This is a genomic window from Hymenobacter segetis (assembly GCF_054776495.1).
Map to the genome: position 1 here is coordinate 115344 of NZ_BAAHBV010000002.1, position 57671 is coordinate 173014.

A 57671-nucleotide genomic window follows, 5' to 3' on the forward strand; every position below is an offset into this window, starting at 1 on the left:
CGTGCTCAATAAAACGGCCAGCGACCTCATCCACGAGCGCATTATCACCGAGGCGCAGCGGCTGCTGAGCCATTCGGCGCTGGGCGTGGCGCAGGTGGCCTATGAGCTGGGGTTTGAGGATGCGTCGTACTTCGTGCGCTACTTCCGCAAGTACACCGGCACCACGCCGGAGGCCTTCCGGCAGCAGCGTTGATTTGTCCTATAAGCCCCCGCAAACGGGCTGCGAAGGCGGGTGAAGTGCCCGGTAATTTTGGAGTATCAAAGCGGCAGGTGCCGCGCCGGCCACTTGCGCATGGGCGCGGGCCGTGTTTCCCCGTATAGCTTCTGCTCCCTCATGCTTCCCTCCCCCGCCCCGGTTATGGCCGAACCTGTTAATACCCCCGAATTCGTTGATTCCACCGCGCTGGCGCTGGCCACGCTGCGCTGCCCGCGCTGCCACCAGGGCAAGCTGTTCACGCACTCCGCGCTCAACATCACCAAATTCGCCCAAATGCCCGAGCAGTGCCCCGTGTGCGGCCAGACGTTCGAGCCCGAGCCGGGTTTCTACTTCGGCTCGATGTACATCACCTTCGGCTTCAACGTGGCCACATTTCTGGTGCTGGGTTTGCTGACTTATTACCTGCTGGGCAACCCCGACACGTGGGTGTACGTGGCCATCATCACCGGGGCTACAGTGCTCCTTACGCCGCTCATTCTGCGCTACTCGCGGGCGCTGATGTTGTATCTGTTTGGTGGCGCGCAGTATAATCCGGATTGGAAACGCCACCGGCGCATCGGTGCTTCGGAAGATTAATAATCGACGATATTGCCCCACAAGAAAGCCCCGACTGCTCAGGAAGCAGCCGGGGCTTTGTGTTTCTTAAGCAATGATGCTCAGCAGAATTATTTCAGCACCTGCGCGCGCCACACGTTGTTGCCGGGGTTGGCATCGGGCAGCAGCTTGGTCGGGTTGAGGCGCACGAGGGTGAGCGGGGTGGTGGAATTGTAGCGGAACGTCCAGGTGCCGCTGCGCTGCCATACTTCCACGGGCAGGCGCACGCGGGTGGTTTTGCCGCTGGTTTCGGTCACGTCGGCGATGACGGGCATGGCGGCCTGGCCTTTGTTTTCCACGGTGATGAGGGCACCCTGGGCGGGGTCCTGGTTCACGTAGGCCACGGTGGTCACGGCCTGGTCGAGGGTCCAGTTGTTATACACCCACTCGCGCCAGAACCAGGTCAAATCCTCGCCGCTGGCCTCGTTCATGGTGCGGAAAAAATCCTTGGGCTGCGGGTGCTTGAATGCCCAGCGCTTGATGTAGGTGCGGAACGCGTAGTCGAACCGCTCCGGTCCCAGAATCTCGGCGCGCAGCAGAAACAGGCCGTAGCCCATCTTGCTGTAAGCGGCGTAGCCGAGGTAGTTGGAGGGCGTCACGTCGGGCACGGTGTAGGGCGGCACGGTGGCCGGGTCCATGATGTAGCGGATGTTGCCGGCCACCAACCGGGCGGTGTCGCTCAGCTGCTTAGCGTATTCGCCTTTGTTGAAATCAGCACTCGACAGCATGTTGATGAAGGTGTTAAAGCCCTCGTCCATCCACGGGTATTTGCGCTCGTTCGAGCCCACAATCATCGGAAACCAGTTGTGACCGAACTCGTGGTCCGTCACGCTGTACAGGCTGGCTTTGCGGGCCTTCACGCCGCAGAACACGATGCCCGGATACTCCATGCCGCCCACCACGCCGGCCACGTTCGTCGCCACCGGGTAAGTGAATTCGTACCACTGCTTCGAGTTGAATTCGATGCTCTTTTTCACGTACTCTGTCGAGCGGTTCCAGGCCGTATCCTGGGCCGCCTCCACCGGGTACAGCGACTGCGCCAGCGACTTACGCCCGCTGGGCAGGTTCATCTTGGCCGCATCCCACACAAAGGCTGACGACGCGGCCCAGGCCACATCCCGCGCCCGCTGGCACTTGAAGTGCCAGGTCAGACGGCCATTTTTGCCGCCGGGCCGCGAGCCCGCTTGGGTCACCTCATCCGCCGAGCGCACCATCACGGTCTGGTCCGAGCCGGCGGCTTTGGCCAGGCGGCTTTGCTGGGCGCTGGTCAGCACTTCGGCGGGATTCACCAGTTCGCCCGAGCCGCCCACGAGGTAGTTGGCGGGCACGTTCACAGTGTAGTCGAAGTTGCCGTATTCGAGGTAAAACTCGGCCGTGAGGTAGGGCAGCGTGTTCCAGCCCTCCACGTCGTCGTACACGGCCATGCGCGGGTACCACTGCGCCACTTCGAAGATTTCGCCGTTCTTGGTTTTGAGGCGGCCGAGGCGGTCAGAACCGTATTCGGGAATGCTGAATCCGTAGCCGATGTGGATGACGAGCTTGTCGCCGTTGGGCTTCAGGGCTTCGGGCAAGATGATTTGCATGCGCGTATCGGTCACGCGGTAGTCGGCCTTCAGCTTCTTGCCGTGCAGCTCAATGGTCACGGTTTGCAGCGAGTCGCCGCCCCGGAAGCCACGCGAGTTGTTGCCGAAGCGCCCGCCGCCGATGGGCGTGATGGCCGCTCCGCGCGAGTCTTCGCGGTACAGGTTCTGGTCGACCTGCAGCCACACGAAGGGCAGGCGGTCGGGCGAGTTGTTGGTGTAGGTGATGTCGACGGTGGCGCTCACGCGGGCCGCTTTCTCGTCGAGGCGGGCATCGATGTGATAGTCGGCCGCGTTCTGCCAGTACTGCGCGCCGGGCTGGCCGCCGGCCGTGCGCGTGGGCGTGCTCAGCTGCTCAATAAACGAGGGGTTGAACAGCGTGCGCGAGTCGTAAGCCGGGCCGGTATTGGGAGCCTGGGCCAGGGCCGGACCGGCCGTGAGCAGGGCCGCGCCCAGCAGCGCGCCGGGCAGGAAAGGGAGTTTCATGCGAATGATGAAGGAAGTAAAGCGAGGAGAAATCAGGAAATCAAGAACACAAAAGAACGTCATGCTGAGCTTGTCGAAGCATCTCTACCGCAATACTGTCCCTGTCGATTGGGATTAGTTGCGCGGTAGAGGTGCTTCGACAAGCTCAGCATGACGTTCTTATGGATTACAGCCCCTTCCAGCTGCCCCTACAGCCGCTGCCGCACCAGTTGCATCAGCCCGTTCAAATCGGCCGCGTCCATCTCCGGCGCTTCGATGAAGGGCATGAGCCCACCATCCGCGCCCACGCCGAAAGCGGCCGGCAGCGGGTGCCGCGCCCACTGCGGATAGTCCCGGATAAACTCATCACGGTGCAGAAATTCCACCGGCACGGGCAGCGTCTTGATAAACCCGCGCCACTCCGGCTGCATCGAAGTGGCCCCGTACGTGACCGCGCACAGCGAGCACGGGTAGGTGCCGGGCGAGAGAATTTTGTGGAACATATCCTTGAGCCCGGCCAGGCGGCCACCGTCGGCATTGTACACGAATAGCAGGCGTTGGGGCATAATGAATGAGCTACCGAATTGTCAGCTTGGCGTAGGTGAAGATGGTGCCGGGGTTTTTGCCGGTCCACATTTTCTTTTTCAGCAGCAGGGTTGAGTTGGAAAGCCAGTGGATTTCGTCCGGCTCCCAGGTTGCCGGGTCAACTGATGGCTCTATTTTCCACACCTCGCGCCAATGGTGGCTTTCAAAGCGAAAAAGCTGAATGGAATTGGGATACATCGCACTCTCAACGCCCCCTGATATGGCCACAAAACTCCTGAGGTCGGGCGAATAGACCACCATTCCGGAAATTTCTGTCTTCCTCCCACTTTTATCAACTAAGATATACTGGGACCATTCGTAATGATTATGCAAAATCAAGTGGCATTCGAACTTCGGTAAATATCCTTGATAAGTAAATTTTTCCCAATCAGGATTCTCCTCGTCAGCATCGTTATCCTTAAAAACCGTTGGCCCTTTGGCCGTTGGAATTACGATGCGGCCCCGCGTTTTCTTCACGGGGAAAGCAACTACCGGCTTGGTCACAATAGCCCCTTTCGCCGCCGCCAGATACGCCACCTTCGTCAACGGGCTGAACGCGACGCGCACCGCCGGCGGCCCGGTGGCAGGCAGTTTCAGGAGCAGCGAGAGCAGCAGGAGTAGCAGCGGCTTCATAAAATACTTGGGAAAGGAATGCCGCGCCAAGGTACTGCCGGGCGCATCTTTGCGCTCATGCCCAACGCCACCGCGCCCCTGCCCTACCTCGTGTTCGATTTCGATAGCACCTTCACCCAAGTTGAAGGGCTGGATGAGCTAGCCGATATTGCCCTACAAGGCCACCCCGACCAAGCCAACGTAGTGGCCCAAATCCGGGCCCTCACCGACCAAGGCATGGCCGGCGAAATCGGCTTCCAGGAGTCGCTGGCCCGGCGGCTGGCGCTGTTGGGGGCCAATGAGCGCCACCTCGCGCCCCTCATTGCCCGCCTCAAAACCAAGGTGAGCGAGAGCATCCGGCGCAATGGGGCTTTCTTCCACCAGTTCGCCGACCGCATTTACGTGGTGAGCAGCGGCTTCCGCGAGTTCATCGAGCCGGTGGTAGCCGAGTTCGGCATTCCGGCCAGCCACGTGCTGGCTAATACTTTCACGTTTGATGAAGCCGGCAACATCACCGGCTGCGACCCCGGTAACGTGCTGAGCCGCGACGGCGGCAAAATCCGCCAGCTCGTGCTGCTCGATTTGGACGGGCCGGTGTATGTACTCGGCGATGGGTATACCGACTATCAAATCCGCGAGGCCGGGCTGGCCCACCGCTTCTACGCTTACACCGAGAACGTTAGCCGCCCTACCGTGGTGGCCCACGCCGACGAAGTGCTGCCCACCTTCGACGAGTTTTTGTACCAACTAAGACTTCCCATGACTTTATCATACCCCAAAAACCGCATCAAGGTCCTCCTGCTGGAGAATCCGGATGCCCGCGCCGCTGAGCTTTTCCGTCAGGAAGGCTATCAGGTAGAAGAAGTTAAGGGCGGCCTCGACGAGGATGAGCTCATTGCCCGCATCGAGGGCGTGAGCCTGCTCGGCATCCGCTCCAAAACGCAGGTGACCCAGCGTGTGCTGGAGGCGGCCAACCGCCTCATCGGCATCGGCGCGTTCTGCATCGGCACCAACCAGATTGACCTCACGGCGGCCATGAAAAAGGGCGTGGCCGTGTTCAACGCCCCGTTCAGTAACACCCGTTCGGTGGTGGAATTGGCGCTGGGCGAAATCATCGTGCTGGCCCGCCGCATTCCCGAGAAGAACCCCAAAATGCACCGGGGCGAGTGGGATAAGTCGGCCAACGGCTCGTTCGAGATTCGCGGCAAAACCCTCGGCATCGTGGGCTACGGCAATATTGGCTCGCAATTATCGGTAGTAGCCGAGGCAGTGGGCATGAAAGTGGTGTACTTCGACGTGGCCGAAAAGCTGCAACTCGGCAACGCCGTGAAGTGCCGCACGCTGGAAGAACTATTGGCCCAATCCGATGTGGTGACGCTGCACATCGACGGCCGCGTGGAAAACACCAACTACATCGGCGAGAAGGAATTTGCCCTGATGAGAAAAGGCGCGCTGTTCCTCAACAACGCCCGCGGCCACGTCGTGGACGTGCCGGCCCTGGCAGCAGCCCTGCGCAGCGGCCACCTCGGCGGCGCGGCCGTGGATGTATTCCCCTACGAGCCCAAAACCAACCACGAGAGCTTCGAAAGCGAGCTGCGCGGCCTGACCAACGTGCTGCTCACGCCGCACATCGGCGGCAGCACGGCCGAGGCCCAGCGCAACATTGCCGAGTTTGTGCCGGAGCGCATCATGCAGTACATCAACACCGGCAACACCCAGCAGTCGGTCAATTTCCCCAACATTCAGCTGCCCACGCAGCAGGCCCACCGCCTCATCCACATCCACGCCAACGTGCCCGGCGTGCTGGCCAAAATCAACAACGTGCTGGCCGAGCACCACGTCAACATCCTGGGCCAGTACCTGAAAACCAACGAGCACATCGGCTACGTGATTACGGACATCAACCGCGAGTACGACCACGACGTGATTCAGGCGCTGCGCGAGGTGGAGCACACCATCAAGTTCCGGGTGCTGTACTAAAATGTCATTCCGACGCAGGAGGAATCTGAGACAAACCATTTGAACAGTTTTCCCCAGATTCCTCCTGCGTCGGAATGACAGCTTGAAACGAAGACGGCCCCGGCTCTCCTTGCGGAGGCCGGGGCCGTCTTCGTTTCAGCTAAGGCCGAGGCTTATTGGCGGGTCACCTTGCGGGTGATGCTGCCGCCGGCCGTGGTGAGGCGCAGGACGTAGACACCGGCGGGCAGTTCGGGCAGACCGGCCAGGGCCTGGGGGGCGGCGCTCAGGGCCAGCTTGGCAGCGAACACCGGGCGGCCTGCCAGCGAGAGCAGCGTCACGGTTGTGGCCTGGGGCTCGATGGTGCCGGGCAGGGCTACCGACAGTTGGTTGGTGAAAGGATTGGGGTAGGCATCGGCGGTGGCGGGGGCAGTAGCAGCGGCAGCAGCAGTGCGGCTCAGGGCTACTACCGGCGAGTAGTTGGTGGTGCCGTCCAGGTCCACCTGGCGCAAGCGGTAGTAGCGGCGGCTGGCAGCCTGGGCAGCGGCCGAAGCATCGAGGTACTCGTAATTATGGGCTATGGTGCTGTTGCCGGCGGCGGCCAGCTCAGCTACAGCAGTGAAGGCGGTGCCATCGGCCGAGGCTTCAACCACGAAGCTGGCGCTGTTCAATTCCTGGGCGGTGGTCCAGCTCAGGCGGTTGCCGGCGCTGGTGGCCTGGCCGCCGAAGGCGCTGAGCACTACCGGCAGCGGAGCCGTGATGGAAGGCGCAGTGGCCGAAGTATTTTGCTCGTAGCGGTACACGGTGCCGTTGCCGTTGCCCACGAAGAGGTCGAGCAGGCCGTCGCCGTCGTAGTCGGTCACGGCCGGGGCCGCGTAGCCGCCGCTATTGCTGGGGTTAGTGCCCGAGTTACCCATATTGATAACCGTGGCGGCGGTACCAGCCGTGCTCAGGTTCTGCACGAAGCTAAAGGTAAGGGCGTTAACCGAAGTCTGGGTATAGAGCTGCACGTTGCCAACTATGTTGCCCACCAGCATATCGAGCTTGCCGTCGCCGTCGTAGTCGGTGATGAGGGGCTTGCTCACGTCGCCGGCATCGAGGATGGTCACGCCATCGGCCAGCTTGATGGTGGTGGCAGCGCTGAAGCCAGCCGTCGTGTTGTTGGTGCGGGCAAGCTGCTCGTAGCGGTTCAGGTAGCCGTTGTTGCTGCCCACGATGATATCAATCAGGCCGTCGTTGTCGATGTCGCCCACCGAAGGACGGGCGTAGGAGCCCTGGTTGGGGGTGCCTGAGGCGGTAACACCGTAGGGGTTGGCGAACAAGGTGGTGCCGGCACCCATTTTAAAAGCGTTGGTGCCCGTGCTGGCATTCTGCTCATAAATCATCACTTTGCCGGTTTCTTCGCCCACAATGATTTCCTGCAGGCCGTCGCCGTCGAGGTCGCTCACCGTCGGCTTGGCGTAGAGGCCCACATCGATGGTAGCACCGTTCGAGAACAAGGTAATAACCGTGCCCGTGGTGCTGAAAGCGCTGTTGGTGGCCGTCTGCTCGTAGTCAATCATGGTGCCGTCGCCCTGGCCCACCAGCAGTTCCAGCAGGCCATCCTTGTCTAGGTCGGCGGCTACGGGAGTCGAGAAGTTGCCGGCAGCGGTGGCGCTGGTAGCGTTGGTGTTCAGCTGGCCGTAGTTGCTGTTGGAGGAAACCCGGGTCACGCCCAAACGGGCCGCGCTTACTGCGGTGCCGGCGGCCGTGGTCAGCCGCACCCGGCCCGTGCCCGCAGCGGCCGGCACAATGAAGGTAGCCGTGGTAGCGGGCAAAGCACCGGCGGTAGCGCGAACGGCCTGACCGTTCAGCAGCACCGAAGTGAAGCCCGTGAGGTTAGTACCAGTGATGGTGACCGTAGCGCCGGGAGCCGCCGTGGTCGGCGTCATGCTGCTGATGGTGGGAGCCTGCGCCATGGCGGCGGCGGGCAGCAACAGGCCCAGCGTGGCCAGGCAAAACAGACGAGCGGCGGGAGTAGCAAGCGTAAACATAATGCTGATGATGAAGCGGAGTGTCTTGGGGAAGGGCCAGCTTATTTGTGGCCGTTTTGATGATACAAAGTTGGCCAAGGGCATCAGGCGGTATTTTTTCCTTCGTCTAAACCCGGCCGTTCCTCGGTGAATGGGGTGGTAATTCCCCGTGAGTGAAAACCGGACCCTTGGCCGACCAAAAAGCCGCTAATTATTACTTTGAGCGGGTTTTTACCGAGCTAATTCAGTTTTACCGGGCACTATCGACAAGTCATCGAGTGAAAGCGGCAGTTGGTCGGCATGCATACCTTAATTGCGGAACTGCCAACGTGGGAAAACCTGTGCCCCGGCTTACCTTCCGGCCGCTTTGCGGCAGCGCGGCGTGAAGCGCGTTTTTTCACGCTTTCACTTTTTAACCCCTCCCCTATGCCCTATCGCTACTTTCTGGCCTTCCTGCTGCTGATTCCCACCCTGAGCCGCGCCCAGGTCACCCCCATCGTGAGTAGCTGGCTGGTGAACACCACCGGGGCCACCGGCTACAACAACATCCCGAGCAACGTGCAGCGCGTGCAGTACTCGGCCGCCAACGTGTACATCACCTGCACGGGCATCCCGAGCTACGCCATCGGCGGCTGGGGCAACAATCCCAACGTGCCCACCAACCAGAACTTCGTGTTCAAAATAACCCGCACGCCCGCGCCCAACACCGGCACACCCACGGCCACGCCCCTAGGCCACACCGGCATCTGGAGCAACGGCGTGAGCCTCTTCAACGCCAAGGATGCCATGAGCTACAACGGCGCGGGCGTGTGGAACCAGAACGCCATCGTAGTAGAAGGCCCGGGCTTCGACTCCTGCCTGGGCCACCCCGCCCCCAACGGCGAGTATCACCACCACCTCAACCCGCGCTGCCTCTACAACGACCACGACAGCACCCGCCACGCCCCGCTCATCGGCTTCGCCCTCGATGGCTACCCCATCTACGGAGCCTACGGCTACGCCAATGCCAACGGCACCGGCCCCATCAAAAGCATGAAGACTTCGTACCGCGCCCGCAACATTACGGCCCGCACCACGCTGCCCGACGGCACCACGGCCCCCTCGGCCGGCCCCGCCATCAATGCGGCCAAGCCGCTGGGCTACTATGTAGAGGACTTTGAATACGTGGCCGGCCGCGGCGACCTGGACAGCCACAACGGCCGCTTCTGCGTGACGCCGGAGTACCCGGCCGGCACCTACGCCTACTTCGTCACCATCAACAGCCGGTACGAAGGCGCGTATCCTTACACGCCCGGCCCTACCTATTATGGGGTGATTCCGGCCGGGGCCATCGGCCCGCAATCGGGCCACGCCGTGGTGAATGAGCCGGTGACGACTTATGTGGTCACGGCTACTTTCCTGGCCGCCGGCCTGCAAGTGAGCGCCTACCCCAACCCGGCCAGCAGCACGCTGACGATAGCGCCCGAGGGTGGCGTTGCGAATGACTTGCGCGCCACGCTTTTCAACACGCTGGGCCAACCCGTTACGGCTGCGGTAGTCCTGCATCCGTCGGTGCCGGCGGAGCTCGATTTAACTGGGGTGGCGGCCGGCGTTTACTACCTTAAAGTGCAGGGCGCGGACGTTGGCGGCACCCAAAAAATTGTGGTGACACATTGATGCTGTTTAGCCTCACGCCGGGTTTTTCCGGATGATGTAGAAGCTCATTTCCTTGCGGGCCACAAATCCCAGGTGCTCATAGAGGCTGATTGCCCGCGTATTAGTGGATTTGACGTGCAGGAACGGGATGCCCGCTGCCGCAATAATGCGCCGGGCCTGGCGCTGAATGAGCTGGCCAGCGTAGCCCCGGCCCAAGTGGTCGGGGTGCGTACACACGGCGCTGATTTCGGCGTAGGGCGTCGGATTCATGCGCTGCCCGGCCATGGCCACGAGCTCATTGCCTTCAAAAATGCCTTCGTAATGCCCAAACGCAATGGTGTTGGGGAAAAACGGACCAGGGTTGGTTTGCCGGGTGAGGGCCAGCATGGCGGGCACGTGCGCCGGCCCCAACGGAATAGCGGGCGGGCCTTCCAATGCGCCGACGGCCGGCGGCCGTTCCTGCACCATTTGCAATACGGCCATGTGCTGCACCACTTCCCAACGGGCCGGAATGGCCAGCGCCACCGGGCTCACCACGCCCAGCAGGCGCTCGGCGGGCACGCGGGCGTGCAGCAGGTCAAAGGCTTGTGGCGTAAAAGTCTCGAACCCAGCAAAGGGCGACACGTCGTCGGCAAAGTATTTCACCTGCGCCGAGCCGGCATCCAGGGGCTTATTGCCCGAAATCAACGCGTTCCAGACGGGGTTATCGAGTAGGTGGGGCATGGCGGTTCGGCGTTTTAGCGCGGGCCCGAAAGTACGCTTTTCGCCCTTGGCGCGGTCCTAAAAGCCGGGGTATTCGAAGTCCAGCGCCACGCCGTAGGCGGTTGTTCGGCCGTACAGGGCTGAAATTCCGGCCAGTGCCTGGTCCAGCATCTGCGCCGATGGCTCGGGGCCTAAAGCCGGCAGCATCCGGCTCAGCGCCTTCGAGTCGCTCAGCAGCCGGTCGGGCACCAGCCGCAGGCCGTGCCGCGTGGGCAGCGGCGCACTGGTTGCGGCCAGGGCATAGGCCCGGCTGCGCCCGGTACGCGAATAGGCATCCATGGCCAGCGCCAGGGCTATTTCGTCGACGCCGGGTGCCACCGGCACGCCGATGGTTTGCCGGGCGTGGAACCAGCCATTGGTAAAATTCACCGCGACCAACGCCCGAAGATTAACGCCAAAATGCGGGTGAAACACCTCGCTGTTGTGGCGCGGGCTCCAGTCGGCCAGGCCCAAACGCCGGGCCAGGGCGGCGGCCTGCTCGGTACCAGCAATGGCTTCCACCAGCGCCAGCGAAACGGGCATGGCGGCGCTGATGCCGGCGCTGGAAATGAATTTGCCATCGGCCACGTAGCGAGTGTTGGGCAGCCAGGTGGTGGCCGGGTATTTCTCTTTGCGCAGGCTTTCGGTGGCCCAATGGCCGGTGGCGCGGTGGCCGGTTAGCAGGCCGGTATTGGCCACCACCAGCACCCCATCGCAGATGCTGACAATGGTGCTGCCCTTGCCGGCCTGCGCCGTAATCCAGGCCAGTAGCGTGGGGTCGGCACTTTTCACCACGGCGGGCACCACTACATAATCTGCGCCATCAGGAAAGAACGTATCAAACTGCTGGATAGTGGCTTCCGGCTGCAGCTTCAGGGCCGGGCGCATGGTGAGCAGGCCGGGCTGGGTGGCCACGGCCACCATTTCGACGGCCCCGGACTGAGCCAGCACACCGTAGGGAATCACGAAATCGGTCAGCTCAGTACCACTGTTCTCGCCAACTACGGCCACCACCGGCCGGAGTCGGCCGAAACGGGCGTGATAGGGCGCAATTTGCTCGGTTTGCGGTGCCGTAGCTGGCCCGGTGGGCGGCGTGTTCAGGGTACTGAATAGAGCCGTTGCGGCAACGGTGCCGGCCAGCAGGAGACGAAAAAGCATGGGCATGGGAATGGCCGTGGCAGCTAAGCCCAGGCAGTTTATTAGTCAGAAATCGAGTTGAAATCAGCCCGTCACGGGCTTGGGCAGAATGCGCTGGAGCTGCCGCACGTTGCGGAAGCCGCATTGGGCCGCGATGGCTTCGCGGGTCAGGGCCGGGTTGCGGTGCAGGGTGCGGGCCAGCTCCTGGCGCAGGGCAGTGGTGTATTCGTTGAGCGTGAGCCCGGTGGCCTGCCGGAAGGTGCGGGTAAGCGTGCGCGGGCTCATATGCACCAGTTCGGCCAGGGTGTCGAGGGTGGCCCCGGCGGCCAGGTTATCGGTAAGCCAGTCCTGGACGTGGTGCACGGCCGAATTGAGGTGGCTGCGGTAGTCGAGGTAGATGCTCTGCTGGCTGTGGCCGGCCCCGCGCCGGGCGTACACCACCAACTCGCGGGCTATTTTGGTGGCGAATAATGGCCCGTGGGCTTCTTCCAACAGGTACAGGGCCAGGTCGATACCGGCCGTGATTCCCGCGCTGGTGTACAGGTTTGCGGCCTGCACAAATAGCTGGTCGGCCTGGGCCAGCACCAGCGGGTAGCGCGCCTGCAATTCTGCCAGGCGCTTCCAGTGCGTGGTGCATTTGCGGCCGTCCAGCAGCCCGGCCTCGGCCAGGATAAACGCGCCGGTGCACACCGAGCAAATGCGGATGCCCCGCGCGTACTGCTCGCGCAGCCAGGCAAAAAAGCCGCTTCCCTCCTGCCTGAACGCGGCGGAGCGCAGGTATTCCATGTCCACCCCGGGCACGAAAATGAAATCGCCGGCTTCAACCTGAACATCCTCAACAGGCACCAGCGGCCCCAGGCCCAAACCGGCCGAGCTGGTGCTCACAGCACCGGCATAGGAACAATACGTAAGCTGATACGGCCGGCCATATTCGGCCGCTTCGTAGAAAACCTGCACCGGTCCCGTTAAATCGAGCAGGTGCACGCCCGGCGGCACTACAAACACAACGTGGGGCAAGATTTTCATTTATATGGTTGAATTTCTGAGTCAAAAGTACTGGCTCAGAAATTCAACCATCCGCCATTCACCGGACATATCCAGACAACGTTTTTACAGCCGCTCGCGCACCTGGCGCAGCACCCGCTCCACTTCGTTGCGCATGTCGCCGCTGTCCACCACGTGGTTGTTGTTCATGAAGGTGAAGGCCACCAGCCGGCCGCTTTTGGTGCGTAGGTAGCCGCACACGTTGAGGTTGTTGCTGAGGGTGCCGGTTTTGCCCCACACCCAGGGGCCGGTGGCATCGTGGTAGCGCTTGCGCAGGGTGCCCTGGCCGCCGCCGGCCGCCAGCAGACTCAGCAGGCGGCGCTCGGGTACTTCCTGGTGCAGCTTGAGCAGCAGCGCGGTGAGGGTGCGCGGCGTGATGAGGTTGAGGCGCGAGAGGCCGGAGCCATCGACCCAGAAAACCGGGTCGGGCAGGCCGGTGAGCAGGTTTTTGCGGGCGTAGCGAATCACGCGGCCAGTGCTGAGCGAGTCGTGCTTCCCGATTTTGGTGCTGCACATCAGCAGCAGCTGCTCGGCCAGGAAGTTGTCGCTCACGCGCAGCATGCGGCGGTAGAGGGAGTCGACGCGCAGCCCGTTGAGTGTCCGGATAGAGTCCAGCCCCGGCCGGGGCCGCCAGATGGCCCCGGTGGTGGCACGGCGCAGGGTGTCGCCCAGCAGCCGCAGCATCAGCCCGCTGCTGGTCACGAAGGGGGTTTCATCGACCCACTTTTTGGTGGTAGGCAGCACGTAGAAGCGGTTTTCGTGCAAAGCCCGGATGACGTGCGTGTCCTTATCTAGTCCCGGCGTAAGCAAATCTGGGCCGGCCGGCCCCACCAGCGGCGCGAAAAAGCGCGGCAGCACCCGCACCCGCGACTGCGCCGCCAGTCCCGGGCGCACGGCCGCCACGCCCCCAGCGCGGGCCGGCGGGGGCGGCGTGGCGTAAAAGCGCACGGTGTTGCCGTAAATTGGGAAGGCATCGCGCTCAGGCTGGAAATAGTAGCCGTAGTCGTCCCAGGTCCAGCTGGGGCCGAAGGGGGCCACGCAGGCTATGGCGCAATAGGCCAGGCTTTTTTCGGGCCGGTGCAGCAGGAAATTGAAGGCGCGGCGGCTGGGCACGTCGCCGTGCAGCAGGGTGGGGTCGCCGGTGCCCTGGAAAAACAGGGTGTCGTTGCGGCTGAAATAGCGCAGGCTGGGCAGCGAGTCGCCGAGCAGGTGCAGGCCGGTGTAGAAGCTGAACAGCTTCATGTTGCTGGCCGGCGTGAAATACTTGGTTTCCTGAAAGCCGTAGAATGGCCGGGTGCTGTCGGCGTAGGCCAGGCTCATGCCCACCTGGTGCTGGGCTAGCACCGGCGAGGCCGCCAGCAGCGAATCGAGCCAGGGCAGGCGCGGGCCGGGCAGCGGCGCGGCGGCCACCGGTGGCTTCTCGGGAGCCTGGGCGCAGGCCGATAATTGGGTGGTACCAATAGTAAGTAGCAGCAGGAAATAGAGCGGACGTAGCATGGGCCGCAACTTACGCAGCAAACGGGGCTGGGGTGGCTTTTTGGGGGAGAATTTGCGCGTTTAAAATGATAAACAGGCCGTCATGCTGAGCGCAGTCGAAGCATCTCTACCGCGCAACGAATCAGATTTAGTATTGCGGTAGAGATGCTTCGACTGCGCTCAGCATGACGGCCTGCGTGAGGTTATATAAATCAAAATCCCTCCCACTCGGTTGTTGTCAACTTTTCCATCATACGCAGAAAGCAACCGCATATTATGTCCACTAACGCCCTCTTCGCGCCCTTCGCGCTGAAATCCCTCCAACTCAAAAACCGCATTGTGATGGCCCCCATGACCCGCTCCTTCTCGCCCAACGGCGTGCCGGGCGCGGACGTGGCCGCCTACTACCGCCGCCGCGCCGAGGGCCAGGTCGGCCTCATCCTTTCCGAAGGCACGGTGGTCGAGCGCCCGGCCTCGTCCAACGACCCCAACATCCCGCATTTCTACGGCGAAGCCGCGCTGGCCGGCTGGCAGCACGTCATCGACGAAGTGCACGCCGCCGGGGGCAAAATGGGCCCGCAGCTCTGGCACATGGGCGTGATGGCCGAGCACCGCTCGGGCTGGAAGCCGTCGGAAAACTTCGAAGGGCCCTCTGGCCTCATCAAGCCTGGCCAAGCCACCGGCAAGGCCATGACCGAAAACGATATCACTGACACCATCGCCGCCTTTGCCCGTGCCGCCGCCGATACCAAGCGCCTGGGCTTCGACTGCCTGGAGCTGCACGGGGCGCACGGCTACCTCATCGACCAGTTTTTCTGGGCCGGCCTGAACGAGCGCACCGATGCCTACGGTGGCGACAACCTCACCCAGCGCAGCCGCCTCGCCGTGGAATTAGTGAAGGAGGTACGCCGGGCGGTAGGCGAGGATTTCGTCATCAGCCTGCGCCTCTCGCAGTGGAAGCAGCAGGACTACACCGCCAAACTGGCCCACACACCCCAGGAAATGGAAGCCTGGCTCCAGCCCCTGGCTGAGGCCGGCGTGGACATTTTCCACTGCTCGCAGCGCCGCTTCTGGGAGCCCGAGTTCGAAAGCGAAGGCTCCGATTTGAACTTCGCCGGTTGGGTGAAAAAGCTCACCGGCAAAACCACCATCACCGTGGGCTCGGTGGGCCTCTCGGGCGAATTCCTGGCCGGCTTCGCGGGCGAAGCGTCCGAGCCGCAGGGCATTGAGGAGCTGCTGCGCCGGCTCGACCGCAACGAATTCGACCTCGTGGCCGTGGGCCGCCAGCTGATTGTGGACCCGAACTGGGTGGAGAAAATCGAGCAGGGCCGCGCCGACGAGATGGTAGGCTTCAGCCGCGAGGCGCTGCGCACATTGGTGTAATATTCCGGCAGGTGAGCGGGCCGCTTTTCGGGGCTTGAAAAACGTAGAATCCCAGTCGCCCGGCAACGCGGTGGCTGGGATTTTTTGCTATAGAGCGATTCGCAGGAGAGTGTACGATGTAGGGGCGGGGCCTGCCCCCGCCCCTACACCGGCCTGAGCAGCCCATGATGGCCCTGAAACATATTCGCATTTTTTTACAGATATGTTTCAAACCTTGAAACATATTCCTTATTTTTAGTCGAATAAGTTTCAAGCCACTCCCGCTTCATGGCCCGCCCTTCCAATTTCCCCGATTCCCGGCTGGCCGTTATGCGGCAGTACCTGGGCCTGCCGCAGCAGGAACTGGCCGACTTTCTGGGCATCAGCCGTAGCCTGCTGGCCAACCTCGAAGCCAACCGGCGCGCCATGAGTCGGGCGGTGCACGAGCGCGCCGCGCCCCTGCTGGCTCTGGTACCCGATGGCGCGCTGCACTTGGTGCTGGGCATCCCGGAGCCGCCCCCCGCCCTGCCCACCGCGCCGGCCCCCGGCCCCCTCGAAGCCCGCCGCGCCTACTGCGTGTGGCGGGCGGCCAACCTGCGTTACGAGCTACGCTCCCTGCACCAGCGGGCCGCCGTGGGCCTGCGCTGGCAAGCTGCCCTGCCCGCACTGCTGGCTGCCCTGCCCCCGGCCGCGCCCGACCCTGCTCCGCCCGGCGACTGGTCGCGCTTCACCTACCCGCGCGAGCTCGCGCAACTCTGGGCCACCGCCTTCACGCCCGACGATGCGGCCCGTTTTCACCTGCTCCGGTTGCAGGCCGAAGCGCTGGAGACGGAAGCGGCGGCACTGGCCGCGCTCCTCGCGGAGTAGCAACTCCACAACGTACTGAAACCCGAAAGCAGGCGGCGCGGCAGCAGCTGTTTCTGGCGGGGAACGGGCTACTTCAGCACTGCGGCCTCGGGCTGCCCGGCCGATGCGGCGGCCACCGGGGCGGTCCCGAACCGGGCCTTCAGCTCGTCGTAGGCGGCGGGCGAAATGGCCAGGTGCTGCACCACGGTGGCCGTCGATTCGGAGGCTTTGCCTTTGTCGTCGACTTTGGGGGTCACGTTTTCCAGCGTCAGGTACTGGCAGCCGGGGTCGTTGGCCACGCGGTGCAGCTTGAGGCGGGCAAAGGGGGCTACTGCGGACTGCGCTACGTGGGGCAGCAGGGTCCGGAACTGGCCGGTTTCGAGAGAGGCCCGGGTTTGGGCCGCATCGTGGGCGTAGGCAATTGGATGGGCCAGGGCTTCTTCATCGGCCCACTCGTTGGTGAGCTCCGAGAAAGGCTCATCGGCCTGCGAGCTGGCCATCAGGTAAGCCCCGCCGAGTATGATGACCAGCTCAACCACCCACACAAACCACAGAAACGCGCCCGAGGGCGTAGCTCCTTTTAAAGACCAAGTACCCGTTGCGTTGATTTTGTCAATGGCGGCCCACATCGCGGCCGGATGGGTGAGCACATCCCCAAACAGGGCCGCGCTGAACGAGGTGCTGGTATCGGCATCGCGGCCGGTGCCGGTGGTTTCGGTATTGAAGAGCAGCGTGAGGTACACGCTCCACTCCAGGTAGATAGCGGCCAGGCCCACCAACACGGCCAGCACGGCCACACCTTTGGGGCTACGCAGCTTGCCGGCGCGCGCCAGCAGCAGCAAAATCCCGCCCAATACCAACCCAAAACCCAGGCAGATAAAGAAGTTGATGTAGACAAACGGAATGTACCAGACGGCATATATGTAGACGAATGCCAGCACGGCCGCCGCCAGCACACCACCCAGCAAAAACAGTAGCACGCCCCCAAGGGGCATTTTATTGGAAGGCTGGTAATAAAGACTCATGCGAAAGGGAAGAGGTGAAAGGAAACCGGCCGCAATAAACGAATAACGCCGGGCCGCCACAGCGGCTCGTGCCCTTCAGTGCAACAGCGCTACCGGGGCTGGCCCCGCCCCTACCGTTCGATGTGCTTCACCTTGGCCTCGTCCAAATCGAGCTGGGCTTCCTGCTGGCGCAATACTTCCTCATCGAACGAGTCGTGGTGGCGCAGGTGCTCCAGCGCCTCGCGCTCCACTTGCAGCACGTCGAGCAGTACCATGTGGTACTGGCGCAGGGCATCGCGGCCCGACTCATCTACTTCCAGCGAATTGAGGGTGCGGGTGGTGAGGCTAACCTCGGTTTCCATGCGCTGCTGGAGGCGGGCCACCAGCTCATTGGCGGCCAACTCGGCGGGGTACTGACGCTTCAGGTGTTTCACGGCGGCGGTGCGCAGGTGCAGGCGCACACCGGCCTCCTGCTCTTCAAGGGGCGTACTATCGTCGCGCTCGGCTATTCTGGTGAAGCGGATGATGGCCGGCAGCGAAAGGCCCTGGAGCACCAGCGTGACCAGAATGACCACGAAGGTGATGAACAGAATCAGGTTGCGCTGCGGAAACGCCTGCCCATCGGCCGCCAGCAGCGGCACCGACAGCGCCGAGGCCAGCGACACCACCCCGCGCATGCCCGCCCAGCCCAGCACCAGCGTGCCCTGCCAGCCCGGACTGGGCTCGCTGTTGCGGATGCTCCGGCTCAAAAAACGCGGAATAAAAGCCGCCGGATACATCCACAGCAGCCGAATCACAATCACCAGCCCGCTCATCAGCAAGCCGTAGGTAATGGCCTGTTGCAAGGAATAATTGCCCAACCCTTCCACCGCAATGGGCAGCTGCAAGCCGATGAGGATAAACACCAGCCCATTGAGCACGAAGCTCACGCTGGCCCATACGCTGTTGGCCTGCAGGCGCGTATTGGCATCGAACACCCGGTGCGATAAATGCGAAAGCAACAGCCCGCCGCTCACCACCGCCAGCACGCCCGAAAAGTGAAATTCCTCGGCCAGCAGGTACATCACGTAGGGCGCCATGAAGGTGAGTACCGTGTTGATGCTGGGCGTGGTGGGCAGGTATTTATGGATGAGGAAAAAGCCATACGCCACGCCCAGCCCCACCACCAGCCCCATGCCGCTGGTCAGCAAAAAGCTGGTGGCTGCCTTCTGCCATACAAACGCCCCCGAAAGCACCGCCAGCAGCGCAAACCGGAACACAATCAAGCTGCTGGCGTCATTAATCAAGCTCTCCCCTTCGAGAATGGCCGTCACCCGCCGGGGCACCTTGATGCCGCGCAGCACCGACGTGGCCGCCACGGCATCGGGCGGCGAAATAATGCCGCCCAGCAAAAACCCCAGCCCCAGTGTGAACCCTGGAATGACGGCCCGCGCCACATACGCCACGATGAGCGAGGTGAACGCCACCAGCCCGAACGCGAGCAGCCCAATGGCTCGCCGCCAGCGCCAGAAGTCTTTCCAGGAAGTATTCCAGGCCGCTTCGTAGAGCAGCGGCGGCAGGAAAATCAGGAAAATCAAATCCGGCGCGATGGCCACGCGCGGCAGGCCGGGCACAAAACTCAGCCCCAGTCCGCCCAGCACCAGGAAAATGGGGTAGGAAATGCCCAGCTTCTGCCCCAGCATCACCAGAAGAAACACGGCGAACAGCAGGCCGAGAATGAGGAGTAAGCTTTCGTGCAGCATAGGGCCGGGACTGGGTTCAACAACCCAAAGAAACGCTAGGCGAAGCAAGTGCGTTGGATAGCTATAGAACGTCATGCAGAGCGCAGCGAAGCATCTTTACCGCAGTAGTAAATCAAATTACTATTGCGGTAGAGATGCTTCGCTGCGCTCTGCATGACGGGCTTATTGTATCAGCCGATGCCCACACCCGGCTCCGTTCACCTGAAATTTCTCTTAGAAATGCCACAGCTTCCGCCCCACCGTCGGGCGCCTGGGCCTATCGAAAAGCACCACGTAGAGCACCCCCAGCAAGGGCGTGAGCAATAGAGCCGTTAGCAGGCGCAGGTGCCAGTAATGCACCGGGGCCAGGCCCCAGGATTGGACGAGGTGATTGATGAAATTTGCCATTAATAAATGTACGCATTTCCCCAATCGTTTGCAATACCAGATGCGGGATGGCGCGTGAGTTGTTGCGGCAACTGCCGTTTGCCACTGGTTTTGGGGTGAGGCACGGACCGAAATAATTCACATTCAGCTTTTCAGGCCGGTGCGGCTGGGCCGCGTGGGTCGTTACTTTGCCCAAAAGTCCTTGTTGCGGATGGCCCAATTCTGCGGCTCCTAACTTTTTATTTCTCTTCCAGTCTTTTACTATGCCTCACTTCTCCCCATTTATTGTTGCACGCCCGGCCCGCCCTCTGGCGACTCTGGGACTGCTGCTGGCCACGGCCGGCGCGGCCCACGCGCAGATGCCGGCACCGGCTAGCTTCGCCATGCCTAGTGTTTATTCAACTGGTGCCTATAGCAGTCCCAGTGATGTTGCTGTGGCCGACTTAAACAACGATGGCCAGCCGGACATCGTGACAGCCAACGGGGGTACCAACGCCGTGGGGGTACTGCTGGGGCAAGCCGGCGGGGGCTTTGCCGCCGTCACCTCTTACTCAGCCGGCACCAACAGCCAGCCCGCGAGTGTGGCGGTGTCCGACGTGAACGGCGACGGCCGCCCCGACATCGTGACGGCCAACCTCATTGGCAGCTCAGCCGGGGTGCTGCTGGGACAAGTCGGCGGGGGATTTGCCGCCGTCAGCACCTACCCTACCGGAGCCAACAGCAACCCACGTAGCGTGGTTGTGGCTGACATAAACCAGGATGGGCGAGTTGACCTCGTAACAGCAAACTACTACAGCAACTCAGCCGGGGTGCTGCTGGGACAGGCCGGTGGGGGATTTGCCGCCGTTAGCACCTATTCGACGGGCATTGGTCCCGCTGGTGTGGCTGTGGCTGATGTTAACAGCGACGGACGGCTGGATATTGTGACATCTAACTACAACAACGGAACCGGCGCCGTGGGGGTGCTGCTGGGGCTGGCCAGTGGGGGATTTGCCGCCGTCAACTCTTACTCGGCTGGCGGTAACTTTCCCAATGATGTGGCCGTGGCCGACGTGAACGGCGATAGCCGATTAGACATCGTGACGGCCAACAACGGAACCGGCACCGTGGGGGTGCTGCTGGGGCAGGTCAGTGGGGGATTTGCTACTGTCAGCACTTATCCCAGCGGCTCTGACCTCCGCAGCGTGGCCGTGGCCGACATGAATGGCGATGGCCGACGGGATATCGTGACGACCAATTCCAGTGCCGGCACCGTGGGGGTGCTGCTGGGGTTGGCCAGTGGGGGATTTGCCGCCGTCAGCAACTACTTAACCGCCACTATTCGTGATTATCCCATTGGCATAGCCGTAGCAGATGTGAATGGTGATGGCCGACTTGATATCGTGGCCGCCAACTCTGGTAATGGCACGGCCGGGGTATTACTCAACACTGGCACTTTTACGCCCCTGGCCGCCGCGCCCGGTGCCGAAGTAGCCGAGGCATCCCTGTTTCCCAACCCGGCGCACGGCGGCTTCAAGGTGCAGCTGCCCGCCGCCCGGGGTGCCGCTTCTGCGCGAGCTGAATTGCTGAATGCGCTAGGCCAGGTAGTGTGTCAGCAAGACGCCGGGCTACTTGCCGACGAAACATTTTCCTTTGCCACCACCGGCCTGGCCCCGGGCTTGTACACCCTGCGGGTGCAGGCCGGCAGCCACACGCTAACCAAGCGCGTGGTGCTCGAATAACTTGCCAACAGCCGATACTCTTACTCTTACTGATAGAAAGCCCCGTTGCCGCTCGGCAGCTGGGGCTTTTTTGGCGATGATGGAGAGCAACCAGAGCCGTAGCGACTCAGGCCATTGCGTATCATAGTGGCTGGCCGGCGCGCAATGGCCGGCGCTTTTCCCCGGCTTCCCAACTTCCGCTGCCGTACTTTTGACTCCCGTCATGCCCGAACGCTCCAACCCCTCCCCCTCCGCGTCGGCAGCGAAATACATTTTCGTTACCGGCGGCGTCACTTCTTCACTCGGCAAAGGAATTATTTCCGCCTCGCTGGCCAAGCTTTTGCAGGCCCGCGGGTTCCGAGTCACCATCCAGAAGTTCGACCCCTACATCAACATCGACCCCGGTACGCTCAACCCGTACGAGCACGGCGAGTGCTACGTGACCGACGACGGGGCCGAAACCGACCTCGACCTCGGCCACTACGAGCGGTTCCTGAACACGCCCACCTCGCAGGCCAACAACGTCACCACCGGCCGCATCTACGACCACGTCATCCGCCGCGAGCGCGAAGGCGCGTTCCTCGGTAAAACCGTGCAGGTAGTGCCCCACATCACCGACGAAATCAAGCGGCGCATGCTATTGCTGGGCCAGAACGGCCAGTTCGACGTGGTCATCACCGAAATCGGCGGCTGCATCGGCGACATCGAGAGCCTGCCCTTCGTGGAGGCCGTGCGCCAGCTCCGCTGGGAGCTGCCCGATGCCGACTCGCTGGTTATCCATCTCACGCTGGTGCCGTATCTGAAAGCCGCTGGGGAGCTCAAAACCAAGCCCACGCAGCACTCGGTGCGCGATTTGCGCGAGGCCGGCCTCCAGCCCGACATCCTCGTCTGCCGCACCGAGCACCCCATGCCGCCCGAGATGCGCCGCAAAATCGCGCTGTTCTGCAACGTCAAAATCAACTCGGTTATCGAAAGCCTCGATGCCGACAGCATTTATTCGGTACCCTTGCTGATGCGCAAAGAGGGCCTCGATGAGCGGGTTATCAAGCGCCTGAAGCTGACCGGCGGCACCTTGCAGCCCGATTTGGAAGCTTGGAAAGACTTCCTCGGCAAGCTGAAAAACCCCACCGAGGAAGTGACCATTGCCCTCGTGGGCAAGTACGTGGAGCTGCCCGATGCCTACAAATCCATCAACGAAGCCTTCGTGCACGCCGGCGCCCAGAACGAGTGCAAGGTGACGGTACGCAGCATTCAATCGGATAACATCACGCCCGAAAACATCGCCGGCCTGCTCCACGGCTGCGACGGCGTGCTGGTAGCCCCCGGCTTCGGCGAGCGGGGTTTTGAAGGCAAAATCGTGGCCGTGCGCTACGTGCGGGAGCACAACATTCCGTTCTTCGGCATCTGCCTGGGCATGCAGGTGGCCGTGGTGGAGTACGCCCGCAACGTCCTCGGAATGCTCGATGCCAACTCGACCGAGATGGACGCCCTCACGCCCAACCCCGTGGTGGCCATGATGGAAGAGCAGAAAAACGTGACCCTGAAAGGTGGCACCATGCGCCTCGGCGCTTACGCCTGCGACCTGCGCCGCGGCTCGAAAGTCGCCAAAGCCTACGCCAAAAACCACATCAGCGAGCGCCACCGCCACCGCTACGAGTTCAATAACCAGTACCTGAAGCAGTTCGAGGACTCCGGCCTGCAAGCCACCGGCACCAACCCAGAAACCGGCTTGGTGGAGGTAATTGAGCTGCCCACGCACCCCTGGTTCGTGGCCGGCCAGTTCCACCCCGAGCTGAAAAGCACCGTGGAGCAGCCGCACCCGCTGTTCGTACGGTTTGTGCGGGCAGCCATCCAACATAGGAAGGGTTAAGTCGTCTGCATCGTCGCGAGTCGCCTGTCATCCTGAGCAGAGCGAAGGACCTTATCACCGCTGAACGGGTTTGCTGTAATGGCAGACAATGAAACGCGATAAGGTCCTTCGCAAGCTCAGGATGACAGGCGACTTCATTCTTCATTCCTAATTCCTCATTCTTCCTTGAGCGCAGCGTTACCTTTGCCCCTTCGCAACCTTTTTTACTAATGGATAGAAATTCAGCAACCGGCCTGTTCCTTATCTCGGCCTTGCTCCTCGTGTACCTGTTCTTCTTCAGCCCGAAGAAAACGGATGAAAAAGCCGCCGGCAAAACCCCGGCTGCTACCACCGCCGCCGCTCAGGCCGGAGCCACCCCCGCCGCCCCCACGGCCCTGGCCCCGGAAGCCGCCCTCGATACCACGTCCGGCGCGGCCAAGGACGTGACCCTTGCCAACGAGAACCTGACCATCACCTTCTCGACCCGTGGTGGCCGCGTGACGGCCGTGCGGATGAATAAGTACAAGACGTTCTTCGGCCAACCGCTCGATTTGTTCGATGCAAAGAGCGCCCGCATGGACACCAAATTCCGCACCGTAGATGGCAAAACCATCAAGTTTTCGGATTTGAATTTCCAGGCCGTGCCTTCGCAGGCGGCCGCTGGTTCGGTGCTCACGTTCTCGGCCCCGGTGGCCGGTGGCAGCATCGTGCAGACGTACTCGCTGCCCGCCAACAGCTTCGAGCTGAAGTACGACCTGCGCCTGCTGGGCCTGGAGCGCACCGTGGCCCAGGAGCCGCTCACCTTCACCTTCGTGGACCAGGTGCGCCAGACTGAGCAGGACCTCAAGCAGAACCGCAACCACACCACCATCAACCACTACCTGGCCGCCGGCGACCAGGGCGCGCTGGCCGAAGCCAGCGAGAAGCCCGAGGAATACAAGGCTGCCGGCCCCGTGAAATGGGCTGCCCACAAACACGATTTCTTCGTGGCCGGCCTCATCGCCGACCAGCAGCCCTTCGCGGGCGGCGCGTTCAACGCCGACGTGGACTTGGCCGATTCTCTGACCATCAAAACGCTGAGCTCGACGCTGACCATTCCGGTGGCGGAGGTGGAGCAGGGCCGCGGCCAGTACCGCTTCTTCTTCGGCCCGAACTCGTTCAACCTGCTGAAGGCCGTGACACCGGAATTCGACCGCAACGTGTACCTCGGCTGGGGCCTGTTCCGCTGGGTGAACCGCTTCGTGGTGCTGCCGGTGTTCCACTTCCTGGAACAGTTCATCTCGTCCTACGGCGTGATTATCGCGCTATTGGTACTGCTAATCAAGCTGGTAACCTGGCCCCTCACCTACAAAACCTACGAGAGTCAGGCCCGCATGAAAGTGCTGAAGCCCGAGATTGACGAGCTGAAAGCCAAGCACGGCGACGACGCTACCAAGGTGCAGCAGGAAACCATGAAGCTGTACCAGGAATTCGGCGTGAGCCCCCTGAGCGGCTGCGTGCCCACCTTGCTCACGCTGCCGATTCTGTTCGCCATGTTCCAGTTCTTCCCGAACGCCATTGAGCTGCGCCAGCAGAGCTTCCTCTGGGCCAAGGACTTGAGCAGCTACGACGTATTCATCAAGCTGCCTTTCTACGTGAAATGGTACGGCGACCACGTTTCCATGTTCACGCTGATGATGACGGCCTCGACCCTGCTCATGACCTGGCAGAGCAACCAGACCAACACGGCCATGCAGGGACCGATGAAGACCTACAGCTACCTGATGCCCATCATCTTCCTGTTCGTACTGAACAGCTTCGCGGCGGGCCTCACCTGGTACTACTTCGTGTCGAACGTCATCACCTTCGCCCAGCAGGCTATCACGAAAACCTTCGTGGACGACACGAAAATCCGCGCCCAGCTCGACGCCAACAAAATCAAGAACAAGGACAAGAAGCCCGGCGGCATCCAGGGCCGCATTGCCGAAGCCATGAAAGCCGCGCAGGAACGCGAGGCCCAGGCCCGCAAGAAGTCGTAATCAGAACGATTGAATAGTTAGAACGTCATGCTGAGCGAAGTCGAAGCATCTCTACCGCAGCAGTAAATAATTACTTTGGCGGTAGAGATGCTTCGACTTCGCTCAGCATGACGTTCTACTGTTTACCCCCAAAACGGTCATTCGAAACGCCAGGCATGGTTTTCGTATGACCGTTTTTTGTTCGCCTAATTTTACGCCTACAATCCCTCACCCCAACCGCCATGCGCCTCCTCTCGCTCCTGCTGTTACTTGGTTTCTTTGGTTTCAGCCTCGTGCTCCCGGCTAATGCTCAGCACACAACCACCAAAAAAGTGAAGGTCAAAAAAGCGGCTAAAAAGACCGTAACCACTACCAAAGTCGTCACACCAACTGCTGCCGGCCCGGTTCTAACCTTCGAGCGCACGCCCTGCTACGGGCGCTGCCCGGCCTACATTATGCAGGTATATGCCGATGGCCGCGTGGCCTACGAAGGCCGCCACTCCGTGCCAATGATGGGCAAGAAAGACCTCAAGCTGCCCGCCAGCGCCGTGGCCGATATGCTGCGCCAAGCCAAAGAGGCACACTTTGAAACCTTCGAGAAAGAATACCGGAGCGGCGCAACCGACCTGCCAAGCACCATCGTCACCATCCGCCAGCCCGACGGCACGCTGAAAAAAGTGACGGCCGAAAACAACGCCCCCGAGAACGTGAAAAACTATTTCACCTACCTCACCACGCAGTTCGACCAGTTGGCCCAATTGAATGGGCTGGAGAAATAGTATAGCCGTAGCGCGAACTACAAAGTCCACGCTACCGGATGCCTTTACCGTGCTGCTTTGGCTTGCGGCTTGAACACCACCCGAAACGCCCGCAGTGCCGCCGGATGATAGATAGTGGCGTGCGTTTCTTCCGGCATCGGCGCGTAGTACCAGTTGCCCAGGCGCGCCGCCTGGGGCCGGACCAGCGCCATTAGGCGGCGCGTGGCGGCCGTGTCACCGTGGATGCTGGTGGCTAGGTACACGGTTGCCATCGGACGGCTTTTTTGCAATAGCGTACCAGCCTGCGCGGCCAGTTGGCCGTTGTTCCACCACAGGCTGGGGTCGAAGGCGAGGTAAGTATTGAACAATTTGGGCTCTAGCAGCAGGGTTTCGACCACGAACAGGCCAGCCAGCGACTCGCCCACGATGGCCGTTTCGGCCGTGGTGCGGTAGCGTTGCTTCACCTGCGGCATCAGTTCCTCGCGGATAAACTGGCGGTAGGCCACCGAGCCGCCCACTTTAGGTGCGATTTTCTTATCCTCAGCATTAGTGGTGGGGCCGGTGAGGTCGCGCCGCCGCTGGGTATTTTCGATGCCGACCAGAATGAACGGCCGCATGGTGCCATTGCCCGTGAGCACCTGCACGAGGCCCGCGACGTGCAGAAAATCCTCCCCTATCCCACCATCAGGCATATACAGCACCGGCAGCCGCACCGTGGCCGAGTCGGTGTAGGCGGGCGGCAAGTACACGTTGATGCGCCGCGTTTCGCCCAGCGCTTTGGATTCGATGGTAAAGGTTTGGCCGATGTTCAGCGGGGTAGCCGCCACGCTTAGAGCCGCCGTTTGCGCTTGGCCCATTCCTGTTGCAGCAGTTGCTATTGCTGCCGTCGCTACTATCATTCGCAGATACCGCATCGTTTGTTCCGTTTTGGTGAAAAGCTATTCCTTGCGCACCCGCTCCAACAGCAGCTGGTTCATCGGGTTCGGGGTGAGGCCGCGCACGTTATTCTGCGTTAGGCGTACTACCTCATCGTAATATAGGCTGATAACGGGCGACTCTTCTACCACAATTCGGTCCATGGCCTGGTACAGTTTGGTACGTTTGGCTACTTCCTGGGTGCGGCGGGCTTCGTCGTAGAGCTTATCGTAGGCCGCGTTTTTGAAGTGCGTTTTATCCGGGCCGGCGGGGCTGAAATTGGGGCTGTAGAACAGCGCCAGATAGTTTTCCGCATCGGGATAGTCGCCCAGCCAGCTTTTGGCGAAGAAGGCCACACGGCCATTGTCCACCAAATCCTGTTGCGCGGCCGATTGGTTGATATCAATCTGGACCTGCACGCCCACGTCAGCCCATTGCTTCTGCAAATACTCGCCTATCTCCTTGCGTTCCAGCACGGTGCTCAGGCGCAGCTTCAACGGCCGTTGCGGGCCGTAGCCGGCGGCGCGTAGTAGCTGGCGGGACTTCTGCGGCTGGTAGGTGTAGCCGGGCACTTCTTTTTCGGAGAACGAAGGCAGCGCCGTGGGCACGAAGCCCGAGGTGCCCGCATGACCTACCCGATTCAGCAGGTAGGCCAGCATTTCGGGCTTATTGAGGGCGTAGTTCAGGGCCTGGCGCACCCGCTTATCGCGCAAGGCCCGGCCCTGAATGGCCTGCTCCCCAATCAAATTGGCCGAATCGAGCTGAATGCCCAGGTACTCGGTATTCAGGTACGGCGCTTTCTGCACTGTGAACTTACCCTTGAAATCCTCCCGAATGGTGCCATCGGGGTGCATAATCAGGTCACGCGAGCCGGCCCGGATACCGGACAGGAAATCCAGCTTGCCTTGCATAAAGGTCAGAAACTCGGTTTTGCGGTCGGGCAGGAAACTCACGGCTACCGCATCCAGATAAGGCAGCTTGCGCCCCTGTCGGTCGCTTCTCCAATAGTCGGGATTACGCTCGTAGAGCAGCACGTTGCCCTCATCCCAGAGCTTGAACCGGAACGGCCCCGTACCCACCGGATGCTCGCGGAAATCCTTGCCGTATTTCTCTACGGCCTCATGCGGCACCACATAGGTATACGGCATGGTGAGAATGCCCAGAAACGGAATGAAAGGCTCCTTTAAATGAATGCGCAGCGTGGAGTCATTCGCCGCCACGAAAGCCGTGTCGCTGATGCTGCCATCAGGCTTCTCCAGCACCTTACCCCGGAAAATCCAGCCGCCCGAGCTGGCCGTGGCTGCATCCAGAATGCGCTTGAAGGAATAGACAAAATCTTGGGCCTTCACTTCCCGGCCCTTGCCACCGGCAAAAACGTCGCTATCGTGAAACCGCACGCCCTTCCGTAGCACAAACGTGTACTGCCGCCCATCGGGCGAAATCGAGTAGCGCCGGGCCAGTGCGGGCACTGGCAGCAAGGTCGAATCCAGTTCCATCAACCCATTGAACAGCTGCGAAACGGCCCAGGAATTGGCCTGGTTGCGGGCAAAAGCGGGGTCGAGCGAGGACAAGGCCTCGGGCTGGTTGTAGCGGAATACGCGGCGCTCGTCGGCAGCCGGACGGGCCGCGTCGTGGCAGCCGACCAGCGCCAGCGCACCCAGCCAGAATCCAAAAGGTTTAGCCGATAAGCTAGCCCAACGAGCCAAAAAAGGGGCCATGCGAACAGGGAAAGAATGTATCTTTGTGCAATGCTACGGCAAAAGTTATTAGTTTTTAGTCGGCCGTTGTTTGTTGTCAGGTAGTAGTTGAAAGGCCGTAAAAAGCCCACTACCTGATGATGAAGCACTGAACGACTAACAACTGACAACGAACAACTGACAACTAGAGAGACTCATGGGAAAAATCATCGCGGTAGCCAATCAGAAAGGCGGTGTGGGCAAAACCACTACCTCCATTAACCTCGCGGCATCCCTGGCCGCCCTGGACTACCGGACCCTGCTCGTCGACGCCGACCCCCAGGCCAACGCCACCTCGGGCGTGGGCTACGACCCCAAGGACATCCAGAACAGCATCTACGAGTGCATGGTGGACGGCATTAATGCCCGCGACATCATCGTGCCCACCAACATTCTGCCCCACCTCGACCTCATGCCCTCCCACATCGACCTGGTGGGCGCCGAGGTGGAGATGATAAACCTGCCCAACCGCGAGGAAAAAATGAAGGAGGCCCTGCGCCCCCTCGCCGCCGAGTACGACTTCATCATCATCGACTGCTCGCCCTCGCTCGGCCTCATCACGGTCAACGCCCTCACGGCCGCGCATTCGGTTATCATCCCGGTGCAGTGCGAGTATTTCGCCCTCGAAGGCTTGGGTAAGCTCCTGAATACCATCAAAATCATTCAGAGCCGCCTCAATACCGAGCTCGAAATCGAAGGCATCCTGCTTACGATGTACGACGTGCGCCTGCGCCTCTCCAACCAAGTGGTGGAAGAAGTGCGGATGCACTTCCAGCAGCTGGCCTTCGACACCATCATCCCCCGCAACGTGAAGCTGAGCGAGTCGCCCAGCTTCGGCATCCCCGTCATCCTGCACGACGCCGAGAGCAAAGGCTCCATCAGCTACCTCAACCTGGCCCGCGAGATTGTGGAGAAAAACAGCGTGGAGGCCACGGAGGAAACGGCGGAGGACGAGCGGATTTAAGTTTGTTCGCCCCTAAAAGCCATTCTGAAGCCCCAGTGGGGCGACATATCGGTAGCAACTCCGGATTCTTAAGATTCTAGAAGCCCCGTGGGGGCGGCCTTCGTTGAACGAGTGCCGCCCCCACGGGGCTTTTCCGTTCTCAACACCTCTATTTTCTACCGATGTATCGCCCCGCTGGGCCTTTTCATCGGCCTGATTTTAACCGCAACCGCCCGCGTCAAACTTATCGGCTTGCCCTTCGCCCAACAATCCGTAATTTTGACATCCGTTGCCGCAAGCCTTTTATGGGCGCGGCCGATGAACTATGCCGCTAGAGAAGAACGAAGAGAAATTGCAAGCTGCCCTGGCCGCCGCCGCCGCAGTGAAACGCAAAGGTGGGCTGGGCCGGGGCCTCAACGCCCTGATTGAAGGCAGCTACGACAAAAAAGGCGACCGGCCCGGCTCCAGCGACCGCCTGGTGTCGCACCCCGTCAACTCGGTGGGCTTCATCGCCGTCGAGCACATCGAGGCCAACCCCTACCAACCGCGCACCCACTTCGACAAAGAAGCGTTGCAGGAACTGGCCGATAGCATTAAAATTCAGGGCATTATCCAGCCCGTGACCCTGCGCCAGCTCGGCACCAACTCCTACCAGCTGATTTCGGGCGAACGCCGTTTGCAGGCCTCCAAGCTGGCGGGTTTGGAGACGATTCCGGCCTACATCCGCAAGGCCGACGACCAGCAAATGCTGGAAATGGCTCTGATTGAGAACATTCAGCGCGAAAACCTGAATGCCATCGAAATTGCCCTCAGCTACCAGCGCCTGCTGAGCGAGTGCAACCTACGCCAGGAAGAGCTGGGCGACCGTGTGGGCAAGAACCGCACGACCGTGACCAACTACCTGCGCTTGCTTAAGCTGCCGCCAGACGTGCAGATTGGCCTGCGCGACGCCGAAATCAGCATGGGCCACGCCCGCGCCCTCATCGGCCTCGACGACCCCAAGCTGCAAGTTGAGCTGTTCCGCAAAACCGTGGCCGAGGAGCTTTCCGTGCGCCGCGTGGAGGAACTGGTGCGCAACGGCTACGGCCGTGGTGCCGAGGCCAAGCCCAAAGCCGAGGGCGATACCACCCCTGCCCCGTCGACGGTGCCGGTGGCCGAAATCCGCCGCGCCGAGCGCCACCTCACCGACCGGTTTGGCTCGCGCGTGCAGGTGCGGCCCACGCCTAAGGGCAACGGCGAAATCAAAATCGCCTTCGATTCGGTGGAGGACATGCAGCGCATTCTACACATTCTGCAGCCGTCGTAAGCCCGTTGCCCCGCCGGCTGCGCAGCCTGGGTCGATGGATTGCGGCAGCTGTTTTTCGCTCTTCGTGGACCCATGCGCTAAACGCCGGCGTTTCTCGTTAACAGGCTTGCCATGAAAAATCTATATTCCTACCTCGCGGGTTTTGCCCTGCTGGCTGGCAGTTTACTGAGCAACTACCGTGTTCAGGCGCAGGTATTTACTTCGCCCGGCACTACCGCCACGCCCACTACCATCGTACCCGATACCACCGAGCGCCGGGAAGTGGTGGTGACGCCCGCCGCCAAAAAGCAAAAAGCCGCCGCCGACTCGGCCAAGCGCACCGAGCATATGTTCCGGGCCTTCGGCTTCAAGGGCATTCGCCTCACGCGGCCCGGCAAGGCAGCGATGTTGGCCTTGGTGCTGCCCGGCGCGGGCCAGATTTACAACCACCGCTACTGGAAGCTGCCGCTGGTGTACGGGGCGCTGGGTGGCGTGATTTACGGCGAATGGTACTACCAGAAGCATTACAGCGATTTTGCCTATGCCTACAATCAGGTGACGGACGGCAAAAAGAAAGTCCTCGACCCTGACTTCAAGAGCGGGGCTGAGAAAGTAAAAAGCGTGGATGCCCTCAACAGCGGCGTAATATTCTATCGGGGCTACCGCGACATTTTCTACCTCTACATCGGCCTGGCCTACGGCCTGCAAATCGTAGATGCGCTGGTTGACGCTCACCTCCAGGATTTTGACGTGAGCGACGACCTGAGCCTGCACTGGGAACCCAAAATGATGGCCGTGCCCGGCCAAACGAGCTTCCTGCCCACGGCTCCCGGCGTCATGTTTGCGCTGCGGGTGAAATAAACCTGTTTCAGCAGCTTTGTCCTTTCTACCTGCTACTTACTGCATTCCGACTACCTGAACAAATGAAAATTCTCCTCATCGGCTACGGCAAAATGGGACAGACCATTGGCGCGCTGGCCGCCCAGCGCGGGCACGAAATCGCGGGCATCGTGGACCTGCACGCCAGCCAGTCCATCATTACCGATTTCACCCCGGAAACCGTCGATGTCGCCATCGAATTCACCCACCCCGATTCGGCTTTTGCCAATGTGATGACCTGCCTCGGGCAGGGCATTCCCGTGGTGTGCGGCTCCACGGGCTGGCTGCATCATTTTGAGGAAGCCCGGGCGCTGACCACCGAGTTGGGCGGCAGCTTGTTCTACGCCTCCAACTACAGCGTGGGCGTGAACCTGTTCTTCCATTTCAACGAGTACATCGCGGCCAAGATGGCCCAGTTTGGCGGCTATGACGTGGCGATGCGCGAAATCCACCACACCCAGAAAATCGACCAGCCCAGCGGCACCGCCCTCACGGCCGCCGAAGGCATCCTGCGCCACTTCCCCGCCAAAACCACCTGGCGCAACGCCCCCGCCGAAGCGCCCGCCGAGCTGGCCATCATCAGCGAGCGCACCGGCGATGCGGTGGGCACGCACATCGTCACTTACACCTCCGACGTGGACACGCTAGAGCTGAAGCACGAGGCCCACAGCCGCGAAGGTTTCGCCCTCGGGGCGCTGCTGGCGGCCGAGTGGCTACCCGGCCGCCCGGGCGTTTTCGGAATGAAAGAGCTGCTGGATTTGTAGTCCTTCCGGTTTCTGGGGCTGGCGTTAGCGGCCCTCGCATTCTGCTGCGTTTCTTTGCCTGATTTTCATTGCCAAGCCTAAGCTTGCTCCCCCATGTCCTTGCTCAAAACCGACCCCACTGCCCCGCCCCAGCCGCCCAAAACGAAAACCCGCGAATGGGCCGATTCGCTGATTTTTGCCATCGTGGCCGCCACGCTCATCCGCTGGGCCACGTTTGAGGCGTACACCATTCCCTCACCCAGCATGGAGTCGTCGCTACTGGTGGGCGACTACCTGTTTGTGAGCAAGTTGCACTATGGCCCCATCACACCCCAAACGCCCTTGCAGGTGCCCCTCACGCACCAAACCCTTTGGGGTACGGGCCTGAAAAGCTACTCCGACCTCATCCAGCTGCCCACCTACCGGCTCCCGGGCTTCTCCGAAATCAAGCGCAATGACGTGGTGGTTTTCCACGTGCCCCACGAAACGCAATACCCCGCCGACCTGCGCACCAACTACATCAAGCGCTGCGTGGCCGTGGCCGGCGATACCCTCGAAATCAAAGAAGGCCAGGTGTTCCTCAACGGGAAGCCCGGCGTGACGCCTCCCGGCCTGCAAACCACTTATTTCATGCAGGTTGATAACCCGAATGATGAGGTACTGGCCGCTCTGCGCAGCCAGGGTGTAGTTGATTACGAAGCCCCCGGCGGCCTGCCGCAGGCCGTGCCCGGTCCCACGCAGGGCACTTACGGCTACACCATCAGCTGCACCCAGGCGGCGGCCGATTACTTCAAAAAGCAGCCTTACGTGAAGGCCATGACGGTGCTCCAGCCGCAGGTGCAGTTGTTCCCCGACGTGGCCGATTTCCACGGTTCGACGGTCATGAGCGCCACCCCGCGCAACTGGAACCTCGACAACTACGGCCCGCTGCCCATCCCCAAAAAAGGCCAGACCATTGCCCTTTCCCCCGCCAACGCCGCCATCTATTACAAAATCGTGGCCCGTTACGAGCACAACGAAGGCGTAACCTGGCAGGACGGCATGATTTACCAGAACGGCAAGATGCTGACCAGCTACACCGTGAAGCAGAACTACTACATGATGATGGGCGACAACCGCCACAACTCGGAGGATTCGCGCTTCTGGGGCTTCGTGCCCGAAGACCACGTCGTCGGCAAAGCCGTCCTCATCTGGCTCTCCACCGACCCCAACGCCGACTTCTGGCACAAAATCCGCTGGAGCCGCTTGTTTAATATCATCCATTAAGCTTGCTTGTCATTGCGAGTGGAACGCAGCGGAACGCGGCAATCCTTCCTCTCAAAACCAGACACGCTCTTTTATCAGAAAGCCCCGGCACTTTGCAGTACCGGGGCTTTCTGGTTTTTAAAAAGACCTTGTCACATCTTAAGGCTGGTCACTGAGAGAGGACGGATTGCCGCGTTCCGCTGCGCTCCACTCGCAATGACCGGCGGGACAGTTTACCACTTCACCGGCGTCATCCCATGTTCCACTAGCCAGACGTTGGCTTTGCTGAAAGGCTTGCTACCGAAGAAGCCCTTATCCGCCGCGTATGGCGATGGATGCACCGATTTTATAATCAGGTGCTTACGCTCATCAATCAGCTCTGATTTCTTGCCCGCGTAAGCGCCCCAGAGGATGAATACGACGTGCTTTTTCTCATTGGAAACCTTGCGGATAACCTCATCGGTAAATTCCTCCCAGCCTTTTTTCTGATGGGAGGCGGGCTCGGTGGCGCGCACCGTGAGGGTGGCGTTCAGGAGTAGTACGCCCTGCTCGGCCCAGCGGTCGAGGTTGCCGTTGGTGGGGGGAGGCGTGCCGGGAATATCGGCTTGCAATTCCTTGAAAATATTGACGAGTGAGGGCGGCGTGCGCTGCCCGTCCTGCACCGAAAACGACAGGCCGTGCGCCTGATTTTTCCCGTGGTACGGGTCCTGGCCCAAAATCACGACCTTGACCTTATCAAACGGCGTGGCCTCGAAGGCGTGGAAAATCTGGGAGCCCGCCGGATATACTGTGGCGGTGGCGTATTCGCCTTTCACAAATGCGATGAGGCGTTGGAAATAAGGTTTTTCGAACTCGTCGGCCAACACGGGCCGCCAGCTTTCGGCTATCTTTACCATTGAAGTTTTTGAGAAAATAAACGGGATTTGTGCAGCGTTCTGGAGCCAAATTTGCGTAAAACCAATTATGGCGGGCGGCTGTTACGCCCGCAGCTACCTCTTAGCTCCGCCGACTATGCCCACCACCACTACGCAAGGCGTCACCGTTTCGGTTACGACCAATTACTTGCCCGACTACTCCAGCCCTGGCCAGGAGCATTTCGTATTCGCCTATAAAATCGACATTCGCAACAACAGCGAGTTCACCGTGAAGCTATTGCGCCGTCACTGGCACATTCACGACGCCAACGGCGTGGTGCGCGAAGTAGAGGGCGAAGGCGTGGTAGGCCGCCAGCCCGTGCTGGAGCCCGGTGAGGCCCACCAGTACGTCAGCGGCTGCAACCTGAAATCCGGAGTGGGCAAAATGTGCGGCACATATCTCATGGAGCGCTTGGCCAACGGCCAGGAATTCACGGTAGAAATCCCCGAGTTCACGCTCATGGTGCCGTATCGGTTGAATTAACGAGCTTTCTCCCATTCTTAAAAAGCGGACGGCAGTGCGACCTTTGCGGTTCGCATTGTCCGTCCGCTTCTTGTTTCAACTCCTCGCTTACCTCCGCTTCTGGCTTCGTTCGGGCAATGCCCACGGGCTGCACTCGCCGTTCGTGTTCGGCCTCTATACTTCGGCTGTCCGGCACACGGGCCGCTATGGGGCCTACGCGGCCGTTGAAGCGCGGCGGCAGCAGCTGCTCAGCAGCCCGGCCAGCATCAGCGTTACTGATTTGGGGGCCGGTTCGCACACCGGCGCGGGCCAGCAGCGCCGCGTGGCCGATATTGCCCGCACGGCCGCCAAGCCGCCGCATCTGGCGCAACTGCTGTTTCGACTGGTCAATTATTTCCGGCCGGCCACTATTCTGGAGCTGGGTACTTCCCTGGGACTCACCACGGCCTATCTGGCCGCGGCCGACTCGCGCCACCAAGTCACTACCTTCGAGGGTTGCCCGAACGTGGCCAGCGTGGCCCGTGAAACTTTTGCTGCGCTAAAACTCGGCAATGTGAACATCGTGGAGGGCAATATTGACGATACGCTCGCTCCTGCCCTGGCGGCCCTGCCTGCCCCAGTCGACTTTGCTTTTTTCGATGGCAACCACCGCTACGAGCCGACGCTGCGCTACTTCGAGCTGTGCTTAGCCCACCGCACCGACGAATCAGTGTTTGTTTTTGACGACATCCACTGGTCGGAAGAAATGGAACGAGCCTGGGAGGCCATCAAAATCCATCCCGATGTGACGGTGACGGTCGACCTTTTTTATATCGGGCTGGTTTTCTTTCGGAAGAATCAACCCAAGCAGTATTTCTCGTTACGGGTGTGATTGTAACACCTGCTTTAGCTTGTGCCGGGACCGCCCGACGGTGCACAAGCTAAAGCAGGTGCTACAGGCTACGGCAGTTGGTTCAGTTCCACTTCGCCGCGGTCCTGAATAGCTTGGCGCACGCGCGTCAGCTTTATCAGTAAGGCTTCGAGCTGGTCGAGCGGCAGCATGTTGGCCCCGTCGGATAGTGCCGTGGCGGGCGTGGGATGGGTTTCGATGAACAAGCCATCGGCACCCACGGCAATAGCAGCTTTGGCAATGGTTTCGATGAGGGCGGGCTGGCCGCCGGTCACGCCGCTGGCCTGGTTGGGCTGTTGCAGCGAGTGCGTCACGTCCATCACCACGGGCACTTCGAAGTGGCGCATGGTGGGCAGGTTGCGAAAGTCGACCACCAGCTCGGAGTAGCCGAAGGAGTTGCCGCGCTCGGTGAGAATGACGTTGGGGTTGCCGGCCTGGCGCACCTTGTCCACGGCCCATTTCATGGCCTCCCCGCTTAGGAACTGGCCTTTTTTGATGTTGACGACCTTACCGGTCTGGGCGGCGGCCACCAGCAAATCGGTCTGTCGGCACAGGAAGGCCGGGATTTGCAGCACGTCGACGTACTCGGCGGCCAGCGCGGCTTCGGTCGATTCGTGGATGTCCGTCACCGTGGGCACTCCGATTTCGCGCCCCACTTTTTGCAGAATGCGCAACGCCGTTTCGTCGCCGATGCCGGTGAAGGAGTCCAGCCGCGAGCGGTTGGCCTTGCGGTACGAGCCCTTGAAGATGAAGGGAATCTGCAGCTTATCCGTCATGTGCTTGATGCGCTCGGCGATGCGCAGGGCCATGTCCTCACCTTCGATGACGCAGGGGCCGGCCATGAGGAAAAACTGGCCAGAATTGGTGTGGCGGAAGTGCGGGAGGGTGTTGGCGAGGGCTTGGAGCATGGGATATTATTTCTTTTTCAAACAAATAAACAGCTCCCGCCCCTGCCGGGGCTTGAGCGAATTGGTAGCGGTTTCGAAATGCCGAAACTCAAAATACGGGGCGAAATAGGCGCGGTATTCCTCCCGGCTGCCGCCAAATGGCGGCTCCTGCACCGGGCCGAAATCAGTATCAAACAGGAGGCCCATGAGCGTGCCGCCGGGGCGCAGCAGGTTGGCGCACTGCCGGGCATACGCCGGGCGCAGCGCTGGGTTCAGTGCACAGAAAAACGTCTGCTCCACAATTAAATCGTAGGCGGGGTCGTTGGGCAGGGCAAAGAAGTCGGCCAGCAGCAGGTGTTCCCGGGGGAAATCGGGTACGCGGGTGGCCAGCGCGGCGAGGGCTTCCGGGGCGATATCGGCCACGAACACCTGCCGGAAACCCAGCTGGTGCAGGTACTCGGCTTCGTAGGCGCGGCCGGCCCCGGGGATGAGGATGCGCGGCTGCGCGGCCACATCGAGCTGGTCGAAATAGGCGCGCAACGGCGGGGTGATGGTGTGGGCATCCCACCCATCGCGGCCGGTGGCGTAACGTGCTTGCCAGTAGGCCGCATCGAAGTTCGCAGAAACCGTTTCCATAGGGCCGAAGTATAGAATAAACTTGCCAGGGCAATAAAGTCCCCTATTTTTACGCCAAAGGTACGCGGCGCACAGCGGCACGAACCTTGATTTTTTTCCCGCTTCTCTCGCTTAACTATTCCCGCATGGACCCGAACGAAACCCCCGAACCCCGCTCCAATAACAGCCGCGTCCTCCTCTGGGTAGCCCTCGTGCTGGTACTCCTGGGTATCAACGGCGTTCTGTTTTACCTCAACCAGCAGAAAGGCCAGCAGAACGAAGTGCTGACCACCGAAGTGAAGGCAAAGGACAGCAAGCTCCAGGAGCAAATCAAGCAGTACGAAGCCCTAAAGGCTGATTTTGAGCGCCAAAGCCAGGAGCTGCAAGCCCTGGGCCTGAGCAACGATTCGCTCGAAGCTAAAATCGCCGGCGTGAATGCTGACCTGCTGAAACTGCGCTCCTTCAAGGCCGGCAGCTTCTCCATCGCCCAGCAAAACCTGTTCAAGCAGCGCGCCCAGAACCTGGAAGGCCAGCTCCGCAAGAAGGATGACGACATTGCCCAGCTAAAAAAGGACAACGAGTCGCTTTACACCGAAACCACCACGCTGAAAGAGAAGCAGAACAAGCTGTCTGATACCATCAGCACGGTGGTGCGCAGCAACAAAGAGCTGTCGGAGAAAGTATCGGTAGCCTCGCGCCTGCAGGCCGATAACATCCATGTCGCCATCATCACCTCCAAAAACAAGGAGAAGGACGACGACAAGGAAGAATTCAAAGCCAAGCGCGTGGAGAAAATCAAAATCACCGCCAACCTGGCCCGCAACGACGTGTCGCCGAAGGAAACCAAAGCCATTTACCTGCGCATCCTGGAGCCCGATGGTGCGGCCCTCTACAACCTGAGCACCGGCGGCGGCACCTTCACCGTGGATGGCCAGGAGGCGTTCTACACCCAGAAGCAGGATGTGGTGTACGACAACACCAAGCAGAAACTGGAATTCGTGTACGCCAAAGGTGCCGAATACAAGAAGGGCCTGCACACGGTGGAGCTCTACGAAAGCGGCCAGCTGATGGGCAAAACGACCTTCACGCTGAAATAGCCTGAACGTTTAGTTCGCATTACATAAAAAAAGCCGCTCTTGGGAGCGGCTTTTTTTATGTAGATAATACTCCCCTATTCTACCGCCAAGCGCTGGACCGGGCCGGCACCACGCAGCAGGTAGAGGCCGGCGGGCAGCCCTTGCAGGTCGAGGGCGGCCTCGGGGCCGTCCGGGGCGGGGTAGCGGCGCACGGCCCGGCCCAGCGCGTCGGTGAGGGTGAGGGGCGCGGGCGCGGTGCCGGCGGGCAGGCGCAGGGTGGCCGTGCCGTGGGCGGGGTTGGGGAAGAGCTGCTCGGGGGTTAGGGTGCGGGCGGCGGCGGTGGCCGTGAGGGTGGGGTCGGTGAGGGTGGCCAAGAAGCCGAGGGCATTGTTGGAGCTCGGTTTGGGAAGGGTGATGGAGCCGAAGCTCGCTGTGAGACTCTGGACAAAACCCGCCACATACACGCTGGTGCCACTCACAGCCAAGGCATTGGCTTCGTCATAGTCCGCACCGCCGGCCCGCTGTGCCCACACGAAGTTGCCTGCATTACCTACGTCAGTGAGCTTGGATACGAACACGTCGGAAGAGACCGTATTGGTATTGGTCAGCATGGTGGGGCCAAAGTCTGCCGTGGGGCTTCTGAAATAGCCCACCATGTACACGCTGCTGCCGTTCACGGCCAGTGCTTTGGCAAATTCGTAGCCTGTGCCGCCGGCCCGCTGCGCCCAGTTGAAGCTGCCCATACTACCCGTATCGGTGAGCCGGGCCACGTATGCATCATAGGCCCCTGTATTGGTCAGGGCAGTGGTGCCAAAGCTCGCAATGGGGCTCCGAAAACCACCGGCTACGTACACGCTGGTACCGCTCACGGCCAGCGCGCCGACGCCGTCATAGTCTGTGCCGCCGGCCCGTTGCGCCCACGCGAAGCTGCCCGTGCTGCCCGCATCGGTCAGCTTGGCCACGAATATGTCAGAATTGCCCACAGTAGTGCCCACATTGGCCAGAGTGGTTGCACCAAAGCCTGCCGTAGCGCTGCCAAACTCACCGGCCACGTACACGCTGGTGCCACTCACGGCCAGCGCGCTGGCACCGTCATAGTCCGTGCCGCCGGCCCGTTGCGCCCACACGAAGCTGCCCGTGCTGCCCGCATCGGTCAGCTTGGCCACGAACACATCATAAGCGCCTGAAGTACCACCTATATTGGTTAAGGTGGTGGGGCCAAAGCCCAACGTGGAGCTACCAAAAGCTCCGGCCACGTACACACTGGTACCGCTCACGGCCAGCGCGTTGGCATCATCGTTGCTCGGACCGCCTGCCCGCTGCGCCCAGACAAAGCTGCCTGTGCTGCCCCCATCCGTGAGCTTGGCTACGAATACGTCATCAAAGCCCGCATTGGTCAGGGTGGTGAGTCCAAAGCCCGCCGTGGAGCTACCGAAATACCCCGCCACGTACACACTGCTGCCATCCACAGCCAGGGCGGTAGCATATTCGTAGCTTGTGCCGCCGGCCCGTTGCGCCCACACGAACTGGTTGCTGACCGGGTTAAACTTGGCTACGAACACGTCATAGCTTCCGAGGCTCGTGAGCGTGGTGCCGCCCAGCACCACCGTATTACTAAAAATTCCGGTCAGGTACACGTTGCCCGCCGCATCAACGGCCGTGGCCCTCACTTCCGAGTAGTTATTGGCTGCTGCCGCTGTGGCCGCTGCGACGGCCCGTGCCGATTGCCAAGCAGGGACCTGGGCCGCCGCCGGCATGTGCAAGGCGAGGAGGAGCAGGACCAGCAGGCCCACGAAAAAAAAAGAGGAAAAAAAATTCATCAGGAAAGGAAAAGGGGGTTAGCAAAAACAAGGACCTACTCCACCGCCAGGCGCTGGGCGGGGCCAGCACCGCGCAGCAGGTAGAGGCCGGCGGGCAGGCCTTGCAGGTCGAGGGCGGCCTCGGGGCCGGCCGGGACGGGGTAGCGGCGCACGGCCCGGCCCAAGGCATCTGTGAGGGTGAGGGGCGCGGGAGCGGTGCCAGCGGGCAGGCGCAGGCTGGCCGTGTGGTGGGCGGGGTTGGGGAAGAGCTGCGCCGGGGCCAGGGCGCGGCTGGCGGCCGTGGCCGTAATGGTGGGGTCGGTGAGGGTGGCCAGGAAGCCGAGAGGGGTGTTGGTGTTCGGGTTGGTCAGGGTGATAGTGCTAAAGTCAGCTGTGAGGCTCTGAAAGTACCCAGCTATATACACGCTGGTGCCGCTCACGACCAGTGTTTGGGCTCTATCGTAGCCCGTGCCGCCGGCCCGCTGCGCCCAGGCGAAGCTGCCCGTGAGGCCTGCGTCGGTGAGCTTGGCCACGAACACGTCAGAAAGCCCCATATTGGTCACGGTAGCGGGGCCGAAGCCCGCCGTGGAACTCAGAAAATCCCCCGCCACGTACACGCTAGTGCCGCTCACGGCCAACGTGCGGGCTGTTTCGGTGCCTGTGCCGCCGGCCTGCTGTGCCCAGATGAAGCTGCCCGTGCTGCCCGCGTCGGTAAGCTTGGCCACGTACACGTCCGAAGCGCCCGTATTAGCGCCCGTATTGGTCAGGGTGGCGGGGCCAAAGCCCGCCGTGGGGCTGGAAAAACTGCCGGCCACGTACACACTGGTGCCGCTTACGGCAAGTGCATTGGCATAGTCGCCCCCCGTGCCGCCGGCCCGCTGCGCCCAGGCGAAGCTGCTCGTTGGGCCCGCATCCATGAGCTTGGCCACGAACACATCTCGACCACCCGCAGTGGTCAGGGTGGTGGAACCAAAGCTCACCGTGGGGCTCATGAAAGACCCAGTCACGTACACACTAGTGCCGCTCACGGCCAGCGCGGTGGCTTCGTCGTAGTCCGTGCCGCCGGCCTGCTGCACCCAGGCGAAGCTGCCCGTGGGGCCCGCGTCGCTGAGCTTGGCCACGAACACGTCGGAAGAGCCATTAGGGCCCGCATTGGTCAGGGTGATGGCACCAAAGCCCGCCGTGGGGCTGATGAAAAATCCCGCCACGTACACGCTGGTGTCGCTCACGGCCAGTGCATAGGCTGAAGCAGTGCCCGTACCTCCAGCCCGTTGCGCCCAGACAAAGCTGCCCGTGCTGCCCGCGTCGGTGAGCTTGGCTACGAACACGTTGGCAGCGACCACAGTGGTCAGGGTGGTGGTACCAAAGCCCGCTGTGGGGCTACGAAAAGACCCGGCTATATACACGCTGGCACCACTCAAGGCCAGGGTGTTGGCTCCGTCGTCATCCGTGCCGCCGGCCCGTTGTGCCCACACGAACTGGTTAGTGGCCGGGTTGAACTTGGCCACGAACACGTCAGAGCCTCCGAGGCTAGTCAGCGTGGTGCCACCCAGCACCACCGTGCTGAAGAAAGTCCCGGTCAGGAATACGTTGCCCGCCGCATCAACCGCCGTTGCCGTAACCTGCGAGCCATTACCGGTGGCCACCGTTGTGGCCGCAGCTACGGCCTGCGCCGACTGCCAGGCCGGGGCCTGAGCCGCCGCCGGGAGGCGCAAGGCGAGCAGGAAAATGGCCAGCAGGGTGCGAACCAATGCGGCAGGAAATGGGGAAGAGGAAATGTTTAGCATAGAGGAAAGGAAGTAGCGCAACGCGCTGGTTATGGGATGATACAAAAATAGGGTGCGGGAATAAGTCCCCGCACCCTACTTTTCAATGGGTAATAGCCTCGCTCCTACCCCACCGTGCTCGTCTTCTCGAACTCGTCCAGCTTGGCGATGGTGGCCGCGATGTTCTCCGCGAACATGGTGATAACCGCGCCTTGCGGGGCCGTTTTCAGAACGTGGTCGATGGCGTCGGGCTCCTTTTCGATGTAGGTGATTTTCAGGTCGGGCTTGTCGAGGCGCAGGCCGCGCTCCATGATTTCCTTGAGGAACTCCTTCGACTTGCCGCGCAGGTCGCGGTCCTGGCGCAGGATGACTTCATCGAAGATGCGGCCGGCGATGCGGGCGAAGCCCAGCGTGTCTTCGTCGCGGCGGTCGCCCAGGCCCGATACGATGCCGATTTTGCGGGTGGCCGGCGTGGCCTCCATGAACTCCGCAAATTTGGTGATGCCCGCCGTGTTGTGGGCGTAGTCTACCACCACGTCGAACTTGGGGAATTTGTAGACGTTCATGCGGCCCGGCGTTTTCGTGGCCGAGGGCACGAAGGTGCGCAGCGCGGTTTTGATGTCGTCGCTCTCAAAGCCCGCCAGGTAGCCGGCCAGCGCCGCCGCCAGGCAGTTTTCAATGTTGAAGCCCGCCCGCCCCTCAAACGTCACCGGAAACTCGGCGGCCCGGTCGATACGCAGCTTGTAGCTATTGCGGTAAATCGTGACATAGCCTTCCTCGTACACGGCCGCCACGCCGCCGGCCTCCACGTGCTCCAGAATGCGCGGGTTCTTTTCATCCATGCTGAACAGGGCCACGCGGCAATCCACGGTGCGGGCCATGGCATACACCAGGTCGTCGTCGGCATTGAGGACGGCCCAGCCGTTTTTGCGCACCGTGCGGGGCAGCACGCCCTTCACAGCCGCCATTTCCTCCACCGTGTAGATGTCACGCATGCCGAGGTGGTCGGCCGCTACGTTGGTTACCACCGCGATATCGCAGTTATGAAAGCCTAGGCCCGAGCGCAGCATGCCGCCGCGGGCCGTTTCGAGCACGGCGTAGTTCACCGTCGGGTCTTTCAGCACGAACTCGGCGCTTTGGCCGCCGGTGCAGTCGCCCTTTTGCAGCTGCACACCCTGGATGTAGATGCCGTCGGTAGTGGTGAAGCCCACTTTGTAGCCCTTGCTGGCCACCAGATGCGCGATGAGGCGCGTGGTGGTGGTTTTGCCGTTGGTGCCGGTCACGGCGATAATCGGAATGCGGGCCGTGCTGCCACGCGGAAACAACATGTCCACCACCGGGGCGGCCACGTTGCGCGGCAGGCCCTCAGCGGGCGAAATGTGCATCCGGAAGCCCGGCGCGGCATTCACCTCAATCACGGCACCCCGGCTTTCATTCAGCGGCACGGCGATATCCGTGGCCATCAAGTCAATTCCGCAGATGTCCAGACCCACGATGCCGGCCACGCGCTCAGCCAGCAGCACATTATAAGGGTGCATCTGGTCGGTCACGTCGGTGGCGGTGCCGCCGGTGCTGATGTTGGCCGTGCTTTTCAGGTATATTTCCTCGCCGGCCGGCAGTACTGACTTCAGACTCAGCTTGCGGGCCTTGAGGATATCCAGCGTGTGCTTGTCGGCCTTGATGCTGGTGAGCACCTTTTCGTGGCCAATCCCCCGGCGCGGGTCCTTGTTCACCTCATCAATGAGCTGCTGAATGGTGCTTTTACCGTTGCCCGTCACGGCGGCCGGCGTGCGCTTGGCAGCGGCAATGAGCTTGCCGTTCACCACCAACAGGCGGAAATCGAAGCCTTCGATGAACTGCTCCACAATAACCGCCCGCGAGTACACTTGCGCGGCTTTCAGGCCTTCGGCGGCATCCTTCCAGTTCATGATGCGGATGGTGGCGCCCTTGCCGTGGTTGCCGTCCAGCGGCTTGGTCACGATGGGGAAGCCCAGTTCATCAATGGCATCGCGCAGACCAGCCTCGGAGTACACCGTGGTACCGCGCGGCACGGGCACGCCCGCATCGTTGAGCATGGCCTTGGTGCGGTTCTTATTGCCAGCCACTTCCACGCCCGCATGCGAAGTCAGGCTGGTCGTAGTGGCCCAAATGCGTTTCTGATTTACCCCATAGCCCAACTGGATAATACTGGAATTCTTGAGTTGGATGTAAGGAATGTTGCGCGAAGCCGCCTCAGCCACGATGCTGTAGGTACTTGGCCCAAAAAATTCATCCTCCCGAATTTCGTGCAGCTCGGTGATAATGGGTTTCAAATCCACCTTTTCCTTCTTGCACACGGCTTCCACGATTTCCACGGCGGCCTCAGCGGCGCGGCGGCCAGCGCGCTCCTCCTGGTAGGCAAACACCACGTACTCCACCCCTTCCTCGTGCGCCGGGTAGCTCTTGCCCCAATACACGGGCATGGCGGCCTGCCGCTGCAGTTCCAGCGCCACGTGCTGGATGACGTAGCCCAGCGGCTCACCGTCATTCAGGGCCTCCAGGGTCAGGGGCTGGTGCTTGGCGGCCTGCTTGCCGCTCATGCCGCCCGGCTGCACGGTCCCGATATTCGGAAACAGCTTCATCAACCGCCCGGCAAAGCCCGGCACGGCATTCGACCACTGGCCGGCAAACTCCTGCAAATCAACTTTGGCAACAATGAGTTTGTGATGTTTAACAGACCAATAGCTCGGCCCGCGCATGGTGCGGAGGTCAACAATCTTCATAAGGGGATGGGGTGGTAAGAGACGGGGTTCAGGCGCAAGTACGGCCAATGGCCCAGCTTGGCTACGAAATGTAGGCATAATGTGCCCAAAACCCGCCGCGCGCCGCGCCGGGCACGAAAAAAGCCCCATCGGCCGGGTGGCAAATGGGGCTTTTTCGCAACAATAATCAGAGGTGACGGGCGGATTCGAACCGCCGTAGGAGGTTTTGCAGACCTCTACCTAGCCACTCGGTCACGTCACCAGTAGTGGTCTTTTGGGAGCGCAAAGGTAGGCAGCCAGTTTGGGCTGAGCAAGGTTTCGGCACAAAAAAAGCCCCGGCACGAATGCCGGGGCTCCTTTCTGCAACTAAGCTAGGCGGTTAGGCTTTGGCTTCGTCGTCTTTTTTGTCGGCAGCGTCGTCACCGGCAACCAGGCCTTTGGCCTTGTCCACCAGGTCACCGGCTACTTCCGAAGCTTTGTGGAAAGCCTCCGAGTGCGTCACGGCATCAACAGCGTCGGAAGCAGCGTGCTTCACGGTGTCGATAGCAGCAGCAGCAGCACCGCTGATGCTGGCCAGCAGACCACCTTCTTCAGCCGCGGGAGCAGCTTCGGCGGCGGGAGCTTCGGCTTTCTCAGCTTTCGGAGCGGCTTCGGCCTTAGGAGCCTTGGCAGCGGCGGCGAGCTTCTGCTCACCAGCCTTGCGCTCGTTGCCCATCATCTGGTCGCGCAGGGCGCTCAGAGCGTCGAGGTCGCCGAGGGTCGACTTCTCTTCCGTCTTCTTCAAGTCGCTGATTTTGCCTTCGCCCTGGGGTTCGCCAGCTTTCGCGTTGGTTTTCTTCTTGAACTTGTTGTTGCGGCTGTCGTCTTCAGCGGCGGCTTCCTTGTTGAATACAGCCGTGTGCGAGAGCACGATGCGGCGGTCATCCTTCGAGAACTCCGTTACGCGGAAGTCGAGCGACTCACCGTTTTCAGCGTTCGAGCCATCTTCCTTCACCAGCGATTTGGGGTAAGCGAAGCCCTCGATGCCGTAAGGCAATTCGAGTACCGCGCCACGCTCCGACTTCTCGGTGATGGTAGCCTTGTGAACCGAGCCGGGGGTGAACACCGTCTGGAAGGTATCCCAGGGGTTTTCTTCCAGCTGCTTGTGGCCCAAGGCCAGGCGGCGAGCGCCGAGGTCCAGCTCCAACACAACAACGTCCAGCTTGTCGCCCACCTTCACCATTTCCGATGGGTGCTTGATTTTCTTGGTCCAGCTCAGGTCCGATACGTGCACGAGGCCGTCTACACCCTCTTCCAGCTCAACGAACAGGCCGAAGTTGGTCAGGTTGCGCACGAGGCCGCTGTGCTTGGTGCCCACGGCGTACTTGTCGGCGAAATCGCCACGAGTCCACGGGTCTTCGGTCAGTTGCTTGATGCCAAGGCTCATCTTGCGGTCTTCGCGGTCGAGCGTCAGAATCTGCGCTTCTACCGTGTCGCCCTGCTTGATGAAGTCCTGCGGGTTGCGCAGGTGCTGGCTCCAGCTCATTTCCGAAACGTGGATGAGGCCTTCCACACCGGGTACCACTTCCATGAAAGCGCCGTAGTCGGCCACGTTCACGATGCGACCCGATACTTTCGAACCCGGCTGCAGGTCGGCCGGCAGCGAATCCCACGGGTGGGGCGTCAGCTGCTTCAGACCGAGGCTGATACGCTTCTTGGCTTCGTCGAAGTCCAGAACCACGATGTTCAGTTTCTGGTCCAGGGTCAGCACTTCGCTCGGGTGAGCGATGCGGCCCCACGAGATGTCCGTGATGTGCAGCAGACCGTCGACACCGCCGAGGTCGATGAACACGCCGAAATTGGTCATGTTCTTGATGTTGCCTTCCAGAATCTGACCTTTCTCAAGGTTGTTCAGGATAGCCTCACGCTGCTTCTCGAGGTCTTTCTCGATGAGTACTTTGTGCGAAACCACCACGTTGTCGAAAGCGGAGTTGATTTTCACAACTTTCACTTCCATACGACGGCCAACATAAATGTCGAAGTCGCGGATGGGCTTCACGTCGATTTGCGAGCCGGGCAGGAAGGCTTCCACGCCGTCGAGCTCCATGATGAGGCCGCCTTTGGTACGACGCTTCACTACACCTTCGAGGATGGTATCCAGCTCGAGGGCATCGTAAATGGCCTTCCAGGCCTGCTTGATTTTAGCTTTCTTACGGCTCAGGATGAGCTGGCCGTTGATGTCTTCCTGGTCTTCGATGAACACCTCAACCTCGTCACCGATTTTCAGGTCGGGCAGGTCGCGGAATTCGGTGATGGACACAAGGCCATCGGATTTGAAGCCGATGTTCAGGATTACGTCGCGGTCGGTGATGCCAACTACGGTACCCTTCACTACTTCTTCCTCCTGTACGGTCGTCAGCGTGTCGCCGTACATTTTCTCCATCTCAGCACGCTGGTCCGAAGAATAGTTACCGCCGAAGCCAGTGGCTCCAACGTTGTCCCAATCAAAATCATCAATCAATTCTGCCATAATAGCTTTTGGGTACCTCTTAGATAAACGAGAAGGCCGGTACCCGGGCCAATTCGCGGTTCTTATTGAACACCTTGCCGTTGTGCAGCAAGGCCCGCCACCCTGGCGGGGCCGCAAAGGTACGGGTTTTCAGGTGGTTTTCCGAATGCTAAAGGCAGGTTCTTTACTTGCCAATCTCCTCATTCAGAAAGGCTGACTTGATTTGGATGCTATTGCGCACAGCAGCTACCGTTTCTCTGAATTCCCGGCTGTCTTTGCCTTTAAAGAAAACCCGCACTTTACGGTTAGGCCCGAAATAGCTGATTGATTTACAATAGTACACAGGGCCTTTTTCATCCGTCTTCCCTTTGTAGCTGATTTCTATTGTTTTGTTTTCCAGTGAGACAACTATTTCCTCATCTGTAGCAGAAGGGTTTTTCTGTTTTAAGACCTGAGATTCTGCCTTCACATCTGGCTTAAAGGCAATGGAACGATTGAAGCTCCCTGGTTGGATTTCTGAGCCAACGATACAAAAGTTTCTCTCGGGAGGAGTTATATGTATTTGCACCAAAGAATCTTCTCCAAAATAGTCACTTGCTTCGCTATAGGAGCATCCGCTGCAATCAGAAGTCCATCCGTGAATTATCTGGTGATTTGCCCATTCAGATGGAATTGAGAAGCTCACATTTCCTCCCAATGCTATAGCATGCTTAAGCACTGGAGAAGGCTGGGCACATCCTGTGACCATCAAGCAAAAGCAGCAAGTTTTGAATATTATCCCTTTCATATCAGATTTTTTGTATGACGGAACAGGTATGGTAAAGTCGTTGTGACCTGCACAGTTTATTGCAATAACCCACAATCTTAGCACAAGGCCGCAAAACCTCTCACTGTGCCCCGCCCGTAAGGAGGATGTATCAATTCATCTAAAACTCCTTTCACAAATGGCTCATATCAAAGCAGGCAACGACGCAGCCGGGCATCCGGTCCAGATTTTTTACGAAGACTGGGGCCAGGGCGCGCCGGTAGTGCTCATCCACGGATGGCCGCTCGACCATACCATGTGGGAGCATCAGGCGGTGGCGCTGGCCAAGGCCGGCAAGCGTGTGATTGCCTACGACCGGCGCGGTTTCGGCCGCTCGTCGCGTCCTTGGGGCGGCTATGACTACGACACGCTGGCCTCGGACCTGAACGCGCTGCTGACCGAACTCGACCTGACCGGCGTGACGCTGGTGGGCTTCTCGATGGGTGGCGGCGAAATTGCCCGCTACATCGGCAACTACGGACAGGCGCGGGTGGCTAAGGCGGTATTTGTGAGCGCCGTGACGCCCTACATGCTGCAAACCGGTGACAACCCCGACGGCGTACCGCAGAAAGTATTCGACGGTATGCACGAGGGCATTGCCAAAGACCGGTTTGCCTTCTTGGAAGGCTTTGCCAAGGACTTCTACGGCCAGAGCCTCATCAGTCACCCCGTGAGCCAGGCGGTGCTGAACTGGAACCAGACAGTGACCACACTAGCCGCACCTAACGCCACGGACGACTGCGTGACCTCGTTCTCAGGCACGGACTTCCGCGATGATTTGAAAAAGATAACCGTGCCTACGCTCGTGATTCACGGTGATAAGGACCAGACGGTGCCGTTCCCGGTAAGCGGCGAACGCACCGCCAAAATGGTAGCTGGCGCTGAGCTGAAGGTGTACGAAGGCGCGCCGCATGGCTTGTTCTTCACCGAGAAGGATAAGCTGACTGCTGACTTGCTGGCATTTATTGGCAAGTAAACGGCTTTCAGAAGCATGAAAAAGGCCCCGATGCAATTGCGTCGGGGCCTTTTTCATACTTCTGTTATCGTTCAACGACGAGACGCTAATATGCGTCTCTACGCGGCGCGGCCCATCTGGCGGAGGAAGCCGACGTGCGAGGCAATGGCGGTGCGGGTACGGGCGTAGTTGTTGTACGTCACATCGAACTCGATGCATACCTGTTGCACGATTTTGCTGATGGCGGGGTAGTGTACGTGCGAGATTTTCGGGAACAGATGGTGCTCTATCTGGAAGTTGAGGCCGCCTACCAACCAGCTAACCAATTTGTTATCGGTAGCGAAGTTCGCCGTGGTGCGTACTTGGTGGATGGCCCACTCGTCTTCGAGCTTGTGGGTAGTGGGGCACGGCACTGGAAAGGCGGCATCTTCCACGGTGTGGGCCAACTGGAACACCATGCTCAGGACGAGGCCGGCTACGGCGGTGCTCAGCATGAAGCCGGCGAACCACGGCAGGAAGCCAACCATGTAGATGGGCAGGGCCACGTAGAGCAAGAGGTTCAGCACTTTAAAGCCCCAGAAACTGACGTGCTCGCCGGTGTTCATGGGCTTGAGGCCGATGGCGCCGATTTGGCGGGAGAAATACTTCTGGTAGTCCATGGCGAAAATCCAGGACGTGTAGAGCATGCAGTAGAGCGCCCAGAAGTAGAAGTGCTGGTACTTGTGCAGCGGGTGCTTGGGCTGGTCGGGCGTCATGCGCATCCAGGGCTGGATGTTGATGTCGTCGTCGTGTCCCTCGATGTTGGTGTAGGTGTGGTGGATGAGGTTGTGCTTGGAGTTCCACATGTAGGGGCTGCCACCGAGCACGCCGAGCGTGTAAGCGGCCAGCTTGTTCATCCACGGGAAGCGTGAGAAGCTGCCGTGGGCACCGTCGTGCATTACATTGAAGCCGATGGCGGCGATGACGCAGCCAAGCAGGGCGCATTCTAGCAGAGCCCAGCCGGTGGCGGGCGTGAAGAATACGAGGTGGACGTAGAGTGCCACCATCAGGCCAACCAGAAATATTGCTTTGAACAAGAGACTGGCATTACCCGTCATTGGCCGGCCGGATTCTTCAAAGTATTGATTTATCCGGGTTTTCAACTCGGTGTGAAATGAACGAGTTGCGGCGAATTTGGGTAAGGCCATGGGCACGAATTGGGGAAGATGAAGTACAAATGTACTTCGCTCCAACGCGGCACGGCCGAACTTAGTTTAGATACGCGTGCCAGTTCTGGTCGATGGTGCCCGCCGAGAGGCGCAGGAAACCCGCCAGGGTCGGCTTTTTGGGCTGCTGCCGGATGATTAAACCCGCTTCATTGGGTGTGTGGTGGCCTTTGGCGTGGTTGCAGCGGGCGCAGGCCGTGAGCAGGTTGGTCCACGAAGATTCTCCGCCCCGGGAGCGGGGCACGACGTGGTCGAGCGTGAGATTTTTAGTCGAGCCGCAGTATTGGCACTCGAAATGGTCGCGCTTGAAGATGTTGTGGCGGCTCAGGGCAATGCCTTTGTAGGGCACGCGCACGTAGCGCTGCAAGCGGATGATGCTTGGCTTGGGGTAGGCCTGCGAAATCGTTCGAAGGGTGCCGTCGGACTTGGCTACCATCTCGGCTTTGTCGAGAAACAGGAGCACAAACGCCTTTTGCACGCTGCACAGGGTGATGGCGGTATAGTCGCCATTCAGCACTAACACTTTTTGGTCCATACACGCGTTGGGTTTCGGATAACCCGCCGAAAGCTAGCGGTTTCCGACCAGATAAACAAGCGTGTTGGGGTTAAGTTCAGCGGGGAATCAGGGACGAAGCAAGAACGTCATGCAGAGCGCAGCGAAGCATCTTGTCTGCCACTAGTAATCCAATCGAAGGTTTACTGGTGGCGGGCAAGATGCTTCGCTGCGCTCTGCATGACGTTCTTCTTACTCTTAATTTCCTCCCTCCTACTCCGGTAGCAGGCGCTTTATCAAGCGCAGTTTGTGCGAATACTTTTGCCGGTCGCGGTTGTAGATGCCGTTGTGGTCGAGCGGGTCGAGGCGGACTTCGCCGTGGGCGTGCAGAATCTGGCCTTCGTCCATCACCATGCCGACGTGCACGATGCGGCCTTCGGCGTTGTCAAAGAAGGCGAGGTCGCCGAATTTGGCCTGGGCTACGAAGTGCACGGGGCGGCCGTGGTCGATTTGTTGGCGGGCATCGCGCGGGAGCTGGATGCCGACTAGGCCGTAGAGCTGCTGGCAGAGGCCAGAGCAGTCGAGGCCGAAGATGCTTTTGCCGCCCCACACGTAGGGCGCTTTCAGGTGGAGCAGGCCCACTTTGCGCAGCAGCAGGGCCTGGCGGGCGGCATCGGGGGCGGCGGTGGGGTTGGTGGCGGTGCCGTTGTAGAAGTAGTTGCGCTCGCCGATGCGCACGTTCATGCCATCGAAAAATGGCAGCCGGCAGCCCAGCGTGAGCGGGATTTTGGTGGTGGCGTCGCTCACGGCCTGCACCACGTCGAGGGCACGAGGGTGGTCCTGGGCACGCCAGGCGGCGTAGTACTCGGGCGAAACGGGCGTGTGCTGCTTGAAATCAATCCAGCCCACGTAGTCGTCGGCCGCGAGCTGGACTTGCAGCCAGCTTTCCTGCTTCACCAGAATGTGGTAGCACTCGCCGAAAAGCAGCTGGGTGACGAGCTCGGCCCGGTCGTTGGGCTCGGCGCGGACGGGGACGGCGCTAAGCGCGCAGATGCCGGGATTCAAAGGAGTGACGGGGTGAGGGAGTGACTGAGTAATGAGCGACTGAGTGCCAGAGCAACTGAGTGATTTGATGCAAAGAAAGGCAGGACATTATACATACGCCCTCTTTTCACTCAGTCACTCTGCCGCTCAGTCACTCGCTTAAAAGCGTTCCATGTCGCGCTTCTGGGCTTTTTCCTTCAGGTCGTTGCGCTTGTCGTAGAGCTTTTTGCCTTGGGCAAGGGCGATTTCGATTTTGGCGAAGCCGCGGTCCGTCACGAACAGGCGCAGGGGGATGATGGTGAGGCCCTGGTCGACGCTCTTGCCAGCCAGCTGCTTCAGCTCGCGCTTGTTGAGCAGGAGCTTGCGGGCGCGCATGGCGTCGTGGTTGTTGTAAGTACCTAAGGAATAAGGCGCGATGCGGATGCTGTGAATCCAGAGGTCGCCTTTGTGGTCGAAGGTGCAGTAGCCATCGGTAAGGTTTACGTTGCCTTCGCGGATGCTTTTTATTTCGGTGCCTTGCAACATCACGCCCGCGTCATACTTGGCCAGAAAGGTGTATTCGTGGCTGGCGCGGCGGTTTTTGATGTTGATGATGACAGGTTTATCGTCTTTGGCCATGATGGTAATGGGTTGTAGCACCTGCTTTAGCCGGTGCTTTGCTCTGGCGGGCACAAGCTGAAGCCAGTGCTACATCGCCGCGAACGGGGCGCGAAGCTACGCCTACGTGAGCTTCAGGCGCGGGTTGGGGCTGCTGAGCTGGGTGGCAAAATCACCGGCTTCGAACTGGAAATGCGCGGTCATGGCCACCATAGCGGCGTTATCGGTGCAAAAGGCGAAGTCCGGGATGAACACCTGCCAGCCTTGCGCCACCGCTTCGGCCTCCAGGGCGGTGCGCAGGCCGGAGTTGGCGGCCACGCCGCCGGCCAGGGCCACCTGGGTCAGGCCAGTATCGGCGGCGGCGCGGCGGAGCTGGCGCAGCAGCGTGGCCACAATGGTGTGCTGAATGCTGGCGCAGAGGTCGGGGAGGTTTTCGGCCACGAAATCGGGGTTGGCCGCCACTTCCTTTTTCAGGAAATACATCACCGAGGTTTTCAGGCCGCTGAAGGAGAAATCGTAGCCGGGCATGGCCCCTACCGGGAAGGCGAAACGCAGCGGGTTGCCCTGGCGGGCCAGCTTATCGAGGTGCGGGCCGCCGGGGTACGGCAGGCCGAGCAGCTTGGCGGTTTTATCAAAAGCTTCGCCCGCAGCGTCGTCGATGGTTTGGCCAATGACGTCCATTTCCAGGGCCGAGGTCACCACCACCAACTGCGTGTGACCGCCGCTCACGGTGAGGCAGAGGAAGGGAAATTCGGGCTTGGGGTCACGCAGGAAATGGGCCAGGATATGGGCGCGCATGTGGTTCACGGCCAGCAGCGGCTTGTCCAACGCCAGCGCCAGGGTCTTGGCAAACATGCCGCCTACTAATAAGGAGCCGAGCAGGCCGGGCCCCTGGGTGACTGCCACGGCGTCGAGGTCGGCTTTGGTGATGCCGGCTTCACGGAGGGCGGCCGTGACGACGGGCAGCAGATGCTGCTGGTGGGCGCGCGAGGCCAGCTCGGGCACCACGCCGCCGTACTGCTCGTGGACTTTCTGGGTGGCCACGACGTTACTCAGCAGCTGGCCGCCGGCCAGGACGGCCGCGCCGGTGTCGTCGCATGACGACTCGATGGCGAGGATGATGGGATGAGCGAGCATGGATTAAATTCGGAGTAGCTAATGGCGAAAACGAGCACGGCGCGGCAAAAAACCAACCGCTTCGGAGAGCCGGCTTGGGGTATTGCGCCGGCAAAGTTCGGCCGAAGGAGTTGAACCCCGACCCGGCATTGGCCGTTCCCTTGGCGTGATAGTTGTGTTTTCGCCGACGTTCGGTTGGCTGCAACGACTAAAAAGCCGCAACTTTGCGGATTAACCCGCGATTCTCGCATTCACATCTCTCTGGTCCGGTGCGTCGTTTCTTCGCCATTCTGCTAAAAATACTGCTGGGCCTCGTGCTGCTGGTGGTATTGGCTGTAGTGGGGGCCTTGGTGGCGTTGCGGATTCCGAGCGTGCAAACGCGGCTGGCCCACGAGGCGGCCGACATGCTGACGAAGAAGTTAGGGCAGCAGGTTACCATCGGCTCGGTCGATATTCGGCCGTTTTCGCGGGTGCTGCTCGATGCGGTGAGCGTGAAGGACCGGCGCGGCGGCGAGCTGTTCAGCATTGGGCGGGCGGATGCGGATATTTCGCTGTTTTCGGTGTTCGACCCGCGCCATTTGCACATCGCCAAACTCACGCTCAATGAACCGCGCTTTGAGCTAAAAAACCTGCCCGGCCAGCCTGACTCCACCACTTTCAGTCAGTTTATGACGGCGGTAAAGCGGTTGATTGGCCCTTCGAAGGATACGGCTAAGTCGGCTCCATTCGATTTTCAGATTGCCGCCGTGGCGCTGCGCAATGGGCATTTCGCCATCGAGAAAAGCGACATGCCCCACGCCAAAACCTACGGCCAGAGCATTGACTACGACCACCTTTTAGTCGATAGCATCTACGCCGACATCTCCAAAATCCGGCTCGAAGACACGTTGCGGATGCGCATCAGCCAGCTGCACGCCGTGGAAACGCCCTCCCGGACGCCGCTCCGCGAAATCACGGCGGACATGACGTATGGGCCGCATTTCTGGGAGTTTAAGGATTTGAGCCTGCGCGTGGGCCGCAGCCAGATTAAGGATTATGTGCGGTTTGAGTTTCGGGTTTTCGGCAACTTCACCGATTACAATGACTCGATGAAGACCATTGCGCACCTGCGCAATTCGAAGGTTTACTCGGATGACATTGCCAAGTTTGCGCCGCAGCTGAGCGAAATGCACGAGTCGGTGGCCATTTCGGGCGATGCTACGGGCTACGTGCGCGATTTCAAGGTGAATAACCTGGACGTGCGCTATGGTACCGGCACCCACATTGTGGCCAAGCGCGCCCACGCCGACGGGCTGCCTAACTATAAGGAGAGCTTTATTGACCTGCGCCTGCTGCCTTCGGTGGTGGTGGCTAATGATTTGAAGAAGTGGCTGCCAGCGGCGGCCAATAAGATTGTGCAGCGCCTGGGCACGGTGAAATTGCAGGGCCAGGTACTAGGTTTTTATAACGACTTCGTGGCCAATGCGTCGTTCGACACGGCACTAGGCTTTGTGGCAACGGACGTAAACCTCAAGACCAAAACCGACCTCACACACGCCACTTATGAGGGCACGGTGCGGTCTAATGCTTTTCAACTGGGCAAGTTTCTGGGCGATGAGAGCATTATTCGGGATGTGACGCTGAACGGGAAGGTATCGGGAGTAGGCTTTTTGCCGCCCTTTGCGCGGGGGCAGGCCGCGCTCACGGTGCCGGCCATCTGGCTGAACGGCTACCGTTACCACAACATCACGCTCAGCGGCGATTTCCACCAGCAGGCTTTCAATGGCCATATTACGGTGATGGACCCGGCTGTGACCCTCGTGGCCGACGGCCATGTGGACCTCGACCGCGAGCATCAGGATGTGGACATCAAAACCAAAATCGACCACGCCAACCTGCGCACGCTGGGCCTGATGAGCCAGCCGCTGACCGTGGCCACCACCGCCGACGTGAAATTTAAGGGCGTGCAGCTCGACTCGCTCATCGGCCACGCCTACCTGCGCCACTCGCGCTTTGCGCTGGAAGGCCGCAAGCTCAACCTCGACACGCTGGACGTGGTGAGCACCCGCAACCGCCTGAATCAGCGCCGGGTAACGCTGCGCTCCGAAGCGCTGAATGCCAGCCTGGCCGGCACCTTCAACACCTCCGATGTGGTGCGCGACGTGCAGACGCTCATCGCCGAATACCGGCTCAATTTTGAGAGTAATGCGGCGGCCACAGCCGACTACTACCGCCGCAAACGCCAGCGCACTTTGCCGGTGTATCAGGTTGATTTGCTCCTGAATCTAAAAAAGGCTAATCCGGTACTGACGCTGTTTGTGCCCGATTTGCGGGTGGCCGACGGAAGCCGCATCGACGGCTCGTTCCGGAACGGGGCCACGTCGATTTTCCAGCTCGGCGGCCACCTCGACAGTCTGCGATACGGCCCGGTACAAACGGTGAACGACAACTTCGACTTCCTTACCTCGAAGCTGCCTTACAAGCCCGATATCCTGGCCCAGGCCAGCATCACGAGCGACCGGCAGGTGCTGCCGGGGCTGGGGCGCACCGAAAAATTCATCGTGGAAGGCGTGTGGGACCAGCAGCGCATCAACTTTTCGACCTCGCTGGCCCAGACGGGCACTACCAATAAGGCTACCATCAACGGCTCGCTGGGCTTCCTTGCCCGGGCGGTGGAGGTGATTTTCCGGAAATCGGATGTCCATTTGCTGGATAAGGACTGGACCATTGCGGAGAATAACTCGGTGCGTATCTCCAACTACGGCAAGGAATTCGACATTAAAAACCTGACATTCAGCAATGGGGAACAGTTTGTGGGGGCGCAGGGCTTTATCTCGCCCGATGCCAATCAGCCACCCTTGCAGCTGCAAATCAAGGACTTTGAGTTGGCCACGCTCAAAACGCTGACTGGCCAGAACCTGGCGGGCCGCGTGAACGCGCAGGGCACCGTGAGCGGCGTGTATGGCCCGCTGGCCATCAGCACGACGCTGGGCGTGGACTCGCTGAAATACGATGGCACGCTGATTGGGCAGGTGGCCGGACGTGGCGACTGGGACAACGCCGCCGGCAAGCTGCGCGTGAACATGGACGTGGCCCGCGCCGGCCAGTCGGTGCTGACCGTGCTGGGCGACATCGCGCCGAAGGACCAGACCAACCAGTTCAATCTTACCGGCACGCTCAATGATGCGCCCATTGTGCTGGCGCAGCCCTTTTTGGGGTCGCTATTTAAGAATCTGGGTGGCACCGGGCGGGGCGAGCTGCGCCTGACGGGCCTGTTTGGCGCGCCGAATCTGCTTGGGCATGTTGACGTGAGCAACGGCCGCCTCACCTTCGGCTACCTGGGCACGACCTACACATTTGCCGACCGCATCAGCTTCACCAATAAGTCGATAGAGTTCCGCAACATCAAGCTGCGCGACGTACTGGGTAATACCGGCACTGTGGACGGCATCGTTACGCACCATGGCTTTAAGGACATGAGCCTGGACATCGCGGCCAACTTCCGGAAGATGCAGGTGCTCAACACCACACGCAAGGACAACGAGCTGTATTTCGGCACGGCCTACGCCACCGGCACTGCCCGCGTGACCGGCCCCACCGACGACCTGGACGTGACCGTACGCGCCAGTAGCGAGGCCGGTACCCGCGTCTCGCTGCCCCTTGATAACGCCGCGAAGGCCGAGAAGGCCGGCTACATCAAGTTCGTGAACAACAACCCGGTGGGCGATACCGTCATCACGAAAAAAGCCGTGGTGGTGGCCGCGCAGGACAAAGTGGATTTGTCTGGCATCAAGCTCAATATGAACCTGACCATCACGCCGGAAGCCTACGTGGAGATTTTGCTGGATGAAAGCACGGGGGATGTGATTCGCGGCTCGGCGGCCGGGCAGCTGCGCATGGCCATTGACACGCGCGGCGAATTTAATATGTACGGGCAGGTGGAAATTGTGCGGGGCGCGTACAACTTCACGCTGCAAGGCCTGATTAACAAGGAGTTTGTAGTACGGCCCGGCGGCATTATTTCCTGGAACGGCGACCCGCTGGCCGGCGAAATGAACGTAACAGCGACGTATACGCAGCGCACTTCGCTGGCTCCGGTGTTGGGCTCGGGCTCGTCGGGCAGCGTGGCCGTGGTGCCTGTGACGGCCGTGATGAACCTGACCGGGCCGCTGCTGCTGCCGGCCATCAAGCTCAACCTAGAATTCAACGACACGCCGGGCACGCTTCAGGGCGATTTGGCGGCCTTCACTACCTCGCTACGCAATGATGAGCAGGAACTCAACCGGCAGGTTTTCAGCCTACTGGTGTTTAAGCAACTTTCGCCGCCGGGCTCGTTCGGCAACACCATTTCCATTCGGGGGCAGGATAATACGGCCTTCAAAAGCCTGGGCCAGGTGCTGAGTACCCAGCTCGGC

The 57671-nt window shown here is 60.7% G+C and carries 46 protein-coding genes and 1 tRNA gene (2 of these 47 cut by a window edge); 20 read left to right on the forward strand and 27 right to left on the reverse strand.

Annotated elements, in window-relative coordinates; translation table 11 throughout:
- On the forward strand, positions 1-193 hold the 3' portion of the coding sequence (locus ACYU70_RS11165; RefSeq protein WP_342296577.1) for a helix-turn-helix domain-containing protein. The gene continues 668 nt to the left of window position 1, outside the view; 193 of the gene's 861 nt are visible here — the last part of the coding sequence; the start codon falls outside the window, past its left edge; it ends in the stop codon at positions 191-193.
- Positions 194-358: 165 nt separating this feature from the next.
- Entirely contained in the window at positions 359-793 is a 435-nt protein-coding gene (locus tag ACYU70_RS11170) for a DUF983 domain-containing protein (protein ID WP_342296576.1), read from the forward strand.
- Between the two features lie 89 nt (positions 794-882).
- Here the strand turns inward: ACYU70_RS11170 and ACYU70_RS11175 are convergent, their stop codons facing one another.
- The 3 genes from ACYU70_RS11175 to ACYU70_RS11185 all read right to left on the reverse strand — a co-directional run bounded on the left by ACYU70_RS11175 (position 883) and on the right by ACYU70_RS11185 (position 4074).
- Positions 883-2877, reverse strand: a complete 1995-nt coding sequence (locus tag ACYU70_RS11175) for a M1 family metallopeptidase (RefSeq protein WP_342296575.1) — start codon at positions 2875-2877, stop codon at positions 883-885.
- Between the two features lie 188 nt (positions 2878-3065).
- A complete protein-coding gene (locus tag ACYU70_RS11180; protein ID WP_342296574.1) occupies positions 3066-3422 on the reverse strand; it encodes a hypothetical protein in 357 nt (118 codons plus the stop codon).
- Between the two features lie 10 nt (positions 3423-3432).
- Positions 3433-4074: a hypothetical protein gene (locus ACYU70_RS11185; RefSeq protein ID WP_342296573.1), complete on the reverse strand. Its 642-nt coding sequence runs from the start codon at positions 4072-4074 to the stop codon at positions 3433-3435.
- Between the two features lie 57 nt (positions 4075-4131).
- Here ACYU70_RS11185 and serA point away from each other — a divergent pair, with 57 nt between their 5' ends.
- Positions 4132-6033 (forward strand): phosphoglycerate dehydrogenase, encoded by a 1902-nt coding sequence (gene serA / locus ACYU70_RS11190; protein WP_342296572.1) that lies wholly within the window; start codon positions 4132-4134, stop codon positions 6031-6033.
- 152 nt (positions 6034-6185) lie between these two features.
- Here serA and ACYU70_RS11195 read toward each other — a convergent pair whose 3' ends face one another.
- On the reverse strand, positions 6186-8042 hold the full coding sequence (locus tag ACYU70_RS11195) for an FG-GAP-like repeat-containing protein (protein ID WP_342296571.1): 1857 nt from the start codon (positions 8040-8042) through the stop codon (positions 6186-6188).
- A 405-nt stretch (positions 8043-8447) separates the two neighbouring features.
- Between ACYU70_RS11195 and ACYU70_RS11200 the strand changes: the two genes are divergently transcribed.
- Positions 8448-9677, forward strand: a complete 1230-nt coding sequence (locus tag ACYU70_RS11200; protein WP_342296570.1) for a YHYH protein — start codon at positions 8448-8450, stop codon at positions 9675-9677.
- Between the two features lie 12 nt (positions 9678-9689).
- Here the strand turns inward: ACYU70_RS11200 and ACYU70_RS11205 are convergent, their stop codons facing one another.
- From ACYU70_RS11205 to ACYU70_RS11220, 4 genes are all read right to left on the reverse strand, one after another.
- Complete coding sequence (locus ACYU70_RS11205; RefSeq protein ID WP_342296569.1) at positions 9690-10379, reverse strand: GNAT family N-acetyltransferase; 690 nt, start codon at positions 10377-10379, stop codon at positions 9690-9692.
- 57 nt (positions 10380-10436) lie between these two features.
- Positions 10437-11555, reverse strand: a complete 1119-nt coding sequence (locus ACYU70_RS11210; protein ID WP_342296568.1) for a DJ-1/PfpI family protein — start codon at positions 11553-11555, stop codon at positions 10437-10439.
- A 63-nt stretch (positions 11556-11618) separates the two neighbouring features.
- Positions 11619-12560, reverse strand: coding sequence for a GlxA family transcriptional regulator (locus ACYU70_RS11215; protein WP_342296567.1), 942 nt, complete (start codon positions 12558-12560; stop codon positions 11619-11621).
- A gap of 84 nt (positions 12561-12644) precedes the next feature.
- A complete protein-coding gene (locus ACYU70_RS11220) occupies positions 12645-14075 on the reverse strand; it encodes a D-alanyl-D-alanine carboxypeptidase (RefSeq protein ID WP_342296566.1) in 1431 nt (476 codons plus the stop codon).
- Between the two features lie 255 nt (positions 14076-14330).
- On the opposite strand from ACYU70_RS11220, the gene ACYU70_RS11225 reads away from it, so the two are divergent.
- Together ACYU70_RS11225 and ACYU70_RS11230 are read left to right on the forward strand one after the other, a co-directional pair.
- Positions 14331-15437, forward strand: a complete 1107-nt coding sequence (locus ACYU70_RS11225; protein WP_342296565.1) for an NADH:flavin oxidoreductase — start codon at positions 14331-14333, stop codon at positions 15435-15437.
- 267 nt (positions 15438-15704) lie between these two features.
- Positions 15705-16283, forward strand: a complete 579-nt coding sequence (locus tag ACYU70_RS11230) for a helix-turn-helix domain-containing protein (protein WP_342296564.1) — start codon at positions 15705-15707, stop codon at positions 16281-16283.
- Positions 16284-16351: 68 nt separating this feature from the next.
- Here the strand turns inward: ACYU70_RS11230 and ACYU70_RS11235 are convergent, their stop codons facing one another.
- The 3 genes from ACYU70_RS11235 to ACYU70_RS11245 form a co-directional block, all read right to left on the reverse strand.
- Positions 16352-17287 carry a hypothetical protein gene (locus ACYU70_RS11235; protein ID WP_342296563.1) on the reverse strand — a complete coding sequence of 312 codons (936 nt, stop codon included), beginning with the start codon at positions 17285-17287 and terminating at the stop codon, positions 16352-16354.
- A gap of 110 nt (positions 17288-17397) precedes the next feature.
- The gene (locus ACYU70_RS11240) at positions 17398-19008 is read right to left on the reverse strand and encodes a Na+/H+ antiporter (protein ID WP_342296562.1); all 1611 of its coding nucleotides are present in this window, start codon (positions 19006-19008) and stop codon (positions 17398-17400) included.
- A gap of 213 nt (positions 19009-19221) precedes the next feature.
- Positions 19222-19395 carry a hypothetical protein gene (locus tag ACYU70_RS11245; protein WP_342296561.1) on the reverse strand — a complete coding sequence of 58 codons (174 nt, stop codon included), beginning with the start codon at positions 19393-19395 and terminating at the stop codon, positions 19222-19224.
- A 242-nt stretch (positions 19396-19637) separates the two neighbouring features.
- On the opposite strand from ACYU70_RS11245, the gene ACYU70_RS11250 reads away from it, so the two are divergent.
- From ACYU70_RS11250 to ACYU70_RS11265, 4 genes are all read left to right on the forward strand, one after another.
- Positions 19638-21095 carry an FG-GAP-like repeat-containing protein gene (locus tag ACYU70_RS11250; RefSeq protein WP_342296560.1) on the forward strand — a complete coding sequence of 486 codons (1458 nt, stop codon included), beginning with the start codon at positions 19638-19640 and terminating at the stop codon, positions 21093-21095.
- A gap of 202 nt (positions 21096-21297) precedes the next feature.
- Positions 21298-22944 carry a CTP synthase gene (locus ACYU70_RS11255; RefSeq protein ID WP_342296559.1) on the forward strand — a complete coding sequence of 549 codons (1647 nt, stop codon included), beginning with the start codon at positions 21298-21300 and terminating at the stop codon, positions 22942-22944.
- 209 nt (positions 22945-23153) lie between these two features.
- Positions 23154-24941: a membrane protein insertase YidC gene (yidC, locus tag ACYU70_RS11260; protein WP_342296558.1), complete on the forward strand. Its 1788-nt coding sequence runs from the start codon at positions 23154-23156 to the stop codon at positions 24939-24941.
- 221 nt (positions 24942-25162) lie between these two features.
- Positions 25163-25699, forward strand: coding sequence for a DUF6438 domain-containing protein (locus tag ACYU70_RS11265; protein WP_342296557.1), 537 nt, complete (start codon positions 25163-25165; stop codon positions 25697-25699).
- Positions 25700-25743: 44 nt separating this feature from the next.
- On the opposite strand, the gene ACYU70_RS11270 is transcribed toward ACYU70_RS11265, so the two are convergent.
- Together ACYU70_RS11270 and ACYU70_RS11275 are read right to left on the reverse strand one after the other, a co-directional pair.
- Entirely contained in the window at positions 25744-26535 is a 792-nt protein-coding gene (locus ACYU70_RS11270) for an alpha/beta hydrolase (RefSeq protein ID WP_342296556.1), read from the reverse strand.
- 81 nt (positions 26536-26616) lie between these two features.
- Complete coding sequence (locus ACYU70_RS11275) at positions 26617-28311, reverse strand: ABC transporter substrate-binding protein (RefSeq protein ID WP_342296555.1); 1695 nt, start codon at positions 28309-28311, stop codon at positions 26617-26619.
- 175 nt (positions 28312-28486) lie between these two features.
- Between ACYU70_RS11275 and ACYU70_RS11280 the strand changes: the two genes are divergently transcribed.
- From ACYU70_RS11280 to lepB, 5 genes are all read left to right on the forward strand, one after another.
- Positions 28487-29293, forward strand: a complete 807-nt coding sequence (locus ACYU70_RS11280) for a ParA family protein (protein WP_342296554.1) — start codon at positions 28487-28489, stop codon at positions 29291-29293.
- A 304-nt stretch (positions 29294-29597) separates the two neighbouring features.
- Positions 29598-30578 carry a ParB/RepB/Spo0J family partition protein gene (locus ACYU70_RS11285; RefSeq protein ID WP_342296553.1) on the forward strand — a complete coding sequence of 327 codons (981 nt, stop codon included), beginning with the start codon at positions 29598-29600 and terminating at the stop codon, positions 30576-30578.
- Between the two features lie 111 nt (positions 30579-30689).
- The gene (locus ACYU70_RS11290) at positions 30690-31418 is read left to right on the forward strand and encodes a DUF5683 domain-containing protein (RefSeq protein WP_342296552.1); all 729 of its coding nucleotides are present in this window, start codon (positions 30690-30692) and stop codon (positions 31416-31418) included.
- Between the two features lie 62 nt (positions 31419-31480).
- Complete coding sequence (gene dapB, locus ACYU70_RS11295) at positions 31481-32200, forward strand: 4-hydroxy-tetrahydrodipicolinate reductase (protein ID WP_342296551.1); 720 nt, start codon at positions 31481-31483, stop codon at positions 32198-32200.
- A 93-nt stretch (positions 32201-32293) separates the two neighbouring features.
- The gene (gene lepB, locus ACYU70_RS11300) at positions 32294-33445 is read left to right on the forward strand and encodes a signal peptidase I (protein WP_342296550.1); all 1152 of its coding nucleotides are present in this window, start codon (positions 32294-32296) and stop codon (positions 33443-33445) included.
- A gap of 212 nt (positions 33446-33657) precedes the next feature.
- Here lepB and ACYU70_RS11305 read toward each other — a convergent pair whose 3' ends face one another.
- Positions 33658-34320 carry a uracil-DNA glycosylase gene (locus ACYU70_RS11305; protein WP_342296549.1) on the reverse strand — a complete coding sequence of 221 codons (663 nt, stop codon included), beginning with the start codon at positions 34318-34320 and terminating at the stop codon, positions 33658-33660.
- Between the two features lie 115 nt (positions 34321-34435).
- On the opposite strand from ACYU70_RS11305, the gene apaG reads away from it, so the two are divergent.
- Both apaG and ACYU70_RS11315 read left to right on the forward strand, forming a co-directional pair.
- Positions 34436-34822 carry a Co2+/Mg2+ efflux protein ApaG gene (gene apaG, locus ACYU70_RS11310; protein ID WP_198067932.1) on the forward strand — a complete coding sequence of 129 codons (387 nt, stop codon included), beginning with the start codon at positions 34436-34438 and terminating at the stop codon, positions 34820-34822.
- Positions 34823-34892: 70 nt separating this feature from the next.
- The gene (locus ACYU70_RS11315; RefSeq protein WP_342296548.1) at positions 34893-35672 is read left to right on the forward strand and encodes an O-methyltransferase; all 780 of its coding nucleotides are present in this window, start codon (positions 34893-34895) and stop codon (positions 35670-35672) included.
- Positions 35673-35740: 68 nt separating this feature from the next.
- Here the strand turns inward: ACYU70_RS11315 and kdsA are convergent, their stop codons facing one another.
- Entirely contained in the window at positions 35741-36598 is an 858-nt protein-coding gene (gene kdsA, locus ACYU70_RS11320) for a 3-deoxy-8-phosphooctulonate synthase (RefSeq protein ID WP_342296547.1), read from the reverse strand.
- A 6-nt stretch (positions 36599-36604) separates the two neighbouring features.
- Positions 36605-37213 (reverse strand): methyltransferase domain-containing protein, encoded by a 609-nt coding sequence (locus tag ACYU70_RS11325; protein ID WP_342296546.1) that lies wholly within the window; start codon positions 37211-37213, stop codon positions 36605-36607.
- A gap of 125 nt (positions 37214-37338) precedes the next feature.
- Between ACYU70_RS11325 and ACYU70_RS11330 the strand changes: the two genes are divergently transcribed.
- Positions 37339-38289, forward strand: coding sequence for a hypothetical protein (locus tag ACYU70_RS11330; RefSeq protein WP_342296545.1), 951 nt, complete (start codon positions 37339-37341; stop codon positions 38287-38289).
- A gap of 74 nt (positions 38290-38363) precedes the next feature.
- Here ACYU70_RS11330 and ACYU70_RS11335 read toward each other — a convergent pair whose 3' ends face one another.
- The 6 genes from ACYU70_RS11335 to ACYU70_RS11360 form a co-directional block, all read right to left on the reverse strand.
- Complete coding sequence (locus ACYU70_RS11335) at positions 38364-40088, reverse strand: T9SS type A sorting domain-containing protein (protein ID WP_342296544.1); 1725 nt, start codon at positions 40086-40088, stop codon at positions 38364-38366.
- Between the two features lie 35 nt (positions 40089-40123).
- Positions 40124-41854, reverse strand: coding sequence for a T9SS type A sorting domain-containing protein (locus ACYU70_RS11340; protein WP_342296543.1), 1731 nt, complete (start codon positions 41852-41854; stop codon positions 40124-40126).
- A gap of 104 nt (positions 41855-41958) precedes the next feature.
- On the reverse strand, positions 41959-44595 hold the full coding sequence (gene cphA / locus ACYU70_RS11345; protein WP_342296542.1) for a cyanophycin synthetase: 2637 nt from the start codon (positions 44593-44595) through the stop codon (positions 41959-41961).
- Between the two features lie 170 nt (positions 44596-44765).
- Positions 44766-44836 (reverse strand) — tRNA-Cys (locus tag ACYU70_RS11350).
- 117 nt (positions 44837-44953) lie between these two features.
- Entirely contained in the window at positions 44954-47083 is a 2130-nt protein-coding gene (gene rpsA, locus ACYU70_RS11355; protein ID WP_342296541.1) for a 30S ribosomal protein S1, read from the reverse strand.
- A 163-nt stretch (positions 47084-47246) separates the two neighbouring features.
- Positions 47247-47780 (reverse strand): hypothetical protein, encoded by a 534-nt coding sequence (locus ACYU70_RS11360; RefSeq protein ID WP_342296540.1) that lies wholly within the window; start codon positions 47778-47780, stop codon positions 47247-47249.
- Positions 47781-48006: 226 nt separating this feature from the next.
- Between ACYU70_RS11360 and ACYU70_RS11365 the strand changes: the two genes are divergently transcribed.
- Positions 48007-48843, forward strand: coding sequence for an alpha/beta fold hydrolase (locus ACYU70_RS11365; RefSeq protein WP_342296539.1), 837 nt, complete (start codon positions 48007-48009; stop codon positions 48841-48843).
- Between the two features lie 98 nt (positions 48844-48941).
- Here ACYU70_RS11365 and ACYU70_RS11370 read toward each other — a convergent pair whose 3' ends face one another.
- From ACYU70_RS11370 to tsaD, 5 genes are all read right to left on the reverse strand, one after another.
- On the reverse strand, positions 48942-50009 hold the full coding sequence (locus ACYU70_RS11370) for a fatty acid desaturase family protein (protein WP_342296538.1): 1068 nt from the start codon (positions 50007-50009) through the stop codon (positions 48942-48944).
- 61 nt (positions 50010-50070) lie between these two features.
- Positions 50071-50562 (reverse strand): HNH endonuclease, encoded by a 492-nt coding sequence (locus tag ACYU70_RS11375; RefSeq protein WP_342296537.1) that lies wholly within the window; start codon positions 50560-50562, stop codon positions 50071-50073.
- 231 nt (positions 50563-50793) lie between these two features.
- The gene (locus tag ACYU70_RS11380; protein ID WP_342296536.1) at positions 50794-51585 is read right to left on the reverse strand and encodes a C40 family peptidase; all 792 of its coding nucleotides are present in this window, start codon (positions 51583-51585) and stop codon (positions 50794-50796) included.
- A 138-nt stretch (positions 51586-51723) separates the two neighbouring features.
- Positions 51724-52182 (reverse strand): SsrA-binding protein SmpB, encoded by a 459-nt coding sequence (gene smpB, locus ACYU70_RS11385; protein ID WP_342296535.1) that lies wholly within the window; start codon positions 52180-52182, stop codon positions 51724-51726.
- A gap of 102 nt (positions 52183-52284) precedes the next feature.
- Positions 52285-53298, reverse strand: a complete 1014-nt coding sequence (gene tsaD, locus ACYU70_RS11390) for a tRNA (adenosine(37)-N6)-threonylcarbamoyltransferase complex transferase subunit TsaD (protein WP_342296534.1) — start codon at positions 53296-53298, stop codon at positions 52285-52287.
- Positions 53299-53546: 248 nt separating this feature from the next.
- Here tsaD and ACYU70_RS11395 point away from each other — a divergent pair, with 248 nt between their 5' ends.
- A protein-coding gene (locus ACYU70_RS11395; RefSeq protein ID WP_342296533.1) for a translocation/assembly module TamB domain-containing protein crosses the window boundary here: on the forward strand, positions 53547-57671 show its 5' portion. It continues 495 nt past the right edge of the window; 4125 of the gene's 4620 nt are visible here — the first part of the coding sequence; it begins with the start codon at positions 53547-53549; the stop codon falls past the right edge of the window.

Coding starts and splice junctions, on each gene's coding strand:
- ACYU70_RS11170 (WP_342296576.1), top strand. CDS start 359: ATGGCCGAACCTGTTAATACCCCCGAATTCGTTGATTCCACCGCGCTG.
- ACYU70_RS11175 (WP_342296575.1), bottom strand. CDS start 2,877: ATGAAACTCCCTTTCCTGCCCGGCGCGCTGCTGGGCGCGGCCCTGCTC.
- ACYU70_RS11180 (WP_342296574.1), bottom strand. CDS start 3,422: ATGCCCCAACGCCTGCTATTCGTGTACAATGCCGACGGTGGCCGCCTG.
- ACYU70_RS11185 (WP_342296573.1), bottom strand. CDS start 4,074: ATGAAGCCGCTGCTACTCCTGCTGCTCTCGCTGCTCCTGAAACTGCCT.
- serA (WP_342296572.1), top strand. CDS start 4,132: ATGCCCAACGCCACCGCGCCCCTGCCCTACCTCGTGTTCGATTTCGAT.
- ACYU70_RS11195 (WP_342296571.1), bottom strand. CDS start 8,042: ATGTTTACGCTTGCTACTCCCGCCGCTCGTCTGTTTTGCCTGGCCACG.
- ACYU70_RS11200 (WP_342296570.1), top strand. CDS start 8,448: ATGCCCTATCGCTACTTTCTGGCCTTCCTGCTGCTGATTCCCACCCTG.
- ACYU70_RS11205 (WP_342296569.1), bottom strand. CDS start 10,379: ATGCCCCACCTACTCGATAACCCCGTCTGGAACGCGTTGATTTCGGGC.
- ACYU70_RS11210 (WP_342296568.1), bottom strand. CDS start 11,555: ATGCTTTTTCGTCTCCTGCTGGCCGGCACCGTTGCCGCAACGGCTCTA.
- ACYU70_RS11215 (WP_342296567.1), bottom strand. CDS start 12,560: ATGAAAATCTTGCCCCACGTTGTGTTTGTAGTGCCGCCGGGCGTGCAC.
- ACYU70_RS11220 (WP_342296566.1), bottom strand. CDS start 14,075: ATGCTACGTCCGCTCTATTTCCTGCTGCTACTTACTATTGGTACCACC.
- ACYU70_RS11225 (WP_342296565.1), top strand. CDS start 14,331: ATGTCCACTAACGCCCTCTTCGCGCCCTTCGCGCTGAAATCCCTCCAA.
- ACYU70_RS11230 (WP_342296564.1), top strand. CDS start 15,705: ATGGCCCGCCCTTCCAATTTCCCCGATTCCCGGCTGGCCGTTATGCGG.
- ACYU70_RS11235 (WP_342296563.1), bottom strand. CDS start 17,287: ATGAGTCTTTATTACCAGCCTTCCAATAAAATGCCCCTTGGGGGCGTG.
- ACYU70_RS11240 (WP_342296562.1), bottom strand. CDS start 19,008: ATGCTGCACGAAAGCTTACTCCTCATTCTCGGCCTGCTGTTCGCCGTG.
- ACYU70_RS11245 (WP_342296561.1), bottom strand. CDS start 19,395: ATGGCAAATTTCATCAATCACCTCGTCCAATCCTGGGGCCTGGCCCCG.
- ACYU70_RS11250 (WP_342296560.1), top strand. CDS start 19,638: ATGCCTCACTTCTCCCCATTTATTGTTGCACGCCCGGCCCGCCCTCTG.
- ACYU70_RS11255 (WP_342296559.1), top strand. CDS start 21,298: ATGCCCGAACGCTCCAACCCCTCCCCCTCCGCGTCGGCAGCGAAATAC.
- yidC (WP_342296558.1), top strand. CDS start 23,154: ATGGATAGAAATTCAGCAACCGGCCTGTTCCTTATCTCGGCCTTGCTC.
- ACYU70_RS11265 (WP_342296557.1), top strand. CDS start 25,163: ATGCGCCTCCTCTCGCTCCTGCTGTTACTTGGTTTCTTTGGTTTCAGC.
- ACYU70_RS11270 (WP_342296556.1), bottom strand. CDS start 26,535: ATGGGCCAAGCGCAAACGGCGGCTCTAAGCGTGGCGGCTACCCCGCTG.
- ACYU70_RS11275 (WP_342296555.1), bottom strand. CDS start 28,311: ATGGCCCCTTTTTTGGCTCGTTGGGCTAGCTTATCGGCTAAACCTTTT.
- ACYU70_RS11280 (WP_342296554.1), top strand. CDS start 28,487: ATGGGAAAAATCATCGCGGTAGCCAATCAGAAAGGCGGTGTGGGCAAA.
- ACYU70_RS11285 (WP_342296553.1), top strand. CDS start 29,598: ATGCCGCTAGAGAAGAACGAAGAGAAATTGCAAGCTGCCCTGGCCGCC.
- ACYU70_RS11290 (WP_342296552.1), top strand. CDS start 30,690: ATGAAAAATCTATATTCCTACCTCGCGGGTTTTGCCCTGCTGGCTGGC.
- dapB (WP_342296551.1), top strand. CDS start 31,481: ATGAAAATTCTCCTCATCGGCTACGGCAAAATGGGACAGACCATTGGC.
- lepB (WP_342296550.1), top strand. CDS start 32,294: ATGTCCTTGCTCAAAACCGACCCCACTGCCCCGCCCCAGCCGCCCAAA.
- ACYU70_RS11305 (WP_342296549.1), bottom strand. CDS start 34,320: ATGGTAAAGATAGCCGAAAGCTGGCGGCCCGTGTTGGCCGACGAGTTC.
- apaG (WP_198067932.1), top strand. CDS start 34,436: ATGCCCACCACCACTACGCAAGGCGTCACCGTTTCGGTTACGACCAAT.
- kdsA (WP_342296547.1), bottom strand. CDS start 36,598: ATGCTCCAAGCCCTCGCCAACACCCTCCCGCACTTCCGCCACACCAAT.
- ACYU70_RS11325 (WP_342296546.1), bottom strand. CDS start 37,213: ATGGAAACGGTTTCTGCGAACTTCGATGCGGCCTACTGGCAAGCACGT.
- ACYU70_RS11330 (WP_342296545.1), top strand. CDS start 37,339: ATGGACCCGAACGAAACCCCCGAACCCCGCTCCAATAACAGCCGCGTC.
- ACYU70_RS11335 (WP_342296544.1), bottom strand. CDS start 40,088: ATGAATTTTTTTTCCTCTTTTTTTTTCGTGGGCCTGCTGGTCCTGCTC.
- ACYU70_RS11340 (WP_342296543.1), bottom strand. CDS start 41,854: ATGCTAAACATTTCCTCTTCCCCATTTCCTGCCGCATTGGTTCGCACC.
- cphA (WP_342296542.1), bottom strand. CDS start 44,595: ATGAAGATTGTTGACCTCCGCACCATGCGCGGGCCGAGCTATTGGTCT.
- rpsA (WP_342296541.1), bottom strand. CDS start 47,083: ATGGCAGAATTGATTGATGATTTTGATTGGGACAACGTTGGAGCCACT.
- ACYU70_RS11365 (WP_342296539.1), top strand. CDS start 48,007: ATGGCTCATATCAAAGCAGGCAACGACGCAGCCGGGCATCCGGTCCAG.
- ACYU70_RS11370 (WP_342296538.1), bottom strand. CDS start 50,009: ATGGCCTTACCCAAATTCGCCGCAACTCGTTCATTTCACACCGAGTTG.
- ACYU70_RS11375 (WP_342296537.1), bottom strand. CDS start 50,562: ATGGACCAAAAAGTGTTAGTGCTGAATGGCGACTATACCGCCATCACC.
- smpB (WP_342296535.1), bottom strand. CDS start 52,182: ATGGCCAAAGACGATAAACCTGTCATCATCAACATCAAAAACCGCCGC.
- tsaD (WP_342296534.1), bottom strand. CDS start 53,298: ATGCTCGCTCATCCCATCATCCTCGCCATCGAGTCGTCATGCGACGAC.